Consider the following 49,164-nt stretch of genomic DNA (forward strand, 5'->3'; position numbering starts at 1 on the left):
AATAGCATTGAAACTTCGCGATTATATGATGGGTCTTGGAACAGGTATTGTGATCGGTGTAGTAGCTAGTCAAGCAGCCAGTAAAATAGACTTGAATAGATCAGCAGAACTTGTATTAAAGGAGATAAAAAATTCATTTAAACAAGAAGGTCCGATAGATGGATCATGGATTTACATGCATCCCGAGCCGTTTCAGAAAGAAGCTATTCACTTAAATGTATATAAAGGTGGTATTTCCCGAGTAAAAAATGGTCTACTCGAACAATTTGAATTTGCTGCAGACGCAAAAACGGGAACAGTTGTGGAGTTAGTTAAGATTTAAATAAACCCTAAGGAATCTACTTTTTAGTCGCAATATCAAGCTTACATTCAGACTTTAGACATACTCGGAAAAAACGAGTTTGTCTAAAGTTTTTTCTATAAAAATACAATGAAAAAAAGCGAGTCCGAAAAAAGACACTTGTTTTCCGAGGATGAATCATCGAACCTTCATTGCCAACATATGTTGGTCATGAAGGCGTTGCCGCAGGAGTCTCCTGTCTTTTCCTTCTATTTATTAATCAAGTGTTCTGCGATGATATCAAAAATATCTAGAGAATGAGCAGGAAGAATAATAAAAAGGTTTCGGGAATGTTGGACATTCCCGAAACCTTTTCCTTTTAAAAGAGCATTTTCTCTTTTCTTAACGAGTACGTTTGATTTTATCTACTATTTCTTTTCCATCACTGGACCATTTTACCAAACGATAAAAGGCATCATGATAAAAACTGAACCAGTAATTTTGGCGTAACCCTTCATTTACCCATTTTTCTTTGGCAAAAACAGAAGTCATTGGATAATCGTCATATGCTAACACCCATAATGGATTTTGGTGTGCATGGGTTGGCATCAAATCTGCCATATGAATAATTGTTTCTCCGTTTTGTTTAAACAAAATAATACTATGTCCATCACTATGTCCACCAGTATGAACCATCTCGATTCCATCCATAACTTGAATGGATCCTGAAAACGGGATAACTTGCCCTTCAATTGGTTCCCAATTCTCTTTCCAATAGGTATTTCGAGAACGAATATTTGGATTTTTCATTTCATTCCATTCAACATCCGAGACATAAATCTTAGCATTTGGAAAGCTCGGAACTAGTCTGTCACCTTCCCATTTTGTTAGCCCACATGCATGGTCAAAATGGAGATGTGTCATAAGAATTATATCGATATCTTCTGGTAATTTTCCTAGTTGAGCTAAATCATCCTCCACCTGAGATTGATCGGACACTCCATAGTTTCGGAGTTGTTTCTCCGTAAATTTCCCGAAGCCAAGACCTGCTTCCATCAATATATTATGTCCTTTGTATTGAATGAAAAGCGGATCCGATGGTAATTCAATTTGATTCTTTTCATTGACGGGATATTTCTTTTCCCATAATGGTTTTGGAACAACACCGAACATAGCTCCTCCATCCATGTAAGTTGTCCCGCCCTTTAGCCAAGTGAACGACATGTCATGAAATTGAAATGTATCCATTCTATCAGGTCCCCTTTTACACGTATTTTGCTTCTACTCGATAAATTGGTTGTCCTTTTGCAGAAAACTTCTCCTCGTATTCTGTCATAATATTATCTACCGGCATATTTGCATGTAAGTCGAGTGAAACGTCTTTTATTAACATTCCATAAGCCGACATACTCGTTAAAGAATATTCGAATAAGCCACGATTATCCGTTTTAAAATGAATTTCAGCATTATCTATTAAAATAGATTCATATAATTTCAAAAACCCTTCATGTGTTAGACGTCTTTTTGCATGTCTAATTTTTGGCCAAGGATCGGAGAAGTTTAAATATACTCGGTCCACATCATTTTTTTCAAAGTACTTCGCTAAATCTGCTCCATTAACTTTTAACAAGCGTAAATTTGGTAGTGGTTGTGCCTCGAGTGCATTTTCTAGTGCACTCACTATAACACTATCATATAGTTCAATCCCAATATAATTAATAGCAGGATTTTGTTTTGCCATGCCAGTGATAAACTGCCCTTTTCCTGTACCAACTTCTATATGTAGTGGATTATTATTATTAAATTCTGTATCCCATTTTCCCTTTAGATCTTCTGGATTTGGAATTACAATTTCAGGATGAGCATTTATGAAATCCTCTGCCCACGGTTTGTGTCTTAACCTCATTACATTAACTCCCTTTACTTTTTGGATTGACTAATTTCCAAGCTTTTGATTGTACAGAAAAAAAGTAGCTTTGATCAATATATGTCATACAAGAGAATTCCCCATCTACATGCCCATATACTTGATCATGCATTGTTATTGTAAAATTCTTCGCTTGAAGTTGTTTCACTTCTTTATACTTTGTATGTTTGCCGAAAAAAACAGTTCCGAAAATAAATAATAACTTCCATCTAGCTAACTTATTCACTACTGTCATTTCGATTAATTGATCATTTGGTTGAGAGTTCGGTGATATCTTCATACCCCCACCGAAAAACGGCTGGTTACATACTACAATAAACCAAACATCATCAAACTTTATCGTATCTTGTTCTGTATGTAAAGTGAAGGAAAATCTTTTAAATGTTAATAGTTCTTTTATCACATAAAGTATGTATGTAACTTTCCCTAATCCCAAGCAATTCAACCGCTTTTTCCATTTGGAATTATTGACAGCATAACCAACTTTCGCATCAAAGCCAAATCCTGCATTATTAACAAACCCATAAGAGTCTTTGCTTGTTGTTAGTTTTCCAAAATCAAATTCCTCATAGGTATCCAATTCATTTACATATTCATTTAACTGTTCTGTTCTATGGAAAACAGGAAATGTTCGACCAAAATCATTTCCACTACCCGCTGAAATAACTCCGATTCGAACATGTTCATAATCAGTAACACCAGAAATTATTTCGTGAATTGTTCCATCTCCACCTATAGCAATAATGATTAACTCTTCTTTACTACTTTCCGCACATTTCTTAGCAATTTCTGTTGCGTGTCCGATGTATTCTGTCAGAAAATAAGTGTACGGAATAGTGAGGCTGGATTTCCAGAGCGACCATGTTTTTTTCGCTCGTCCATTACCTGCATATTCGTTCACGATAAAGACGATTTTATTCATTTATTTCCTCACTGTCTACTTCCCACCCGGCTCTAGAATAGGAAGTTGTTTGGACAAGGTCAAGTATCGCTTGAGCGGCTTTGAATTGCATATGTTTCATAGGGGAAGGAGAAGATTTTAATGCCATAAACCAATCTGGAAATTTCCTCGAATCAACAAATTGAGTATTAAAAGAAGTACCAGGGTAATCTATATAACCATTTCTCGATAAAATTACTTTCCTAATCGGCAAATCAATATCTTCTTTCTTTATTATTTGCAATAGGATTGACTCCATCCTATTTAAACTTACCATTGGACTTAGTACTTTTTTCTCTTCCTTACCACTTTTTCGCAACCAAAATCGATCACTACTTCCTATAAAGGCGTCTAAATCATTACCCTCTAGAACAACTATACAAATAATTTCTGTAGGCAAAATAAGCAGAATATCTAGTTCGACTGGAGCCTTTTTTAATTTCAAAATAGGATAATAAAACAAAAAATAATTATCTGGAAGCTGCAAAGTAAGTGTTCGTAATAATTTATCACGCATAAACTTTGGATCAACATATGACTTTTCACGTAATGTAGAGCTAGCCCACTTCAATTGAAAATGAAAAAGCTGATTTAAATACATTCGCTTTAATTCATCTTTTGTTTGTGGGTTGTACACAATATTTGGTTCAAAATGAAGCGAGGCAGTGTCCTCTAGCACAACATCTTCCTCTAGAAGCTCCGTTTCTTCCCATGTTTCCTCTTCTAAATTTCCTTCTTTATTATTTCGATTAAATAGCTTAGAAAAAAAAGACTTTTTTTCCAATACTTCTACCTCATCTTCTTTTTCTAACCATGAAGAGTCAAATGAACCTTGTTCCCATTTTACGATTGTTCGTTCCCACTGTTGCTTCTTTAACCGAACGAATTGAGTTGGATATCTCTTTAAATCGACTTGATAACGAGATATATAATCTTGAAGCTTTACTAGTTGAGCCATTACTTAACCTCCTCCACTCTGCATGATACAAACTTCCTCGTAGCGAGGTGTATTAGTTGGATTTACTCGAAATAAAGAGAAATTAGTAACTTTAAAGGTAGTATTCTCTAATTGAAAACCTTCAATAGATATAAATCCATTGGATGCCCATTTTTTTGCGATAGTAATATGGGCATTAAACTCTTTAGGGTTATCTACTTCAATAAAATTAGAAATTATATCGGTAACCTCTTCCTGCAAAGATGTTAAAGATTCACTTTCTTTCAATGCTGTATAAACTACTCTCGGAGTATGATTACTACCAAAATGGGAGAGCCCATTTGTCGTTAAATCAAAAGATTTCCAGTCGATATTTTGGCACGACTGGATTATTTGATCTAAGGTATTTTGCTCAATCCACCCTAAATAAAAAAGTGTAATATGCAAGTCTTCTAAAACAGGTAATGTTTTATGCGTTTCATGCAAATTAGTTCCTTTTCTTGCTTCAATAATGGAAGCCGCAAGATTATTTGGAATCTTAATACCTAAAAAATAATGTGTATTCATTGTTCAATAGATGTTGATATTTTTTTCTCAAAAGCTTTTTGTATCTTTTCTGTCCACTCTCCACGACTACCTTTTCCAATTATTTGACCATCAATTGAAATAATTGGCATTACTTCCGCATTTGTAGATGACATTATAAACTCATCCATTTCTAATGCTTGTTGTTTTGTAAATGCTTCTTCTACAACAGGTAAACCAACCTCTTTACAACAATCTAAAATAACTTTTCTCGTAATCCCATTTAATATTAAATTGCTTACAGGGTGAGTATAAAGAATACCATTTTTTATTCCGTACATATTTGAGGAAGAACCTTCTGTAATCGTTTCACCACGGTGTAATATTGCCTCATAGCAATCTTTACTAAATGCTTCTTGTTTAGCAAGTACATTACCAAGAAGATTTAACGACTTAATGTCACAACGAAGCCACCGGATATCTTCTACAAAACATGCCCTTACTCCATTCTCCAGTTGTTCTAGCGGACGAGTAGTTTCTTTTGTATATGAGGTAAGCACAGATTCTACTGCAGGGATTGGAAAATTATGTTGTCTCATACTAATACCACGAGTGACTTGTAAATAGATTTGACCATTTTTCACTTCATTCGTTTCAATTAATTCATAAATCATTTTATGCATAACATCTTTCGTATACGGAATGACTAATTGAATTTTATCTGCACTTGCATACAAACGATCAATATGTTCAGTTGCAGTGAATAAGTCGCCATTATATATTTTGATTACTTCATAAATACCATCACCAAATTGATAACCACGATCCTCATATCCAATATTTACTTCCTCTTCACTAACAATTTGATCATTCCATAATATTTTAGCCATTAATTTCACCTGCTTTTGTATTTTTTCCAGCTAGTTCTACTATTGCATCCGCATATATTGCTGTAGCTTTGACTAAATCTTCAATATCCACATATTCATCTACTTGATGCGCTACATCTTTTCTCCCTGGAAAAAGCATTCCAAATGCCACACCTTTTCGAAGAACACGTGCATAAGTGCCCCCTCCAATGGATAGCAATTTTGCTTCTTCTCCCGTTTGTCTCTCATACACTTTTTGCAAAGATTTTATGAGTATATCTTCTTTATCGACATAATGTGGCTTAGAATTAGAAGCAATATCAAGCGTAATTCCTGTATTTTGAAGTATTTCTCTACATGCTGCCAATTTTTCATCAAATGCATAACTAACAGAATAACGCATACTCACTTGGGTGCAAGACCCTTGGTTTGGAGCATAATGAATTACACCAGGATTCAATGTTGTTTCTCCTGAAACTTCATCTGCAAAGTTCAGAGATAAAGCATATCCTCTGCTGTCATCTCCAAATGATGTCACCAAAAACTCTACAAATGCTTTGGAATGAGGAGTTAAGCTTATTGTTTTTAAAAATTTTGCTAATAAGATCCCAGCATTCAAACCATCATCAGGCTCCATTGCATGCGCTGACTTACCGTGTACTAGTACTTTCACCATAGTTCCTTCTTGAACTACTTCTCCAGTAATACCCTTTTCCTGTGCAAATTCATTAAACTTCTCTTTAATAGAATGTAATCCTCCGAAAATAAGTGCAAAGGCTTCATCAGGTACCATATTTGTACGTTTTCCCGCTTGGAAAAATTGAATAGTTTCCGTATCAGATGAGCCTGTTTGTGTAAAAATCAAAGTTGCGATTCCTTTTTCAGCGTTTATTATTGGAAAATCTGCGTCAGGTGCAAACCCAATTTCAGGCATTTGCTCTTTCTCAAAATATCGTTTTACACAGCGAAATCCACTTTCTTCATCAGTCCCAATAATTAATCGTACTTTTTTAGAAAGTTCAATACCTGCTTCTTTTACCAATTTCATCGCCATCCATGCTGCTATGGTTGGTCCTTTATCATCGATTGCCCCTCGACCATAAACTTTATCATTTGCGACAACACCCTCAAATGGTGGATAAGTCCAGCCCTTCCCTTCAGGTACAACGTCTACATGACATAGAATACCAAGAATTTCTTCCCCCTCACCCATTTCTATATGTCCAGCCATATTATCAATATTCTTTGTAATAAGCCCTGCTTTTTCTCCTTCGCTTAACATATGACGAAGTGCTTCAAGTGGTTTTGGACCAAAAGGCATTTCTGCTGTTATAGCTTTTTCGTCAAGTACACTAGGAATCTGTATTAATTTTTGTAGTTCAGCTATAATTTCCGATTTCTTACTTTCCGCCAATTCTAACCATTTCATATTTATTCCTCCTACCATTATGCTTAATGTTATTTTACACTTTTTTTCAAATTACCACACAAAAAGAAGCTATTTTCAACCTTCTTTTTTTGAAATTTAAAAGGTCTATTTTATTTCTCTCCTTTTAGGATATATGAAGTTTTTGTAAATAAATTGTTTTTTAATAGAAATTTTATCGTAAATCTACTATAATTGAATTGTCAGATAACAAAGCACTGACTATCAATATAGTAAAGGGGCTGTAAATTGCAATTATTTAGTTGCTTTTCACCCAAGTCGTCCGCTAGTCCTGCCACGAGATATGATGATAAAGGAGTGGTTACTTATGAAACCTACTACTGATCGGATGCTCAATCGAATTAAAGATATGTATATGTTCATCCGTGATCACGGAACTGTTACTACACAAGATTTAGTCGATGAATTTGGCATCACTCCTCGCACGATTCAACGAGATTTAAATGTGCTTGAGTTTAATGACCTAGTCATTAGCCCAACAAGAGGCAAATGGACAACGACGAACAAACGCGTTAAATTGACATCTTAGAATTTGCTATATGAAAAGAATGACCCCGGCTAGGCGAGGTCATTCTTTTTACTGTATACTTTCTAATTCTTCTTCTGTTAATTCCCTATAAGAGCCTTCCATTAACGATTCATCTAATTTCAATGCACCCATAGACAGTCTTTTTAAATAAACTACTTTTTTCCCAACGGATTCAAACATTCTTTTCACTTGGTGGAACTTGCCTTCCGTTATGGATAATTCAATTTCAGAAATCTCGCCTTTACTTAATATGTTTAAAATTGCTGGCTTTGTTTTGTATCCATCATCCAGCGTTACGCCATCTACAAACGCTTGAATATCAGTTTCATCTACTAATCCTTCTATTTTTGCAAAATACACTTTTGGTACATCCTTATTTGGAGACAAGAGACGATGCGTTAAAGCCCCGTCGTTTGTTAATAAAAGCAAACCTACAGTATCCTTATCTAATCTCCCTACAGGATAGGGTTCAAAATGGCGTACATCCTCATCTAATAAATCAATTACGGTTTGATCTCTTGAATCCTCCGTTGCAGAAATAACACCTGCTGGCTTATTTAGCATTAGATAAATAAATTCTTTATACTCGACTACTTCCCCGTATACCGAAACTTGGTCAGTAGTTTCTTTTATGTGCATCGAGCTGTCTTTAACAATGATATCATTAACTTGAATTGCTTTTGACTTAACTAATATTTTTACTTCTCTTCTCGTACCAAACCCCATATGTGCTAGAAATTTATCTAATCGCATTTCATTCTCCTAAAACCCAAATTTTTTCGTAAAACGTGTAATCTTTTCTCCAAAGAGTTTTTGTGCAAGGCCTAGTCTTAGCGTGACGAATCCATAAAAAGCTGCACCAATAGACGCAGTAATAAAAATTACAAGTAAAGCACCAAATTTACTATCCACTGTGAATAAATGCTCTATTCCCCATTTACAAACGAAGACAAGACTTAGCATAGCTGCATTAATGATTACAATTAGTAAAATTCTCCGAATAACCATACTAGATTTATATTTTAAAGTTTTTGTAATAACAACCATATTTAATGCGATCGCTACAAAGTAACCTAAAGAAGTAGCTAGAATGGCACCATCTGTTTCAAACGCTTTAATTAATGGAGTATTTAACACGAGTTTCGTTAATATACCAACTAATAAGTTTAAAATGATCAGTTTTTGACGATCTATTCCTTGTAAAATGGCAGTCGTTACAGGATAAAGTGCAAATAATATAGCAACTGGAGCGTAATGTGCCAATACCGTTGAACCTGTTTCACTTGGCTCGTAAAACACATGATAAAATTCATTGGATAATACGGCAATTCCTAATGCAGCTGGCATTGTTAAAAATAATAATATTTGAAATGCCTGATCTAATGATTTGCGTACTTGTACAAAATCTTGTTTTGCATAGTAACTTGTGATGAATGGAATTAATGCCATCGAGAACCCTGTTGCTAGCATAACAGGTATCATTACAAGTTTTTGAGTTGTAAGATTTAACATTGTTAAGAGGATGCCTGATTCTTTTCCGCTGATTCCAATCTGCGTCATTGCGTTATTAAACGTAATCATATCCACAAATTGGTATAATGGATTAACGACACCTACCAATGCAAACGGAACGGTATATATTAAAATTTCTTTATATATATTTTTTAAAGATACATCAGAAGTATTATTTCCACTTCCCTCAAGTAGCTCATTAAATTCTGGTTTCAACTTTCTCCAATACCAATATAAAACAAACATACTTGCAATAGCCCCAATAAATGCTGCAAATACGGCAAAAGAAACAGCAGTATTTTCAGTACCTTTAAACACCTTAATAACTAGAAAAGCTCCGGCTAAAACGAAAATTACGCGTACAATCTGCTCGATCAACTGAGAGACAGCAGTCGGAGTCATATGTTGATACCCTTGAAAAAACCCTCTTATTAAACTCATCACAGGAACGACAATCACAGCAAAGCTTACATATTGAATAACAGTTGCTACATTTTGTACTGTGACAAATGCTTCATCATCTTTAATAACTAAGCTTGCGATAGGCTCTGCTAATGTGTACAAAATAATAAATCCTAATACACCTGTTATCGTCATTATTACCATACTTGATTTCACTAGTTTTCTGCCTGTCGCATAGTCACCAAGCGTATTATATTTTGCTACAAACTTAGAAACAGCTACTGGCATACCAGAGACAGCCACTGCGAGCATGATTGAATAAGGAACATACGCATATTGATAAAGACCAATATACTTTTCTCCAATTAGTTGATAAAAAGGAATAATGTAAAGCACACCTAGGATTCTAGATAATAAGAGACCAATCGTTAAAATCATTGTCCCTTTTAATAAATTTGATGACATAAAACCCGCCCAATCATATATTTTGTCTACACTACAGTTTACATCTGTCGAAAGAAAACCACAATCATGTATAATAAAGAAAAAAGTGAAAGTGTGAAGATATTATGTATGACGTAATCATAGTAGGCGGAGGTCCCTCGGGATTGATGGCCGCAGCGGCTGCTGGAGCAGAGAACAGGAAAGTATTGTTAATTGAAAAAGGTTCTAAGCTTGGGAAAAAACTTGCAATCTCTGGGGGAGGTCGTTGCAACGTAACAAACAGACTTCCACAAGAAGAAATCGTAAAAAATATTCCCGGAAACGGACGTTTTTTATATAGCCCGTTTTCCGTTTTTAATAATGAAGATATTATCGCCTTCTTTGAAAATCTAGGTGTGCCTTTAAAAGAAGAAGATCATGGAAGAATGTTCCCAATTTCCAATAAAGCAATGGATGTTGTAAATGCTTTGCTGGATGAATTAAAAAGACTCCATGTGGAAATAAAACTAAACTCCTCTGTTGCTAAATTATTGATGAATGATGAAAAGATTATTGGTGTTCGACTTGCAACTGGTGAAGAAATCGTTGCTGGAGCAGTAGTCGTTGCAGTTGGCGGGAAAGCAGTTCCTCAAACGGGATCAACCGGTGATGGATATCCTTGGGCTGAAAAAGCTGGTCATACGGTTACTGATTTATATCCAACCGAGGTTCCTTTACTATCGAATGAGCCTTTTATTAAATCGAAAGAATTGCAAGGACTAGCCCTTCGCGATGTTGCCGTTTCTGTTTTAAATAAAAAAGGAAAAGCCATCATTACCCATCAAATGGACATGCTTTTCACACATTTTGGCTTAAGTGGTCCAGCAATTTTACGCTGTAGCCAATTCGTCGTGAAAGAACAAAAGAAAAACGGTGGACAGCTTGTACAGGTTCGAATAGATAGTTTACCAGAACTAAATCAAGAAGAAACTTTCCAGACCCTTCTCTCTTCAATTAAGGAAGATCCGAAAAAAGCAGTGAAAAATGTGTGGAAAGGTATAGTTCCAGAAAGATGGCTACTGTTTTTATTACAACAAGCAGGAATCCAAGAAAGTGAAGATGGTCAAAATCTTTCACACGAAAAAATTAGAGCTTTTGCACATTTACTGAAGCAATTTAGCGTCAATGTTTATGGAACACAACCTTTAGATAAAGCATTTGTAACAGGTGGAGGCGTATCCATAAAAGAAATAGAACCGAAAACAATGGCTTCCAAGAAAAAAGCAGGACTATATTTCTGTGGCGAAGTATTGGATATTCACGGCTATACAGGTGGATATAATATCACTTCTGCACTTGTAACTGGTAAAATTGCTGGAATGAGCGCGGCATTGTCCATTTAAAAAAGTAGCATCTTGTTTTCACCATTTTCAGAGATATTTGGACTAAACCTCAGCTAGACTATTATAAGAGGGATTTTGGATCGTGAAGTGATGAAGTAACTTCACGATCCTCTTTGTTAGGTAATCTAGTGCTTGATGTCTGTCTCCCTATTAAATATATGGAAACAAGTTGCAGAAGGTTTGGGTAATTAGAGATAAAAGTAACCGAAGATTAATTTCAGTTGCTCTTCACTTATTTACCAATTATAACCATTTATTTTTCTCAAGTTCCACTGTCTCTAATAATATCCTCTTAGAATCATATAAACTTTGTCCAGTAAGAATAATTATTGAATCGTTATAGGAAGTGAAAAAATTGTATTATATTATGCTCATAGCAGGAGCTTTGTTTGTATTATTCGCTATATTTCTCTTTATTTATATGTATGTTGATAAAGAATTTGCATTTCTAAATGTAGCTAAGACCATTGGAGCATTTTTAATTGGTGTTTTACTATTAGTGATTACTCTACCAAGTCTAAAATACATGATACTAAAGGAATATGATGTTGTCAGCGGGGACTGCAGCATCTAAATAACTTCATCAGGGCGTTCTACTGAATCGACCTTTGAAATGCTAGATACTGGCGATATGTTCCATTTTAATCATATTCCTGCACTGGATGCTTATGGAAAGTCAATCCCTTACTATTGTGAAGTGACAGTTACAAAAGACCATATGTTTGAAATTGGTTATAAAATTTATGATGTCAATTCACGAAAGTTAATATTAACAAGTGAATAGCCTATGTTTACAGTCCTCAATATTGAAATGGCAATTACTCAAAGTAATTAACTGTTGAGTTCCTTGAATGGAAAGAATCACAAAACTTATAAGAATAGCTGAAATAAAAGGGTACAGGATTATGACGGTGTCATGATCCTGTACTCTTTTTTGCATTAATGCGGTCGATCTGCATGAGCTTATCTATTGACGTTTTCTTTTTTTGACAAGGAAGAAAGTGCAGATTCATTGAATCCCTTAACAAGGAGCCATACAGCTAATATCATTTCAAATGCTGCTATTGGGAGCGCCATAATACCCCAAACAGAAAGTTGTTCCACTACACCAAACAGTACTAATAGCGCATTAATGAATACCATCACCGCTCCTGACATACCCAAGATAGATAAAGGTCTGGGTACAAGCTTTGATTTATAAAATATATAACTATACATGATTGTGTTGATGCCTAACATGAACAATGGTCCAAGCATAAACGTCCAGTCATGTATAGCTATTAATAATGTTCCTGAAGCTTGATAAGAGGTAGTGTCTGCGACTCCAGCTGTTACAAAGTTCTGGCTTAAAGTCAGTAGTGACAATACGCTAATTATACCCACAGTAATTATAACCGCTTCAAGAAACCTGAAGCAAACATGCCAAAGAGCTATAGTTTCATTATACTTTCTTAAAATTGGAAACATTGTCGTAGCCGTTCCAATCACTGATACGACAAGAATTAACTCCATAAGTGCTCCTAGTGTCACCTGATTGGCATTTTCAGAACCTTTAATCAAGTAATCGGAACCGTTTAGGATAGGATCATACAACAAAAGGCCAATTACCGCTGAAATTGCCGCTAATAAAAACAGAACTCCTACAATCTTTGCTGATTTCTGATTTGAACTCATTTTATTATCCCCTTTTTTAATATTTATGAACAATAAGGAAAAACAATCATTGTTTTTTCAAGTTTGTTGTTCCCCCATAAAAGAATACCTCTTCCAATGGTAGGTTAAAGGCTATAGCAATGCGAAAGGCCAGCTCTAGCGATGGCGAGTAGTTTCCTTTTTCAAGAGCCACGATAGTTTGTCTGGTAACGCCTGCCTTGTCAGCTAATTGCTGCTGGGTCATTTCATCATGGTTAAACCGTAATTTTCGGATGTGATTGCCGACAAGATTTTTGCTCATACTAGACGCCTCTCCGATAGTAATAAAGCTTAGATAAAGAGCCAACCACATCTGAGATGAATCCCGAAGCAATTAGTATAATAAACATCATCTGTGACCGCTCATCAATAATCAACGATCCCATTGCAATAATAAAACCGATAATAAACAGAAAAAAAGAGTTTCGGTTTGCTTTCAACTCAATTAATTTATCCAATTCATCTGCAAATTTTGGTTCTTTTTCTCTTGTTGTAATTCTAAACAAAATGTTAAAAATAATGCTAACTACGATGTGTGCTACTATAGAAACCACTGTTAAGTTGAGAACGAATAAACCCCAATAGCGAAAGGTTTCTGGCGAGTCTAACCCCCCTCCTGGATACTGTGGATACATATACAAGCAGAAGGACATAAAAATGAAAATAGCGCTGATTAATGATACGATGCTTTTCTTTTCTTGATAGGTCATGAATACATACCCCCTTAAATATTAAAATTAAGTATCTTCTATTTTACATATTGTATTGTATGCTAGACATTGTGTAAGGTTGACTATACATGAGATAAAATTTATTAAATGAATAATGAGCTAGTATAAATGAAGATCCAACTGGTTAGGAAAACTTAAAAACGAACTAAGACATAAATGATTTTCTGAACCTCATTGGCATCAAAAAAAGCAATGCTAAGAGGCAGCAATGCTTTTTTTAAAATAAATATAAAATTTACTGTTTCATAATTCCATTGTTCCAAGTATTTTGATGATACTACTGATTTCCGTTACAGGTGGCCTCGTTCCGTGGGATGAGCGATAAGCCTCCCAAAAGAGTAAAAGTCGAGAACCTCAAAGAGTAGTTTACAAAGAAACAATGGCTTAGAGCTCCACATCGTGTGGCAACGCATTCGTGACCAAACTACTGCTAGCCACCGCTGAAGTTTCACGATCTTCAAGAATACGGAATTTTTATTAGTTGTTGCGCTCTTACTAATTCTAACAAATTCACCTTATTTCTATCTAAATGAAGTCCTCTTATCCCAACTCGTTCAGCTCCTTCTATATTTTCGATTTTATCATCAATAAATATACTTTCTTCATTTGACGCTTTAGCATGATTAAGAGCAATATTGTAAATTGCTTCTCCTGGTTTTTCTTCTTTTACAAAGGCAGAAAGAATAATAGATTCAAAATATCTGCGAATTCCTAATCTATCAAATATCCAGTCCATACTTGGCATTGCATTTGAAATAATAGCTAATCTATACTTTTTACTTAATTCCTCAAGCACACCTTTGACTTCGGGAAACAGCTCACAGTGACCAGCAAAATGAGTAAAGAAAAATAATTCATTTGTTAGTTCACTTTCTCCAAGTTCTTCTGCAATAGTTCCATAATAACGCTTATAGTATTGTTCTTCTTCATTCCAACTTGTAATGAAAGTCAGTTTAGTTTGTTTTGCTTTCATAATAGCAAAATCAATTTTGGATTTTTGATAACCTCTTTCCATTAATATATATCTTATTCTTTCATCACTTTTTAAAAATGTATCAAAAAGGACACCACCTGCATCAAAAAAAATTACTTTCACTTCATTATTTATTTGATTCATTATAAATCTCCTTTATAAGTGACATGAATTTTTTCGATATATTTTGTTAGTTCATTTAAAATCCCTTCATAATATAAACTTCCCCAATTGCAAGTAAGAAAATGTAACCACCTATTAGCTGAACGAGTTAAGACATTTCTCTCATATGAGCAATATTGACAATTCCCTGAATGACAGACTGAATTTCATCTACGTTTTTGATGATAAATAAATGGTCCGCTTCGCCTTCTATTGGCGCTACTATTTCGTCTTTATTGGTCTCATCCTGCTGTCGAGTAAGCACTTCGTCAAAAGTTGAAGCGGTCCTTAGTATCGCTGTACTACGCCGACTTTTCTCAACTCGCTCTTTAAGAACATGTTCTGGAAGTTCAAAATTCACCAGAATGCTTGTAAATCCTTTGTTCTGAAATTGTTCAAGCAGTTTCAAACGACTTTTACGATTGCGATTTGAGTTGCAAAGAATCAGGTGGCAATTAGTCTCATTAACTGCATGATTCACAATGGTTTGTGTTAGAGCGTACTTGATCGTATTATGTCCTTGTTTTGGTAATAATGTTTGATAATAGGTGTGGAGGAATTCCGCATGGTTATCTTGATCAATCACAGCTGAGTATGGCATTTCTTTTTCTAGAGCTTTCGCAAATGTAGTTTTACCGCTATGAGTTTTACCTACTGTCATAATTACTAACCTATTCATAAACGCAACTCCATTCTCAAAAATTCAGATCTAATCTTTTCAGGATTAACATCATCACATAATTTGCTTTTTCCATTTACCTTCTATTAAAATATGAAAATTCTATCTTTTCGTATATATTGTACTTGAAATGCCAAATCAAAACACTTAATGTTTTGATACAAGAATTAGTTATAAAGGGAAAAATATTTTATCTCATATCTTTATTAAACATAAAAAGCTGCTCCATCTCTCATGTCGAGAGACGAAACAGCTTTTGTTTTTCATTAGATAACGATATTCACCATTTTACCTGGAATCGCAATTATTTTCTTTACTTCTTGCCCTTCCAACCATTGTTGCACTTGTTCAGAAGCAAGTGCTAATGCTTCAAGTTCATCTTTAGTTGCTTCTTTTGATACAAGAAGTTTTGCACGTACTTTTCCTTTAATTTGAACAGGAATTTCTACTTCATTATCCACTAATTTAGCTTCGTCAAATGTTGGCCAAGCTTCATAAGTAATCGTATCCTCATGCCCAAGGATGCTCCATAGCTCTTCTGCTATGTGTGGAACAATCGGAGAAATTAATTTAACAAATCCTTCTACATACTCTTTCGAAATGCTTTCTGCTTTATAGCCTTCATTAATGAATACCATCATTTGTGAAATAGCAGTATTGTAATGCATGGATTCATAATCTTCCGTAACCTTTTTGACTGTTTGATGGTACACTTTCTCCATGTTTTCAGAAGATGTCTCACTTACTTTATCGCTAAGTTTTCCGTCTTCATTTACAATCAAACGCCAAATTCGATCTAGGAATCTTCTTGAACCATCTAATCCATTCGTTGACCATGCCTTTGAAGAGTCTAATGGTCCCATAAACATTTCATATAGACGAAGTGAATCGGCACCGTGACTTTTCACGATATCATCTGGATTTACTACGTTTCCTTTAGACTTAGACATTTTCTCATTATTTTCACCAAGAATCATTCCCTGGTTAAATAGTTTTTGGAAAGGCTCTTTTGTTGCAACTACACCAATATCGTAAAGGAATTTATGCCAGAAACGTGCGTACAATAAATGTAATACAGCATGTTCCGCTCCACCTACGTAAATATCAACCGGCAACCAGCGTTTTGCTAGTTCTGGATCCACAAGAGCCTCGTTATTGTTTGGATCAATATAACGTAAGTAATACCAGCAGCTACCTGCCCATTGTGGCATTGTGTTTGTTTCACGACGCCCTTTTTTCCCCGTTACTGGATCTACAACATTTACCCATTCCGTAATATTTGCAAGTGGTGATTCTCCTGTTCCACTTGGCTTAATATCCGTTGTTACTGGCAGCATAAGTGGTAGTTCAGACTCATCTACTGGTGTTGAAGTGCCATCTTCCCAATGAATAATTGGAATTGGTTCACCCCAATAGCGTTGACGACTGAATAACCAATCACGTAAGCGATACGTAATTTTCTTTTCACCTTTGCCGTTTGCTTCAAACCACTCAATCGCTTTAGCAATCGCATCTTGTTTGTTTAAACCATTTAAGAAGTCAGAGTTAACCAGTGTACCATCTTCTGTATATGCTTTTTCTTCAATATTCCCACCTGATACAACTTCTACGATAGGTAAGTCAAATTGTTTTGCGAATTCGTAGTCACGCTCATCATGTGCAGGAACTGCCATAATAGCTCCTGTTCCGTAAGTTGACAATACATAATCTGCAATCCAAATTGGCATTTTCTCTCCACTTACTGGATTAACTGCATAGGCACCCGTGAATACGCCTGTTTTATGTTTTGCTAGATCTGTACGTTCTAGATCACTTTTCAGTTTTACTTGATCTTTATATGCTTGCACTGCTTCCGACTGTTCGGCAGTAGTAATCACATCCACTAGTTTATGTTCTGGTGCTAGTACTGCATAAGTTGCGCCAAAAATAGTATCGGGGCGAGTTGTAAATGCTCTGAACGATTCATTCGTGCCATCAACTTCAAAAGTAAGTTCAGCACCTTCCGAACGACCAATCCAGTTACGTTGCATTTCTTTTAAGCTTTCAGGCCAATCAAGTTCATCCAAATCTTCCAAAAGTCTATCTGCGTAAGCTGTAATACGAAGCACCCATTGACGCATTGGACGACGTTCTACTGGATGTCCCCCACGTTCTGACAATCCATCGATTACTTCTTCATTTGCAAGCACAGTACCTAATGCAGGACACCAGTTTACAGGTACCTCGTCTACATAAGCCAAACCTTTTTTATATAGTTGAATGAAAATCCATTGGGTCCATTTATAATAAGAAGGATCAGTTGTGTTAACTTCTCTATCCCAATCATAAGAAAAACCAAGATCATTCATTTGACGCTTAAATGTTGCAATATTTTTTGCCGTAAATTCAGCTGGGTCATTACCAGTATCAATTGCATATTGCTCAGCAGGAAGTCCAAAAGCATCCCATCCCATTGGATGAAGTACGTTAAATCCTTGTTTACGTTTAAATGCACTTAAAATGTCAGTTGCAATATACCCTAGTGGATGACCAACATGAAGGCCAACTCCAGACGGATACGGGAACATATCTAACGCAAAAAACTTTGGTTTCGAAGAATCGTCGATCATTTTATACGTTTTGTTTTCTTGCCAATACTTTTGCCATTTTTTTTCGATTGCTTCATGATTAAAGCTCATTAAAATTCCTCCTTAAAATAAAAAAATCTCGTCCCTTAAAAAACTAAGGGACGAGAGAATATACTCACGCGGTACCACCCAAATTAGTGAAAACTTCACTCAACTTGATTCCTTAACGCGGAAAACGGTATAAGCTACTATCATTTCACTCATACAGACTCAAAGGCGAGTTCAATAATTCGTCACGCTAACTCCCACCAATCGTTAGCTCTCTTTAGAAACGAGGGTTATTTACTAATCCTTTTCACAGTCCACTTCTATTAGAACTAATAATAATGGATTTCGGAATAAATTACAAGCAGACTTTAAATGGCTACATTTTCTTTTACGTCTTTAATAATAAGCGTAGCTTCTGTTGCATCAATAATATCTTGAACAGTATAGCCTTCGAACACTTCTTTTAGTTCAAGCCCATTTTCTGTTACTTCTATCATTGCCCGTTCAGTAATTATTTTATTCACAACAGCTTTACCTGTTAAAGGTAATTCGCATTCTTTTTTAATTTTGGCAGAGCCATCTTTTGCACAATGATCCATGATGACGATGATTTTCTTCGCACCATGCACTAAATCCATGGCACCGCCCATACCTTTAATCATTTTCCCAGGAATCATCCAGTTTGCTAAATCGCCATTTTCAGACACTTCCATCGCACCTAAAATCGCTACATCTACATGTCCTCCGCGAATCATAGCAAATGATTCCGCACTTGAAAAGAAAGAAGAACCAGGAATGGTTGTAACAGTCTCTTTTCCAGCATTAATAAGATCAGGATCTACTTCTTGTTCTGTTGGATAAGGTCCAATACCAAGCAAACCATTTTCCGATTGTAAAACAACTGTTTTCTCAGGAGAGATGAAGTTCGCAACTAATGTTGGAATTCCTATGCCTAAATTGACGTAGTTTCCATTTTCAATTTCTTTTTCTGCTCTTCTAGCAATTTTTTCACGTGTATTCAACTTAGTCTCCCCCTTATGAACGTGTCGTTAAACGTTCGATTCTTTTTTCTTGCGCAGCTTGGAATAATCCTTGTACATAAATACTTGGTGTATGTATTTGTGCTGGATCTAAGTCACCTGTTTCTACAATTTCCTCTACTTCCGCAATTGTAAACATTCCTGCTGCTGCCATCATTGGATTGAAGTTTTGAGCTGTTTTATTGTAAATTAAATTTCCAAACTTATCAGCTTTTGCTGCCCGGATTAATGCAACGTCCGCACGTAGAGATTCTTCTAATACATACTCTTTACCATCATAAACGCGCACTTCTTTTTCATCTGCAACTACAGTACCAACACCCGCTGGAGTAAAGAAAGCTGGAATTCCAGCACCACCTGCACGGATTTTCTCAGCAAGTGTTCCTTGAGGTGTTAACTCCACTTCTATTTCACCAGAAAGTACTTGACGTTCAAATTCTTTATTTTCCCCAACATAGGAACCTATCATTTTTTTAATTTGTTTATTTTTTAATAAAAGACCAAGACCCCACTCATCGACTCCACAGTTATTCGAAATAACCGTTAAATCTTTTACCCCTTTTTCTACTAAAGCTAAAATAAGCTGCTCAGGAATACCAACAAGTCCAAAACCACCTACCATAAGTGTCATTCCGTCTTGAATGCCTGCTACAGCTTCCCTTGCAGAACTGTAAATTGGTTTCATAATCACATTCCCCTTTCTATCGTAAACACCCTTCTCTTTAATATTCTCAAATATTCAACAATTAAGCAATTCAATTTCCTTTACTACTAACTTATTGCAAGATAGTAGTAAGGAAATATAGGATATGCTCGGTTGACATCTTTATATTCACGAAATCTTCCAGTCCATAGTAACGGATACACATACTTTAGGTGCTTATGCATTTTACAGGTGCTTATAGAATAGCGATAGGCGCTTATAGACAATCTTTAGGTGCTTTTAGCCTCCGTTTACGTGCTTATCAATTTTGTAGGTGCTTATAGATTAGTGGTAGGCGCTTATAAACAATCTTTTGGTGCTTATAGCCTCCGCCTAGGTGCTTATCAACTTTGTAGGCTCTTATAGTCTCGTTTTTTCCTTATGAAACGTGTGGTTCATAAGCGGAATGCAACCGTCTTTTTCCAAACTCGATTTTTCTTCCCTTCTGTATAAAAAAGACTCTATACAAACTCGATTTATATCGAATTTGTATAGAGTCTGACGCCGCTTAAATTAAACGTTGGTTTTATTTTCTGCTTTTTTAAGTGGAAGATCATAAAGTAAACTTGTAATAATCGCGAAAACCATTAGACTTGTGAGGATTAATATCATCATTTGCGTTCCGTATGCTTCTACGAGAATTCCACCGATGAACGGTCCTAGCATTCTTCCGATTGTCGCCATACTGTTCACAATTCCTTGATAAAATCCTTCTCTTCCTTTTGGAGCTAGCTTATCTGCAAGCGTTGGTACTGCTGGCCACACAAACATTTCTCCAATTGTTAAAATAACCATAGCAGTGATAAACATAGCATAAGTTTCTGAAAAAGCTACCACTACAAATGAGCCCATAAAAATAACAATCCCAATAATAATTTGTGCTTTTATTTTATGTTCTAGTCGATTGATTACTGGCTTTATAAGAGGTTGTCCTAGTACTATAAGTGCACCATTTAACGACCATAATAGACTATATTGCTTTAACGATATGCCCAAATCTAAAATATGTGTAGAAATTGTAGTAGTCCATTGTACATAAACAATCCAAGTGAGCATATACCCAATTGTTACAATTATCATTGCATAAAAAGGTGCTTTTTGTTTTATTTTCTTTTGTTCCGTTAAGACTGAAGCATGACCACTAGAAGGAGTTGACATTTTACGGTAAAAGACTAATGCAACAACAAAAAACAAGACATATGTAAGTAAATTTGCTATAAAAATATTATTGATATTATTAGCCGCCACAATTCCACCTAATGCAGGGCCAAGAGCAACACCTACGTTTTGTGCTAAATAAATAGCATTAAAAGCTTTCCTACCACCTTCTGGCCAAACACTTCCGACCATTGCATACATACTTGGAAAAATGATTCCACCACTAAAACCTAAAATCGCTACAAACCAAATATATTCTGGCCACCCATGCCAAAAATTCAAAAGTAATAAAGCAACTAAAGATAAGGCAATACCGATAATGATGGATTTATAGCCACCAATTCGATCGAAAAGATAGCCTCCCAGTAAGTTACCAATAACCCCAGTTCCAGCATTTATCATTAAAACAAATCCAGCCATACTTAACGATTGTCCCAAATAATCATGCATATAAATCGTATGTAAAGGCCATAAAAAAGAATTTCCTGTCGTATTTATAAACATTCCTATTATTAAAAGCCACACTGCTTTTGGCATCACATGCACCTCCAATTCCATATATGCTCAGACAATTGTATTCCTTTTTATATATCACTTCAAGGTGCTTTCACAAAAGATAAATGAATCATGATAAAATATAAGGCTAAGGAGTGAATATAAATGAACGAAAATAACTTTCCTTTTCCGTCAGATGGAAAACGATACTATACATGGAATCGCTATTTACGTAATATGTTTGATCAAAAAATTTTCAAAGTAGCATTGGATGCTGGTTTTGATTGTCCAAATAGAGATGGTACAGTGGCATACGGTGGTTGCACTTTTTGTAGTGTTGCAGGTAGCGGAGACTTTGCAGGAGATAAGGTTGACCCGATACCGGTACAATTTGAAAAAATAAAAGCAAAAATGCATGAAAAGTGGAAAAAAGGAAAATACATTGCTTATTTTCAAGCATATACAAATACACATGCTCCACTACCTGTTTTAAAAGAAAAATTCGAAGCAGCTCTTGCACTGGATGGCGTAATCGGAATATCAATTGCAACAAGACCAGATTGTCTACCAGATGATGTCGTTGAATATTTAGCCGAACTCAATAAAAGAACGTATTTATGGATAGAACTAGGATTGCAAACCGTTCATGAGCGGACTGCGAATCTTGTAAATCGTGCTCATGACTATGCTACTTATGTAGAAGGCGTAAACAAATTACGAAAACACGATATTCGAATATGTACACATATTATTAATGGTCTGCCTTTGGAAGATCGAGAAATGATGATGGAAACAGCAAGAGAAGTTGCAAAGCTCGATGTTCAAGGGATAAAAATCCATTTACTGCATCTGCTGAAAGGAACACCAATGGTGAAGCAGTACGAAAAAGGGAAGTTGGAATTTATGCAAAGAGATGCATATATTCAACTTGTGGCAGATCAATTAGAAATACTACCACCGGATATGGTTGTTCAACGTATTACTGGGGACGGACCTATTGATCTGATGATTGGACCGATGTGGAGTGTAAACAAATGGGATGTATTAAATGGAATCGATTCTGAGTTAGCTAAGAGAGAGAGCTACCAAGGAAAATTATATCAAAAGTTTGGTGTCTTGAAATGAAATTAAAAAGAGTTTTACCATTCGCAAAAGAATTATTAACATCTGTTATTGAACAAGGAGATTTGGTTGTTGATGCTACAGCAGGAAACGGATTTGATACATTATTTTTAGCAGAGCTAGTTGGCGAGACTGGACATGTGTACGCATTTGATGTTCAACCCGAAGCTATAAAATCCACGGAAGAAAAATTAGTAGAAGCAAACTTACTTTCAAGAGCAACTCTTATTCTAGATGGACATGAAAACGTTTCTAAATACGTTCAAAATGAAGTTTCAGCAGCTATTTTTAATCTTGGTTACTTACCTGGTAGTGACCATGAAATAGTAACGAAAGGGAATTCTACAATTCAAGCGATAGAATCTCTTTTAGAACAGTTGAAAATCGGAGGATTGATCGTATTAGTAGTTTATCACGGGCATAGTGGTGGTAAAGAAGAAAAAGATGCTCTTTTAGCATACGTACAACAGTTGCCACAATCATTTGCACATGTACTATCGTATCAATTTTTAAATCAACAAAATACCCCCCCTTTTATTATTGCGATTGAAAAAATGAAAGCAAACATCTAATTCATTTGCATAGATTTTAATTGCTTGGAGATAATAATAAGAAAAGCGCAAGCGCATATGTCTACCCCGACAGGCAAATGGGGAAAAGCGAGGAGGCAGCTCCCCAGCCACCACAGCTTTTTCACATTTGACCCCGAGGAGCAAGGCGCTGAAGTCTGGACACTTACTATGTAAAAGAGTATATACTTTCTTATTCCGTTAAAAAAGGAGAATCTCCATGCCAAAAATTGCTTCCATTAGTACATATAATCCTCCATATGCATTGGAGCAATCAAATATAGAAAAACTTACAAAAGAGCTGTTTAAGGATAAAATTGCCCAATTAGAACGGTTATTAACAGTTTTTGAAAATGGAGATATTGAAACTCGCTATTTTTGTGTGCCTTTAGAATGGCATCAGACCGAGCATTCATTTGAAGAGCGAAATAATATTTATATAGAATTAGCTACAAAATATAGTGTAGAAGTAATTCAAGCATGTCTTCAAAATACTACTTTTTTACAAAAGGCAATTCCTTCCGAAGAAATTGATGCCATTATTTTTGTTAGTAGCACAGGTATATCTACTCCGAGCATTGATGCACGAGTGATGAACTATCTACCTTTTTCTGATCGTATGAAACGAATACCACTATGGGGACTAGGTTGTGCGGGAGGAGCGGCAGGCATCAGTAGGGCATTTGATTATTGTAAGGCACATCCGTCTGCGAAAGTACTCGTCGTTTGTGTAGAGTTATGCAGCCTTACCTTTCAGCCAAATGACTATTCGAAAAGCAATTTAATTGGGGCATCTCTTTTTGCAGATGGAGCAGCTTGTGTATTAGTTTGCGGGGATAACGTTAATCTTCCCAATAATAATCCTGTTCCTCATATAGTAGATACAGCGTCTAAATGGATGCCAAATTCGGAAAATGTGATGGGCTGGAATATTAAAAACAATGGATTACATGTAGTTTTCTCGAAAAGCATTCCTTCCATTATTTCAAGCTGGTTAGGACCATTCATAGATGAGTTTTTGACAGAGCAGAATTTTTCAAAAGATCAACTCATAAATTTTGTAGCTCATCCTGGAGGAAAAAAAGTTCTACAAGCATATGAAGAGACACTTCAACTGGAAGAAAAACAAACTTCAATTTCGAAAGATGTATTAAAAAAACATGGGAATATGTCATCTCCAACAGTGCTTTATGTATTAGAACAATTTATGTTAAAAGAAAACAACAAGGATGATTTAGGATTATTAGTAGCTCTTGGTCCTGGTTTTTGCGGAGAAGCAATTCTACTAAATTGGGGGGATTAAAATGTTATTTTTCATTATTATCTTTCTTGTCATCATTCAAAGAATAACAGAAGTTTTTATAGCTAAGCGAAATGAAAAAAAGATGCTTGCTCAAGGAGCTTATGAGGTAGGTGCATCTCATTATCCGTATATGGTGACACTTCATGTAAGCTTTTTTGTTTGTTTGATTACAGAGGTTTTAATATTTAATCGAGGTATTTCCCCTCTATTTCCGTTGTTCTTTCTAATTTTTTTATTTGTTCAAGCATTACGCATTTGGTGCTTAAGATCGTTAGGCTCTTATTGGAATACAAAAATTATTATTTTACCAGGTGCTCAAGTTGTAACCAAAGGACCGTATCTTTATCTAAAACATCCAAATTACGTTGTAGTATGCATCGAAATTGTACTTTTACCGCTAATGTTCCAAGCGTATATTACAGCCATTTGCTTTACTCTTTTAAATCTTGCGATGCTCTCTGTGCGGATTCCACTTGAAGAAAAAGCTTTGATGGAAGTTACAAATTATAATGAAGAATTTCAAAAGAAGATTTCGGCATCGTAACCGAAATCTTCTTTTTCTTATATATTCATTTCTTTATTTGCTGCTTCTTCTACTGCTCTTGCTACAAGATGATGAACAGTAGGATCTAGTGGGTTTGGTATTAACTCACCTGGTTTTGTATGTCCAACAATTGCTTGTGCAGCAGCTATAAGCATGGAATAGGTAATTTCTTTTGCACCTGCATTTAATGCACCTTTGAAAATACCCGGGAATCCAATTACATTGTTGACAGATCTTCCGTCAGCTGCAAAAGCTGCTCCAGCTGCAATAGCTTCATTTGGAAGAATTTCAGGGTTTGGATTGGATAAAGCTAAAATAATTTGTCCTTTTCTAATCATTTCAGGTTTGATTAACCCAGATACGCCTGTAGTAGCAACAATAATATCACAAGTTTCCATCATTTCTTCTAAAGAAGGAATTGTTTTTCCACCATAGTTTACTAATCTTTGCTGTGCTTCTTCTTGTCTATCTAGACCATACACATCTTCTACACCATAAGCCATTAACATACGACAAATAGCTAATCCAGCAGCTCCAAGTCCGATTTGACCAATTACAGCATTTTTTACATCTACCCCAGTCGCTTTACAAGCAGATAATATCGCGGCAAGCGCAACTACTGCTGTACCATGCTGATCGTCATGCATAACAGGAATAGGAAGTTCTGCTTTTAATCGTTCTTCTATTTCAAAGCAGTGTGGAGATCCTATATCTTCTAATAATATAGCTCCAAATCCTTGATGAATATGTTTAACTGTTTCAACGATTTCATCAGGATCACTTGTATTTAGCAAAATAGGGATTCCGCTTAAACCAACAAACTGATCTAATAGCACCGCTTTCCCTTCCATTACAGGCATTCCTGCAACAGAACCAATATTTCCTAAGCCTAATATTGCTGTACCGTCTGTTACGATTGCTACGGAACTGCCAATCGACGTAAAGTAATTTGCTTTTTCAGGATAATTAACAATCTCCATACAAACGCTAGCAACACCAGGCGTATAAATTCTTTGCAAATCACCGAGTGAACGCACATCCAGTCTGCTCTTCATTGCAATTTTTCCGCCTTCATGCGCTTTTAACACATCGTCAGTTACAGCATGGATCTTAACGCCATTTCCTATGGCTTCAATATTCGCAATGACAGATTGCAATTGTGCTTCAGATTTACATGTGATCGTAATATCACGAACTGTTGTTAATGCTCCACTTTTAAGTGTTGTAATATCACCAATATCCCCTTCAGCCATTCCAATTGCAGTTGCTACTTTAGCAAAGTTTCCTGGTTTCGAAGGTGTTTCTACTATAAAATTACGCATAAAATGCTGGCTTTGCATGTAAATTACACTTCACTTTCTTTATTTCAATTAATAGAATGTTATTTCGATTTAACCGAATAATTATACCACAATTTATATTAAAACTCACATATTCAATAGAATATCATTCCCTAATATAATCTTGGTTTCTTACAACATTCCCTAAACGATATATCCTATTGATCTTAGTACATTATTTATAAAAGAATGAGAATATGCAAAAATCTCTTCTCTTTCTGGTTCCTGATATAAATCATGAAAACAATTTTTCCAGGATTTATACTGATACTCTGTGAGTTCTTGTTTTTTTAGCCAAGCTGCTGCCGTCGAAGTATTTGTAATCTTGTCACGCTCTGCCGTCATTAATAAAACGGGAACATTTGGGATAGAATTCGTTGACTGTCCAATATTCTTCAAAAGATTTTGTAATTCTTTATACCAGTCATTTGTTACAAGTGTATGATACGTTGGATCGTTTACAAATTGTTTGTACATTTCATAGTTTCTTGTTAATTCTTTAAGCTGAATATCATGATTAATCTTCTGTTGAACAGATAATTTAGCTAATGCATTTGTCCATTTAGAAGGTAACTTTTTAAGTTGTAGCCAAGGCGAAGTTAATATAACCCCTGCATATTCAATTTGTAATTTGTGCATTACTTTTATTAATAATGTCGCTCCGAGTCCATGACCAAGAATAAATATTGGTAGATTATATGTAACCGCAACTTGTAATGCTTGTACTATGTAATCTTTGTAGTGATCGAAAGTTTCATCATGTATTTCATTCGCTTTTGTATGTTCACCATGTCCAGGTAAATCGCCCATGACAATATGACAATTTGAACTTCTAAATTTTTCAATTAACCAAGCATATCTTCTATGATGTTCATATGCACTATGAACGATTACGATAACTGCTTTTGGTCTATCCTCTGCTTCCCATTTCCACATGAGCATCACCTCTTCCATTCGTTCCTATTCTGCTCAAATAGTTTTCATTATACGATTCGTTTGATACGATTAATTATATTCTATTTTTAAAGGAGTGTGTATATATTGATATATCCATTTAAAGGTAAAACTCCATCCATTGATGATTCTGTTTTCATTGCTGATTATGTCACAATTACAGGGGATGTGACAATCGGACAAGAGTCTACTATTTGGTTTAATACGGTAATTAGAGGGGACGTTGCACCTACTATTATTGGGCAAAGAGTAAACGTCCAAGACTTATGTTGTTTGCATCAAAGCCCAAACAATCCACTTATTTTAGAAGATGAAGTAACGATTGGGCATCAGGTAACATTACATAGTTGCATTGTTCGAAAGGGAGCATTAGTTGGAATGGGCTCAATTATTTTAGATGGTGCGGAAATTGGAGAAGGAGCATTTATCGGAGCAGGAAGTTTAGTTACTCCGGGAAAGAAAATTCCTCCAAATTCACTTGCAATGGGAAGTCCAGCAAAAGTTGTACGGGAGCTGACTGATGCCGATAAAGAAGATGTACAACGAATTATTAGAGAATACGCTGAAAAAGGTCAGTATTATAAATCACTGCAATAAGAATAAAGCAATCGCCTATTAAGAGCAACTTGTCTTTACTATTTTCCGGAGTGCTTTGAACGAAACATTGGCTACACTATTACCGTTAGATTTAGAGGATCTGGAATTGACTGAGTCACTTCCAGATCCTCTTTTTTCGGTAATCTTGTGGCAGATGTTTGTCCGTCGCCCTCTTGAAATATGTACAGACATGATGCATTAGGTTTGGTTAATAAAAGAATAAATCCTATCCTATCCTATTCTTTAAAAAGCGGACGAAGATACAGTTTCGTCCGCTCAGAGCTTCTTTATTAGTTGTTACTAATTTTAGAAAAGCGAATGCACTCTATAAGTGCATTATGTACCAACACTAATTGTACTTCTCAAGAATCAGCAATTCCTGCTGCAACAATATATTTTGCTAAATAGCAATCAGCGTATGCAGCTTTCTTTCACCATATAACTTCTATATAATATTTTCCGAAAAATCCAAACTTTAGATGTTTGAGAATCGTTTAATATATAACGAAAGGAGTTGATGTCTTTTTGAATATTAATGACTTAAAAGAATTAATGCTTCAATACACAGATTCCTTAATTCGTTTAGCTTATTGCTACGTCAAGGATCTCCAAGCGGCAGAGGATATTGTACAAGAAGTTTTCATAAAGTTTTATCATAATCAGAATAATTATGAAGATCATGGTGAGGTAAAGGCTTATTTAACACAAATGACCGTTAATAAAAGCAAAGATTATTTAAAAAGCTGGACCTATAGAAAAATCCAACTACAAAACAAATTATTTTCACTAGCTGTCAAAAGAAATTTGGACGAATTGGTTAGAAAAGACGAGCAAGCAATAATTGGAGAAGCAATCCTAAATTTGCCCATAAAACATCGAGAAGTTCTCACTTATTTTTATTTTAATGAAATGACTATTGCTGAAGTAGCACATATTTTATCTATTCCAGAAAGTACAGTAAAAACTCGATTAAGGCGTGGTAGAGAACTATTAAGAAATCAATTAACAGGTTTAGAATGGGAGGTTCTTTTAAATGAATAACTATATTCCTTCTGAACTGAAAGATTTAACCGAAAGTAAACAACGTGTTATGCAAAATGTAGTGAATGAGATAGAAAGTAACTCAAGAAAATCTAATCATACATGGCGATATGTGGTGATAACCGCTGTTTTAGCAACTTGTGCAATGCTATTTGTCTTTAACGAAATATTTAATGAAAATGAACAACAATCTGCTACCGAACTACAACTAGATTTAACCCAACCTACATTCTTCGAAAAACAAGGTTTATTTTATCTACTTGGAGTAACGTTGGGTGACTCCCAATCAAAAGTAGTAGAACACTTAGGTAAAAATTATACAATAGATGATTACGAGGATGGTAGTGGGGCGGACTTCATATTGGATTATGATGGTAATGTGAGATTCTATTTTTATCAGGACAAATTAGATAAAATACTATTCATGAAAGCAGATGAAAGTTACTTTGACAAATTATTTAATGATTACGATGGATTTAAATTCACTACTTCTTCCAGTATAGATGATAACGATCGTTATTTTTACTCGAAAGAGACTGGTCAACTTTTAAAAGCAACGATCATTCCAGACGGAAATCTTTACTTATATCTTCTGAGGGGAGGCAAGGATCTCTTGGAGAATCCGGATTTCCCAAAAATAGAACAGATTTTAGATTAGTTTTGGGAATTAGAAAAAGCATCGTTAGGTAAGTGAATTAATATATGGAAGCTGCCCTTCATAGTTGGCATCTTTCTCTTGAGTCATGGTATTTTCTTATCTTTTAAAAATTATAAAAGCGATACATTCCTATATTTCTCTAGGAATGTATCGCTTTTTTGATAAGGGAATCTTTCAATACCAGCCGTTTTTATGGCAGCTTTTTCTAATTATAAACCTGCTTTTTGTCTTAACTCTTCTGCTTTATCTGTTTTTTCCCAAGGTGCGTCGATGTCTGTACGGCCAAAATGTCCGTAAGCAGCAGTTTGTTTGTAGATTGGGCGACGAAGATCTAGCATTTTAATAATACCAGCTGGGCGAAGGTCAAATAATTCACGAATATGTGAAACTAATTGAGCTTCTTCTACTTTTCCAGTTCCAAATGTGTCTACTGCGATAGAAACCGGTTGTGCAACACCGATTGCATATGCAAGCTGAACTTCACAACGATCAGCAATTCCTGCTGCAACAATATTTTTTGCAACATAGCGAGCAGCGTATGCAGCTGAACGGTCAACTTTTGTAGGATCTTTACCAGAGAATGCTCCTCCGCCATGACGTGCATAACCACCGTAAGTATCTACGATAATTTTACGTCCTGTTAAGCCCGCATCTCCTTGTGGTCCACCAATTACAAAGCGACCAGTTGGATTAATAAAATATTTTGTATTTTCATCGATCAAATCAGCAGGAACAATAGGATTGATCACTACTTCTTTTAAATCTTTTTGGATTTGTTCTAATGTAACTTCCGGATGATGCTGAGTTGAGATAACAATCGTATCAATATGGACAGGATTATTATTTTCGTCATACTCCACTGTAACTTGTGTTTTACCATCTGGACGTAAATAATCTAGCGTTTCATCCTTACGAACTTCCGCTAAACGACGAGCCAATTTATGAGCTAAACTAATTGGAAGTGGCATAAGTTCTGGTGTTTCATTACATGCGTAACCAAACATTAAACCTTGGTCCCCTGCTCCAATTGCTTCAATGTCCGAATCAGTCATAGATCCTTCACGAGCTTCTAAAGCTTGGTCAACCCCTTGCGCAATGTCAGCTGACTGTTCATCGATTGCAGTTAATACTGCAGAAGTTTCAGAGTCAAAGCCATATTTTGCACGAGTATATCCTATTTCTTGTACAGTAGAACGAACTACTTTCGGTATGTCTACATATGTAGATGTTGTTATTTCACCTGCAACCAATACAAGACCAGTTGTCACGGTTGTTTCACAAGCAACACGTGCATTTGGATCTTCTGCTAGAATTGCGTCAAGAATTGCATCTGAAATTTGGTCACAAATTTTATCTGGATGCCCTTCAGTAACTGATTCAGATGTAAATAATCTGCGTTGTGTCATAAAAAATTCCTCCTATATCCTGCGAGATTTCTCTCAAGAATTGATACGGTACTCATTCCCATGTCAAGCCATTCAATCAAATAGATTAAACTTGAAGCCGTTTCGGACTTGGCACACAAGGATAAAGGGCGATGTCATAAAAAAAACCTTCCACTCACGTATCTTACACATGAGGAAAGGCTATTAATTTCATAAGCACCTTTCACTCTTATCAATCAAGGAATCTCACCTTGTCTCAGGTTGGGCACCTTTGTAACAAAACAAATATTACAGGTTGCCGGGTTTCATAGGGCCTGACCCCTCCACCAGCTCGGGATAAGAGTATCCGTTCAATTTATCATCATACTTAAGTTGCATTCAGAAGTCAACACATTTTTGTTGACGATTTATTCACAAATAATAAAAATAATCAATTCATTAGTGTAGACTATTAAGTTAAATGTGTTATACTATTTCACATATGAAAGTCATCTCCCTGTTTATATAAGGGAAAATAATTAAAAGGATGGTAAATACAATATGAATTCAATCGATACTGTGAATGAACTGAACGAATTGTTATCTGGTGCTAATGTTAACATTCAATTATCAGTACCGCAACTTGTAGAAAAAGCAACATCAAGAGGCGAAGCTGTTTTAACTTCTACGGGAGCCGTGAAAGCAGAAACAGGTAAATATACAGGTCGTTCTCCACAAGATAAATACATCGTTGATGAGCCTATATCTAGAGACAAAATCGATTGGGGTTCCGTAAACCAACCAATTTCTTCTGAAATTTTCGAATCACTATATAAAAAAGTAACGAAATACCTTGCTGAGCAAGATGAATTATTCGTATTTAAAGGATTTGCTGGTGCTGATAAAGATTCTCGTCTAGGTATTCAAGTAATAAATGAATATGCATGGCATAACTTGTTTGCTCATCAATTATTTATCCGCCCATCAGAGGAAGAGCTTGCAAACCATTCATCTGACTTTACAATCATAAGTGCTCCAAATTTTAAAGCAGATCCAACAGTAGATGGAACAAAAACAGAAACTTTTATTATCGTTTCAATGGAGAAACGCATCGTATTAATCGGTGGTACTGAATATGCTGGAGAAATGAAAAAATCTATTTTCTCTATTATGAACTACTTACTTCCTGAACAAAACATTTTACCTATGCACTGTTCAGCAAACGTTGGAGAAGAAGGCGACGTTGCATTATTCTTCGGTCTTTCTGGAACAGGAAAAACAACTCTTTCTGCAGACGCTGGTCGTAAGTTAATTGGTGATGACGAACATGGTTGGTCTGATAATGGCGTATTTAATATCGAAGGTGGATGTTACGCAAAATGTATCGATTTAACTCGTGAAAACGAACCACAAATCTATGATGCAATCACATTTGGTACTGTATTAGAAAACGTTGTTGTTGATGCGGAAACTCGCGTTGCAAACTATGCTGATAATTCATTAACAGAAAATACACGTGCAGCTTACCCAATTCAAAATATCGAAAATATTGTGGATCCTTCTGTTGCAGGTCATCCAAATACGATCGTATTCTTAACTGCTGATGCTTTTGGCGTATTGCCTCCAATCAGCAAATTGACAAAAGAACAAGCTATGTACCACTTCTTAAGTGGATTTACATCTAAATTAGCGGGTACTGAACGTGGAATTACATCTCCACAACCAGCATTCTCAACTTGCTTTGGTTCACCTTTCCTTCCACTTCATGCAACTGTTTACGCAGAAATGCTTGGAAAGAAAATTGACGAGCATGGTGCACAAGTATTCTTAGTTAACACTGGATGGACTGGTGGAGAATATGGCGTTGGTAGTCGTATGAAGCTTTCTTACACACGTACAATGGTTCGTGCTGCAATTGACGGTAAACTAAACGATGTAGAAACTGAAACAGATGCAGTATTTGGTTTAGCTATTCCAAAACAAGTAGAAGGCGTTCCTTCTGAAGTATTAATTCCACGTAATGCTTGGACAGACAAAGCAGCATACGATAAAAAAGCAACTGAACTAGCAAAAGCTTTCCATGAGAACTTTAAAAAATTCGGTACCGTATCTGAAGATATTACACTTAAAGGCGGACCAGTAGCTTTATAAAGTAAAAGAGGATGTCCCATTAATATGGTGACATCCTCTTTTTTAATCTGCATTTTCATCATAATAATGTGTTGTGATAGATGATGGAAAGATTGAAATAAACTTTTTGGCTTTTTCTTCGTCCGTTTTATATAAAATTATTTCTGACCCATAATGACCCACTTCTAATAGCTCGTCTCCATTTATATTAAAAAACATCGTGAACCATTTTAGCCCACCTTTAGGATCTATAGAATCATTTCTAAAGTAAGTACGATTTTCATCGCTCAAATTAATCGTCAAAATTTTTATTAGTCCTTCATTTAAAGTGGAAGCAGCTTTAGCACTTAATTCGCGGATTGCTTCCGTCTCTTCTTTCCAGCACTGGATAATAACTTCCTGAAATTCATTTGTATAGTTATCCCATAAATCGGTCCAAAAGCTTATATTCGACGGAAATGACGACTTGTCCTCTGAACTCAATGTATCAATCGTAACAACTACATTACCCATCGTTTAAACCCCTTTCTGCCTTTTCATCCAATTACATGCATCTTGCACTACTTGTCGATTCACTTTACTTGGAAAAAAATGCGTATACTCCTGATAATACCAAGCTTCAACTATTTTATTATTCCCAACTAACGCTTTCTCTAAAGCGTTTGCATGCTCAACAGAAACATTTGTGTCTAGCATCCCATGAATGATAAGAGTTGCTGCTTCAATTTCATGAATGTGAGCAAGAACATTTCTATTTTCATACCCTTCTCGATGATTTGTTGGAGTACCGCCGATCACTCGTTTCATCATTCTTCTCATATCTTTACGTTCGTCATATGTTAAGAATATGTCGGAAACACCAGCCCATGTTACGATAGATTTAATATCGTTTCGTAAAATAGCAACCCAAAGAGCCATTATTCCCCCACGTGAAAATGCAAATAAATGAATTCTCTCCAAAGAAAATTGCTTTAACACATCGACTGCAAACACTGCATCCCATCGATCTTCTCCAGCAAATTCATCTTTACCTTCCCCACCACGATTTCCACGGTAATATGGAGCGAAAACTATAAAACCTTCAGAAGCAATTTGCGCAATACGAGCTGGTCTCACCATGCCAATACTTTGCATGCCCCCTCGGCAATATAAAATACCATCATACTCGCCCTTTTCCTTTGGCACAGCAAGTAAGCCTTTCACTCGATATCCGCAAGACCAGTAAGTAATTTCTTTTAAGTTAATATGTGGATTTGGTGATGGATAAACTCTGGTCTTTTCTATCATTCCATTTATTTTCATGTTCTATCACCTTTTCTAATATTGCTTGCATACCAGCATCTTTCATATGAAAGCTTAAATGTTCACAGGTCAAGAACTCTTCTGTTGTTAACCAAATAGGCCCATCAGTTTCAAAGCTCGTACCTTCTTCAATAATATGGGCAACCTTTGCTATAAATACTGCTTTGCAAAATGGAATTACATCATGTACAAGATATTCTGCTATCCACTCGACATTCTCTATCGATACATTTGTTTCTTCCATGGTTTCCCTAATCGCACCTTGTACTGTCGTTTCATTTCCCTCTATTTTCCCCCCAGGAAACTCTATTCCACGTTTTGGGTGCTTTGTTAATAACCATTTGTTTTGATGTTTTGCAATAACTAAAACATGCAACGGCTCTATTGGAAATACTCTTTTTTCAAAAGATAATTCCACTTTTGCTCCGTTTAAATCGCGGTATAATAACATGACTAAAACTCCTTTTTTACTAAAATCTAAGAAGGAACAATTATATACCAGTACACTAACATTATCCCTATATCCGCTAAACAATGACTTATAATTGGTGCAATAATGGAATTCAATTTAAGTCTGAAAATTCCCCACATGATTCCAGCAAGAAATACAGGTATAACTCCCAATACATTAAAAGGAAAACTGAAAATCTCCTTGATGACAATCAAATGATATAAACTATAAAAAATAGTTGTTACCATAATCGTATTCAGATTACCCATTTTTGGCAATATACGAACGTACATAAATTCACGCCAATAAAATTCTTCTAATATCGGATTAATAAGGGCCAGTACTAGTACAAGTAAAATTACCTTTTTCCCACTAAAATCCCATTCCACAAGTAACTGCTGCAATTTGGGAATTTCTAAAACAGAAACTTGAAAAACAGATACAAAGCTATAAATGGTAATTAAACAAATCAATCCACTTACAACCCCTACGAGTATCGACTTTTGGGATAAGGGTAGGAACACATCATTTCTATTTTTTTTATTCCAATATCGGACAACAAGAGGAGTAAACAATAACCATCCGTAAAAAAGAATAAAAGTAATTAAAACATTATGTAATATTGGAAGACCAATAAATATCATAATTGTTGGTCCGAAAAGTAAAATGATTTGCTTTATCATGTTTCCTCCTTATTCTAAATAGCCCATTTATTTTCCATGGTAACATATGTATGAAAAAAAGACTTAGCAAACAAGCCAAGTCTTAACTGCTCATAATTCCTTTTTCTCATGCGCAAAATTTTCTTCAGATAATGCTTTTTGTTCTAATTTGTAATTTTCATTTCCTTCTTCTCTATTTTGTGCTATGTTTTGTTCTGATCTTTGTTGTGGAGACTGGTTTAAAAGCGAACTGACATTACGGTAATTTGTAGCTGTCTCGTTCCCTTTTCTACGAATTATTTTACTCAACGAATACTCTCCTACTTTCATTAAAATATGGAAGCTGTTCTATTAGTAATTTTGATTCTTCATTGCAAAATTCATGAATCAGTGCATATAATTTTTTCATTTTCGTGTCATAATCATCGTTTTCTTTATCCAAATGATATCGTCTTATTGGAATATGTGCTCTCCAAAAATTGCTTGTTTCAGCACTGCTAAGCTGATCAAATAACTTTTCAAAAACGGGAATAATTTCTCTATTTGCGTTTACTTCATATTCCCACGGCGACTCATCTGGATAGATATATACTTTACGATGCACGATAGAAACGTACACTTTGTTTAAAGTCATTTGCACACATCCTTTTTATTAAGTATGTCTCCAAACTAAAAAAACATGCACTACTTTAGCGCATGTTTTTCTTAATTCATTCCTAAGCTTGAATATCTACAACTGATCCTTTATAAGGATGGGGTGCCGAAACTTGAGGCATGTCCTCTAATAACCCAATAGCAGCTACCGTTTCCATGTTCATCGCATTTTTTAAGACACTCATTTGAACAGTTTGTTGTAGATCCGTTAACTGTGAAGACATAATAGAATTAAGATCCATATTCATCCCTCCCTTTTACAAGCTTAATATCGGTTACTTTAGAAAAAGGTGAACTATTTATTTGAATCTCCCAAAAATGCATTTAACATCCATTGGTGTTTTTCTGTTTTTTGATAAATTGCATTTAGTATATCTTCGGTCATATCATCTTGGACCTTTGCCGCTTCATTCATCCCTTTTTTCAAAGACTTCATTATTTTATCGAAATCTTTCACAACGGTTTCTACCATTTGATCGGCTGTTTCTTTATTGCTCGCTTCCTCCACATCTGAAATCTCTAGATGTTCTTTTAAAGTAGCAACGGGATTAGCTCCGAGTGTTAAAATACGTTCCGCTATCTCATCCATGTTTAAAGTAGCCTCGTTATATAACTCCTCAAATTTTGCATGTAACGTAAAAAAAGACGGCCCTTTTACATACCAATGAAAGTTATGTAATTTTGTGTACATAACTGACCAAAGTGCTACTTGTTTGTTTAGTTCATTAATTAATTCGGTTGACATAAAGTTGTCACTCTCCCATGAATATTAGTTGTTATTACTTTTCTTATACCACTTATTTTCATACAATAAACATAATGATATGATGCCGAAAACCAAAGGACGCTGACTAAAGAATGAAGCATATAATAGTATGGATTTTTAGATTCTATCAAAAAATAATATCCCCTTTAACACCGCCTAGTTGCCGTTTCTACCCTACTTGCTCACATTACGGAGTAGAGGCTGTTCAAAAACATGGAGCGATAAAAGGTGGGTATTTAACGATCAAACGAATATCTAAATGTCACCCGTTTCATGAAGGTGGCTTAGATCCTGTTCCTGAAGAATGGCCTTTGAAGAAAAAATAGCTTCAAAGGTTTTTTCTTGCTTTTTTTAAAAATGTCTTGTAAACTTAGAAAGTTATAAAATCACAAAACGTAATCATTACTATTTAGGAGATGGCAAGATGAAAAAAGCACTTTTATTATTTTTAGTAATTGTACTGGCATTATTTACAGCTGCTTGTGGAAATAATGCCACCACAAACGTAGCAAAGCAGGAGAAAGACAATAAGATTCAAATTTATACAACAGTATATCCTTTACAATATTTTGCCGAGCAAATTGGTGGAGATGCAGTACATGTATCATCTATCTATCCACCCGGCTCAAATGAACATACCTTTGAACCGACTCAACAAGATATGATTGCTCTTGCAGATGCAGATTTGTTTTTCTACATAGGACTAGGACTAGAAGGATTCGTAGAAAATGCTAAAAAAACATTAGCAAACGAACATGTGAAGATGGTTGCAACTGTTGATGCTGTTCCTAAAGACCAACTAGAAGCTAATGAACATGAACATGAAGAAGAAGGTGATGATGAGCACGATCATGACCACGGTAAAATAGATCCGCATATTTGGATTTCTCCACTAATAAGTCAAAGTTTAGCTTTATCAATCAAAGATTCTCTTGTAGAAGCTGCTCCTGACCAAAAAGAAAAGTTTGAAAAAAATTATGAAGAATTAATCGCACAGTTAAAACAGCTAGATGCAAGCTTTAAAGAAATGGCTCAAAATGCACCAAATAAAACATTTTTCGTTTCCCATGCAGCTTTTGGTTACTTAGCACATCAATACGGTCTAGAACAAATTGCAGTTGCTGGTCTTAACTCACAAGATGAACCTTCTCAGAAACAACTTACGAAAATTATTGATTTAGCAAAAGAAAAAGACATTAAATACATTTTGTTTGAACAAAACGTTTCGTCTAAGTTAACGGAAGTAATTAAGAAAGAAATTGGCGCTAAAAGCTTAGTATTGCACAATTTAAGCGTTCTATCCAAAAATGATATCGAAAATAATGAAACATATTTCACTTTAATGAACAAAAACTTAGAAACATTAAAAACTGTATTAAAATAAATAAAAAAAAAAACGCCTCTTTTTAATTAAAAGATGGCGTTTTTTAAATGTATTTTGTCTTCACCGTTAGTAGCTATCCGTCCCATATATGGGTGGCATTTGCACATAACGATTCCATATGCCCCTATACAGGTGCTATAAGCCCATAAAGCGTGGCTATCTGCTCCTAAACGGATGACATTATCCTATAGCGATTCCATACGCCCCTATACCGGAGCCATAAGCCCATATAGTGTGGCTATCTTCCCCTAAACGAATGGCCCCTATACTGGCGCTATAAGCACATAAAGCGTGGCTATCTGCTCATAAACGGATCACATAAGCACATACAGATTCCATACGCCCCTACAGAAGGCGTTATAAGCCCATAAAGTGTGGCTATCTGCTCATAAATAGATGGTATAAGCACATACCAATTCCATAAACACCTATACCGGCGCTATAAGCACATAAAGTGTGGCCATCTGCACATAAATTGTTGGCAAAAGCACATACCAATTCCATACGCCCCTATAGCTGCTCTATAAGCCCATAAAGCGTGCGCCCATAAACAGATGGCATAAGCCCTTACCGATTCCTCTTGTTTGCTCTGCCTTAGACATTTACTTCATTTCTTGCACACAATTAAATAACTCTCTACGCATAAGTTTATTCGAAGCATTTCTAGGCAACTGCTCCACAAAGTAATAGGAAACTGGTTGTTTATAAGAAGCCATTTCTGTTTTCATAAATGCTTTTAGTTCTTCTTCGCTAACATCTTCCTTTAATACAACAAATGCCACAGGAACTTGTCCCCATTTGTCGTCATGCTTTCCAACAACACCTGCTTCCTTTACTGCTGGATGTTTCACTAACGATTGCTCTATTTCTGCTGGATATATATTTTCTCCACCAGAAATGATTAAATCGGATCGTCGGTCCACTACAAATAAATACCCTTCCTCATCGATATAACCTATATCACCTGTATGAAGCCAACCATCTACTAGAGGATTTTTCAACTCAGCAGCACCTACATAGCCCATTGTCACATGAGGTCCTTTAATACAAATTTCTCCTATTTTCTCTTCCCCATCAATACGAACATCTGCAAAGAAAAGTGGTTTACCTGCAGAGCCTAACTTTCGTATAGCATCTTCGCTAGATAAGGTCGTTGTTTGAGAAGCAGTTTCTGTCATTCCATATGTTTGTAGCACGGGAATATTTCGTTGAATTGCTCGTTCTAAATAGTTTAACGGCACTGGCCCCCCACCTACCAGCATCGATTGAAATGTATTCGGAAAGAATAAATTTCTTGCTTCTAGAACCGAAATTATTCTTTCTAAAGTTACCGCAACGACAGACATTCTAGTAACTGTACCACTCATAATTTCTTCCACTGCTTTTTCTGCATCAAATTTAGCATGAAGATTAACCGTCATTCCATACACAACAGAACGCATTAAAATGGAAAATCCACTAATATGAAACAAAGGGACTGTGCATAACCAACAATCATTTGGTTGAATCCCTAAATTTACTGCAGAACCCATCGCATTCATCACATGATTTTCGAGTGATTGGCGAACCCCTTTTGGATTACCTGTCGTTCCTGACGTATACATAATAGTAATAGTTCGATTTTTAAACCAATCTTTTTCTATTTTAAATGTAGTCTGTACTGCCAAATTTATCTCCTCAAATGAAAGCTTATGTGAATACGCTAAAGATCTTTTTTCAAGAGAATCAACTAATAAATAGTCGGTATGACTATCTTGTATTTGAAAGTTCAATTCTTCCTCGGTTAAACGCTCATTTAACATAACTAACTCACAACCAAGCTGCATACATCCATGAATCGCAATGACTAATTGTGGATTCGATGAAGCTAAAATGGCAATTCTCATTCCTGACCTTATTCCTTTTGTATGTAGCTTTTCTGCAAATTCATTTGCTTCATTATACAGCTGTTCAAATGTCCAAGCTTGCTCGTTAAACCTTAAAGCAACTCGATTTGGTGTTAAACTTGAACGTTTTTTTAATAAATTCGGATACATAGTACACGTCTCCTTTATATATGGCTATCTTATATGTAATTGTTGATTTTGAAACATTTACTTGATTATAGTGGAACCCTGCAGCAGCGGAACAAAGACTAAGAACGCCACCTCTTGTGGCAAATCTTCCGTGTTAACAGAGCCCTTAGATAAAAAAGCTGCCCTATAAAAGGACAGCTTTCTCAATAATTCATTGATGCAATCATCACGGAAAACGTGGGAATTGACCGAAATCTGGTTTACGTTTTTCTTTGAATGAATCGCGACCTTCTTTTGCTTCATCTGTAGTGTAATAAAGAAGTGTAGCATCTCCTGCTAATTGTTGAAGACCTGCTAAACCATCTGTATCAGCATTCATAGCAGCTTTCAAGAAACGAAGTGCAGTTGGGCTCATTTCTAGCATTTCTTCACACCACTGTACTGTTTCGTCCTCTAATTGTGCATATGGGACTACCGTATTGACTAAGCCCATATCAAGCGCTTGCTGTGCATCGTATTGACGACATAAATACCAAATTTCACGCGCTTTTTTATGTCCAATAATACGAGCTAAATAACCGGAACCATACCCAGCGTCAAATGAACCAACTTTAGGTCCAGTTTGACCAAATTTAGCATTTTCTGCAGCAATAGTTAAATCACAAACCACATGAAGGACATGTCCTCCACCGATTGCATATCCAGCTACCATCGCTACAACAGGTTTCGGTATTACACGAATCAATCGTTGTAAATCAAGTACATTTAGACGTGGAATTTCATCTTCTCCAACATATCCACCATGGCCACGTACTTTTTGGTCTCCTCCTGAACAGAATGCATGCTCCCCTTCACCTGTCAAAATGATAACACCTACATTTTTATCATCGCGTGCGCGAGAAAATGCATCAATCATCTCCATCACTGTTTTTGGGCGAAATGCATTTCGTACTTCCGGACGGTTTATCGTCACTTTTGCAATCCCATTATAAAACTCATACTTAATATCTTCATATGTATGTAAGGTTGTCCATTCACGAGTCATCTTTAGTCCTCCTTCAAAATAATATCCTCTACTATTGTAGCAAACAATTCGGGATTTTCCACATGAATTGCATGGCCTACATTATTAATTTGCATATGTTTAACCTGAGGTAAAACGTTTTTCATATTCATAGCTATATCACAGAACTTTTGATCCAACTCTCCAGTAAGTAGAATAGTCGAAATTTCTATGTCTTTTAACTTTCCCCAATAAGAAGGTTGTATCCCTGTACTAAAACCTTTCAAACTGTTCGATAACCCCAATTCTGATCCTGCAAGTCTTTCTAACCGAATAGCTTGTTGTTTTTCGAATGATAAACTTTTTTGTGAATGAAATAAAGGAATGTTCTCCCAAAAATCGATGAAAGCAGAAATTCCTTCATTTAATATTCTTTCAGCAAGCAATTCATCCGCATGTTTTCTTCTAACACGCTCTTCTTCATTAACTAAACCAGGAGAACTACTTTCTAAAACTAACTTGTCTACACCGTATTTATCGGCATAAGCAAGGGCTAACCGACCTCCCATTGAATAGCCGACAAGAGTAAAATGATTCCATCCTAACAATTGAAATAACGAATGTAAATCTTCTATTTGTTCATCCACATAATACCGAGTAAAATCGATTGGTTTTGAGGTCTGCCCATGCCCAATTAAATCTACTGTTAATATTTCTATAGTTGGAGGAAGATACTTTACTACTTCTTCCCAAGTACTACTAGAACCTGTAAAACCATGTAAAAATACTACCTTTTTTTCAGCACCGATATGATTTCTCTTTAAATGGATGTTAATATCGCGAACATTTACAGTTAAGCTTTCCAAATCGAATCTAGCTCCTCTGAAATTGCAGCCCATAATTTTCGATGTGTATCCGTATTCACTTGGCGATTTGTAAACACCTCAATCATACGAATATCTTTCGACTTCTGTTCATTCAAAACAGCTTTTAATTCTTCTATCGATTGAACTGAATTATATTGCGCATCATACATAGTTGCAATATGCGAAAACTCCAGACCCGTAGGAGTACCGAATAAATGCTCAAAATAATTTGTTTCATTAGATTGAGGTAAGTAAGAGAAGATTCCTCCACCATCATTATTCATAATAACAATCGTTAAATCTGTTGGCTGAAATCTACTTAAAATCAGGCCATTCATATCATGAAGAAAAGCTAAATCACCTATTAGTAAATAACCCGGACGCTTAGTTCCCGCATGAATGCCTAATGCAGTTGAAACAACACCATCTATGCCGTTTGTTCCTCTGTTGGCATAGATTTGGATATCCTTCGTTGTTTTATTGAAAAACGTATCCACATCACGAATTGGCATACTACTACTTGCAAATAGATCTACACCATCTGTTAACGTTTCAAATAAAGTCGCTGCAAGTGCTCCTTCGTCTTCTTCCTCCTCCATATAAGCTTGAACATGTTTCGTAGCGATATCATTCGCTTTCGACCAATCTTCTAAGTACTTAGATGACTGTTTTTCTTCAATTGGAATCCATAAAGAAGAAGCCCCCACTTGAACATGGTGTGTCACGATATGAAGAGAGTCACGGAAAATAGGATCTTCATCTACTGCGATATAAACAGCTGGTTTACATGCTTTTAAAAATTGAGTAAGCGGTTTTGAAACAGGCTGTGCTCCAAAACGTACAACGACGTTCGGAACAACAAAATCTTTAAAGCCATTTCCTTTTAGTATCGCATCATACTGATCAATACATAAATGCATACACTCTTCTGGAATTGAGCTACGTAAATTAGACAAAGGATCTGCTAGAATGGGCCATTGAACCGCTTTCGCAAACTCCCAAAAACCTTTTGTTGTATGAAGTGAGTCTCCAACTATGAATAAACCCTTTTCTTCCGTTTGCAAAATACCTTTGTACCAATTAACAAACTCTTCTCCTGGCACAAGCTGACCTATTTCAGTCTGACTCATTTGCAGCATAGGATGTTGCTGCTCCATGTTAATTAACAGTGGCTCACGGAATGGTACATTTATATGAACCGGCCCCATTGGCAATGCTATTGCAGTGTTAATTGCACGATGAATGTGTCGTTCAATAAAAGGTAAACTTTCTTCGTTATTTTCAGGAATAGGGAAATCAACTGACCACTTCACATGCTTTCCAAACAAGTGGATTTGATCAATCGCTTGTGGTGCTCCTACTTCTCGTAATTCATGCGGACGATCTGCTGTAACAACAAGCAAAGGGATACGGGCATAGTAAGCCTCTACAATCGCAGGAAAAAAATTCGCTGCAGCTGTTCCGGATGTACATAGTAAAACCACTGGCGATCTTTTAGCTTTCGCGATACCTAAAGCAAAAAATCCTGCGGATCGTTCATCTATTTGACGGTAAAAATGAAAACCATCATTTTTTGCAAAAGCATATGCTAGAGGGGTCGATCTAGAGCCTGGACAAATTACAATATCTCTGACACCCGCTTGCTTTACTGTTTCTACAAATTGATTGACATAAGAAGTCAAATAAGAGTTGTTAGTCATTCATATTTCCTCCAAGTGTTCGAAGCATTGGTCGGAACTTCACGCGTGTTTCTTCAAATTCTTCCAAAGATGAGGACTCCGCTACTATTCCACCGCCAGCGTACAGATAAGCATGATCTTTTTCTAATAATGCGGATCGAATACCGACCGCAAACTCTCCATCACCTTCTGTATTTATCCAACCTATAGGTGCAGCATAATATCCACGATTCATTTGTTCGGATTCTCTAATGATGGTAACTGCTTCTTCTCTAGGCACCCCACCCATTGCTGGGGTAGGATGTAGTGCTTCTATCAACTGAAAAAGTGATGCTGAATTTTTTACTTTACCACTTATTGGGGTATGCAAATGCTGGATATCTCTGATTTTTAGTAATTTAGGTCTTGAAGGTACTTTTACTTCATCGCAATATTGCTTAAAGACATCATTAATCATATCCACTACATATTTATGCTCTGCTAAGTTTTTTGGATCAGCTAATAAACTTTCACCAAGTGCTTTATCTTCTACTGATGTTTCTCCACGTTTGATAGAACCTGCAATTCCTGCAGAAAGTGCCTCACCATGCTCTACTTTTACTAAACGTTCAGGTGTAGCACCAAAAAATATTTTATCATCTTTTTCTAATCCAAATAAATAACTCTCTGGTTGTTCTATGGAAGTATTATAAAGCACGCTTGAAGAAGAAAAAACCTCATCAAATGTTAATTTTAATGAACGTCCTATTACGACTTTTTTTACTTCCTTTCCACGAATTCTCTTTGTAACATTTTCTACAGCTTGTAAGTATTCTTCTTTTAAACGATCTTCTCTTTCCACTAATTTGGACTTTGAATGATTTTTAAGCTCTTTTACTTGAGCTGTGTGTATTAAAGCATCTCTTTCAATTCGAAGTTTTTCGAACGTCTCTATACTATGCTCTTCATCTGTTATTAAATGGATACTAACAAATGCTTGTTCATTTTGAATAACTAATTGAAAAGTAGATATTGCGAAAAACGCAGATGGGAATGTATCCCACTCTGAAGAGATTTTATTGAACGGATCAAACGAAAATCCTCCAAAAAGGATGGGGGATACATCTGCTTTTTCCTTTAAGGATAACTGACACAACTCTTTCCATTTTGAAGCAATATCCTGATATCTATTATCTTCAAGATCATTTGAAATGGTATGGGCATGTCCTAATCCTACTAATGTAAAAGTTTTCTCTTTATTTTGCCAAAAAAATCGTTTACCTTTATAACATTCATCTCCTGCCTCAAAAAAAGCATGAGAAGATAATCTCGATACTTCTATTGTTTCTGTATAAAAACGTAATGATGACTTCTTTTGCCCGGTGGTGTTCGGCATATATATTACCTCCGTATAAATAACCTTTTGTATAAAAGTTTCAATAGTGAAGCCCGCTTCGGCTTAATAAATTACGCACAAGACTTTAGACGTCTTTAAACTCTCAGTTGGTGTTTTTCCCCAAAACTGATTAAGTAAAATACTCTACCTTTAATCATACATCTTTCTACAGTTTTCAGCACACATTTAGTAGCGAATATATGCTAAAATTGAGGTTGATTCTTTTAAAGGAGAGAAAAAACCTATGTCACATGAACTAGAAGCCGATACAGGCTGGCGCATTTGGTGGAAATTAACAAGACCACATACATTGACTGCTTCATTTGCTCCCGTATTTTTAGGAACAATGATAGCTCTTTACTATGCAAACATTAACTGGCTATTATTTTTTGCTATGTTATTTGCTTGCCTTTTAATCCAAGCCGCAACAAACATGTTCAATGAATATTACGATTATGCGAGGGGACTCGATAGCGAAGAATCGGTTGGAATTGGTGGAGCAATTGTTAGAAATGGAGTTAAACCCAAAACCGTTTTGCAACTAGCTCTATTACTCTATGGAATTGCTGCATTATTAGGACTTTACATTTGCTATGAAAGCTCTTGGAAGTTATTAATTGTAGGGGCGCTCTCTATGGCTATAGGATATTTATACACTGGCGGGCCCTATCCTATTGCGTATACGCCATTTGGTGAATTATTTAGCGGGTTATTTATGGGAATGTTGATCGTTTTAATTGCTACTTACATTCAAGTCGGTACCGTACCAAACTTCGCGATTTTACTTTCAGTTCCAAGTGCTTTACTTGTAGCAGGGATCATGTTATCTAATAATACTAGAGATATTGTGGAGGATAAAGAGGGCGGCAGAAAAACAATGGCCATACTTGTAGGTAGAAAAAATGCCATCACTATATTAGCTTCTTACTTTATTATCTCTTACTTATGGATTGTTATTTTAGTAATTATGCAAGTTGTTACTCCTTGGACATTGTTAGTCTTACTAAGCATAAAAAAACCAATGCATGCGATCAAATTATTTAGAGAAAAAGAAAATTCAATCGAAGTAGCACCAGCAATGAAAGATACAGCACTTACAAACACGATATTTGTATTTTTACTTGGAATTGGGTTACTTTTAGGCTATTACATTTGAATAGACAGCTAGGAAATTTATTTTCCTAGCTGTTTTTCATTTAATTTGCTTGTTCACTTTCAAATCTATTAAGAAATGAACAAGCATCCTATGACCTTCACATTTAACGAATGCTGTAGACTAAACATAAGTTGGAAGTGAGTTCGTCACTTCCACCCTCTCTATTTTCGGTCCCCTTGTGGTAGGTGTTTGTCCGTCGCTCTCTTGGAATGTGAATGGACTTGGACTTTTGGTCTGGATAATACGAGATAAAACTCCTTCCTACTTTTTTAAAGGCGTCGGAAGATACAATTTCGAACGCGGCTCCGCTTCTTTATCGATCTATACTTCCTATTTTTCTCTACTTCTACTTAGTATTGATAGACAAATTATTTCTCCGAAGAATGTTGTCTTTCTTATTTGCTGGATACCCCAACAAATATTATAGAACCCAAAACTTATAGTATCTTTTTACAACATAAAAAAAAGGTAATCATATAAATGATTACCTTTTTTAAAACTATGACCCCTACGGGATTCGAACCCGTGTTACCGCCGTGAAAGGGCGGTGTCTTAACCGCTTGACCAAGGGGCCAAATATATGGCGGAGAAGGAGGGATTTGAACCCTCGCGCCGGTTGCCCGACCTACACCCTTAGCAGGGGCGCCTCTTCAGCCACTTGAGTACTTCCCCATATATATGGCTCCGAAGGTAGGACTCGAACCTACGACCAATCGGTTAACAGCCGATTGCTCTACCACTGAGCTACTTCGGAATAATGGTGGGCCTAAATGGACTCGAACCATCGACCTCACGCTTATCAGGCGTGCGCTCTAACCAGCTGAGCTATAGGCCCACTATTGGAGCGGGTGAAGAGAATCGAACTCTCATCATCAGCTTGGAAGGCTGAGGTTTTACCACTAAACTACACCCGCATAAATGGTGGCTCAGGACGGAATCGAACCGCCGACACAAGGATTTTCAGTCCTTTGCTCTACCGACTGAGCTACTGAGCCTACTTCGATTTATTTTAAGCACCGCATCTCTTCGTCAGCTGCTTAACCTAAATCTCTAAAAAATATGTACATTTATATATCTATTAAAACTTATAAATAAATGGCGGTCCCGACCGGGATCGAACCGGCGATCTCCTGCGTGACAGGCAGGCATGTTAACCGCTACACCACGGGACCATTTGGTTGCGGGGACAGGATTTGAACCTGTGACCTTCGGGTTATGAGCCCGACGAGCTACCGAACTGCTCCACCCCGCGACAATAATATATAATCTTTTAAATTTATTTATTTAAAGCCTTAATGCTTCCAACAACAATGATTTAAAAATGGAGGAGGAAGAGGGATTCGAACCCCCGCGCGGTATGACCCGCCTGTCGGTTTTCAAGACCGATCCCTTCAGCCAGACTTGGGTATTCCTCCGAAATATTGTTGGTGGACCTTGCAGGACTCGAACCTGCGACCGGACGGTTATGAGCCGTCTGCTCTAACCAACTGAGCTAAAGGTCCTTAAGATGGCGGCAGAGGGAGTCGAACCCACGACCTTTCGGGTATGAACCGAATGCTCTAGCCAGCTGAGCTACGCCGCCATGATCTTTACATTTTAACATTATTATGGTGGAGCCTAGCGGGATCGAACCGCTGACCTCCTGCGTGCAAGGCAGGCGCTCTCCCAGCTGAGCTAAGGCCCCATAATTTAATAACTGGTCGGGAAGACAGGATTCGAACCTGCGACCCCTTGGTCCCAAACCAAGTGCTCTACCAAGCTGAGCTACTTCCCGTCTATATGGCGCGCCCGGCAGGAGTCGAACCCACAACCTTCTGATCCGTAGTCAGACGCTCTATCCAATTGAGCTACGGGCGCATATATTTTTCAAAAAAGTGGTGCCGAGGACCGGAATCGAACCGGTACGGTAGTCACCTACCGCAGGATTTTAAGTCCTGTGCGTCTGCCAGTTCCGCCACCCCGGCACTTAAATGAATTTATGGAGCGGAAGACGAGGTTCGAACTCGCGACCCCCACCTTGGCAAGGTGGTGTTCTACCACTGAACTACTTCCGCTCGGTTATGAAATTAATGGTGCGGGTGAAGGGAGTCGAACCCCCACGCCTTGCGGCGCTAGATCCTAAGTCTAGTGCGTCTGCCAGTTCCGCCACACCCGCATAAATAATTCACTTAGAAAGTGATGAGCCATGTAGGATTCGAACCTACGACCCTCTGATTAAAAGTCAGATGCTCTACCAACTGAGCTAATGGCTCGAAATAAATGGTGCCGGAGAAAGGACTTGAACCCTCAACCTACTGATTACAAGTCAGTTGCTCTACCAGTTGAGCTACTCCGGCAAGAGTAGAAAATATGGTGGAGGATGACGGGCTCGAACCGCCGACCCTCTGCTTGTAAGGCAGATGCTCTCCCAGCTGAGCTAATCCTCCTGGGTAATATTACGATAAGTAGAGCATTTGTGCATCAACTTAATTTAATACTTTTATGTATTTATTGCAAGCCCAGCAATGTCCTACTCTCACAGGGGGAAACCCCCAACTACCATCGGCGCTGAAGAACTTAACTTCCGTGTTCGGTAAGGGAACGGGTGTGACCTCTTCGCCATCATCACTAGACTTGAATAATTATTGAAAGACAAGTTTTATTATAACAACTCTGTAGAATATTTCAAGAGTTTTTTTAAAAAAATTATTCTCTCAAAACTGGATAAAAGACATTGATGAATACAAATTCTATTTGGTTAAGTCCTCGATCGATTAGTATTCGTCAGCTGCACGTGTCGCCACGCTT

General features: G+C 36.3%; 49 protein-coding genes, 20 tRNA genes, 1 rRNA gene, 1 riboswitch and 1 other annotated feature. Of the genes, 15 read left to right on the forward strand and 55 right to left on the reverse strand.

Features of this window, described 5'->3' with window-relative positions:
- Positions 1 to 7: 7 nt before the first annotated feature.
- Entirely contained in the window at positions 8 to 322 is a 315-nt protein-coding gene (locus ACFVR1_RS16685; RefSeq protein ID WP_387585642.1) for a hypothetical protein, read from the forward strand.
- Between the two features lie 360 nt (positions 323 to 682).
- On the opposite strand, the gene ACFVR1_RS16690 is transcribed toward ACFVR1_RS16685, so the two are convergent.
- Genes ACFVR1_RS16690 through pepV form a run of 7 tightly spaced genes read right to left on the reverse strand, consistent with a single transcriptional unit; the run spans position 683 to position 6,907 of the window.
- A complete protein-coding gene (locus tag ACFVR1_RS16690; RefSeq protein WP_387585644.1) occupies positions 683 to 1,528 on the reverse strand; it encodes a YtnP family quorum-quenching lactonase in 846 nt (281 codons plus the stop codon).
- A gap of 16 nt (positions 1,529 to 1,544) precedes the next feature.
- On the reverse strand, positions 1,545 to 2,186 hold the full coding sequence (gene trmB / locus ACFVR1_RS16695; protein WP_387585646.1) for a tRNA (guanosine(46)-N7)-methyltransferase TrmB: 642 nt from the start codon (positions 2,184 to 2,186) through the stop codon (positions 1,545 to 1,547).
- 4 nt (positions 2,187 to 2,190) lie between these two features.
- Positions 2,191 to 3,129 (reverse strand): diacylglycerol/lipid kinase family protein, encoded by a 939-nt coding sequence (locus tag ACFVR1_RS16700; RefSeq protein WP_387585648.1) that lies wholly within the window; start codon positions 3,127 to 3,129, stop codon positions 2,191 to 2,193.
- Complete coding sequence (locus ACFVR1_RS16705; protein ID WP_387585650.1) at positions 3,122 to 4,105, reverse strand: nuclease-related domain-containing protein; 984 nt, start codon at positions 4,103 to 4,105, stop codon at positions 3,122 to 3,124. The genes ACFVR1_RS16700 and ACFVR1_RS16705 overlap by 8 nt, the downstream gene beginning before the upstream one ends.
- Positions 4,106 to 4,108: 3 nt before the next feature.
- Positions 4,109 to 4,651 carry an RNA 2',3'-cyclic phosphodiesterase gene (gene thpR / locus ACFVR1_RS16710; protein ID WP_387585652.1) on the reverse strand — a complete coding sequence of 181 codons (543 nt, stop codon included), beginning with the start codon at positions 4,649 to 4,651 and terminating at the stop codon, positions 4,109 to 4,111.
- Positions 4,648 to 5,499, reverse strand: coding sequence for a D-amino-acid transaminase (gene dat, locus ACFVR1_RS16715; RefSeq protein ID WP_387585654.1), 852 nt, complete (start codon positions 5,497 to 5,499; stop codon positions 4,648 to 4,650). The genes thpR and dat overlap by 4 nt, the downstream gene beginning before the upstream one ends.
- Positions 5,492 to 6,907, reverse strand: coding sequence for a dipeptidase PepV (gene pepV, locus ACFVR1_RS16720; protein ID WP_387585656.1), 1,416 nt, complete (start codon positions 6,905 to 6,907; stop codon positions 5,492 to 5,494). The genes dat and pepV overlap by 8 nt, the downstream gene beginning before the upstream one ends.
- Before the next feature lie 325 nt (positions 6,908 to 7,232).
- Between pepV and ACFVR1_RS16725 the strand changes: the two genes are divergently transcribed.
- Complete coding sequence (locus ACFVR1_RS16725) at positions 7,233 to 7,454, forward strand: DeoR family transcriptional regulator (RefSeq protein WP_387585658.1); 222 nt, start codon at positions 7,233 to 7,235, stop codon at positions 7,452 to 7,454.
- 48 nt (positions 7,455 to 7,502) lie between these two features.
- On the opposite strand, the gene ACFVR1_RS16730 is transcribed toward ACFVR1_RS16725, so the two are convergent.
- Both ACFVR1_RS16730 and ACFVR1_RS16735 read right to left on the reverse strand, forming a co-directional pair.
- Positions 7,503 to 8,207 carry a pseudouridine synthase gene (locus tag ACFVR1_RS16730; protein ID WP_387585660.1) on the reverse strand — a complete coding sequence of 235 codons (705 nt, stop codon included), beginning with the start codon at positions 8,205 to 8,207 and terminating at the stop codon, positions 7,503 to 7,505.
- Positions 8,208 to 8,216: 9 nt separating this feature from the next.
- Positions 8,217 to 9,833, reverse strand: coding sequence for a putative polysaccharide biosynthesis protein (locus tag ACFVR1_RS16735; protein WP_387585662.1), 1,617 nt, complete (start codon positions 9,831 to 9,833; stop codon positions 8,217 to 8,219).
- A gap of 104 nt (positions 9,834 to 9,937) precedes the next feature.
- Here ACFVR1_RS16735 and ACFVR1_RS16740 point away from each other — a divergent pair, with 104 nt between their 5' ends.
- Together ACFVR1_RS16740 and ACFVR1_RS16745 are read left to right on the forward strand one after the other, a co-directional pair.
- Entirely contained in the window at positions 9,938 to 11,194 is a 1,257-nt protein-coding gene (locus tag ACFVR1_RS16740; RefSeq protein WP_387585663.1) for a BaiN/RdsA family NAD(P)/FAD-dependent oxidoreductase, read from the forward strand.
- A gap of 355 nt (positions 11,195 to 11,549) precedes the next feature.
- Positions 11,550 to 11,768: a hypothetical protein gene (locus tag ACFVR1_RS16745; protein WP_387585664.1), complete on the forward strand. Its 219-nt coding sequence runs from the start codon at positions 11,550 to 11,552 to the stop codon at positions 11,766 to 11,768.
- A 389-nt stretch (positions 11,769 to 12,157) separates the two neighbouring features.
- Here the strand turns inward: ACFVR1_RS16745 and ACFVR1_RS16750 are convergent, their stop codons facing one another.
- The 9 genes from ACFVR1_RS16750 to ACFVR1_RS16790 form a co-directional block, all read right to left on the reverse strand.
- A complete protein-coding gene (locus ACFVR1_RS16750; RefSeq protein ID WP_387585666.1) occupies positions 12,158 to 12,868 on the reverse strand; it encodes a DUF4386 domain-containing protein in 711 nt (236 codons plus the stop codon).
- A 46-nt stretch (positions 12,869 to 12,914) separates the two neighbouring features.
- The gene (locus ACFVR1_RS16755) at positions 12,915 to 13,148 is read right to left on the reverse strand and encodes a helix-turn-helix transcriptional regulator (RefSeq protein WP_387585667.1); all 234 of its coding nucleotides are present in this window, start codon (positions 13,146 to 13,148) and stop codon (positions 12,915 to 12,917) included.
- 1 nt (position 13,149) lies between these two features.
- On the reverse strand, positions 13,150 to 13,596 hold the full coding sequence (locus ACFVR1_RS16760) for a hypothetical protein (protein WP_387585669.1): 447 nt from the start codon (positions 13,594 to 13,596) through the stop codon (positions 13,150 to 13,152).
- A gap of 478 nt (positions 13,597 to 14,074) precedes the next feature.
- Positions 14,075 to 14,734: an HAD family hydrolase gene (locus ACFVR1_RS16765; RefSeq protein WP_387585670.1), complete on the reverse strand. Its 660-nt coding sequence runs from the start codon at positions 14,732 to 14,734 to the stop codon at positions 14,075 to 14,077.
- A gap of 127 nt (positions 14,735 to 14,861) precedes the next feature.
- Positions 14,862 to 15,431: an AAA family ATPase gene (locus ACFVR1_RS16770; protein WP_387585672.1), complete on the reverse strand. Its 570-nt coding sequence runs from the start codon at positions 15,429 to 15,431 to the stop codon at positions 14,862 to 14,864.
- A gap of 266 nt (positions 15,432 to 15,697) precedes the next feature.
- Positions 15,698 to 18,109 (reverse strand): leucine--tRNA ligase, encoded by a 2,412-nt coding sequence (gene leuS / locus ACFVR1_RS16775; RefSeq protein WP_387585674.1) that lies wholly within the window; start codon positions 18,107 to 18,109, stop codon positions 15,698 to 15,700.
- A 43-nt stretch (positions 18,110 to 18,152) separates the two neighbouring features.
- Positions 18,153 to 18,366: a binding site (T-box leader), on the reverse strand.
- Between the two features lie 48 nt (positions 18,367 to 18,414).
- A complete protein-coding gene (locus tag ACFVR1_RS16780) occupies positions 18,415 to 19,068 on the reverse strand; it encodes a 3-oxoacid CoA-transferase subunit B (protein ID WP_387585675.1) in 654 nt (217 codons plus the stop codon).
- A 13-nt stretch (positions 19,069 to 19,081) separates the two neighbouring features.
- Positions 19,082 to 19,771, reverse strand: a complete 690-nt coding sequence (locus tag ACFVR1_RS16785) for a CoA transferase subunit A (RefSeq protein WP_387585677.1) — start codon at positions 19,769 to 19,771, stop codon at positions 19,082 to 19,084.
- A 531-nt stretch (positions 19,772 to 20,302) separates the two neighbouring features.
- Entirely contained in the window at positions 20,303 to 21,484 is a 1,182-nt protein-coding gene (locus tag ACFVR1_RS16790) for an MDR family MFS transporter (protein WP_387585678.1), read from the reverse strand.
- A gap of 123 nt (positions 21,485 to 21,607) precedes the next feature.
- On the opposite strand from ACFVR1_RS16790, the gene mnmL reads away from it, so the two are divergent.
- From mnmL to ACFVR1_RS16810, 4 genes are all read left to right on the forward strand, one after another.
- Positions 21,608 to 22,567: a tRNA modification radical SAM protein MnmL/YtqA gene (gene mnmL, locus ACFVR1_RS16795; protein ID WP_387585679.1), complete on the forward strand. Its 960-nt coding sequence runs from the start codon at positions 21,608 to 21,610 to the stop codon at positions 22,565 to 22,567.
- Positions 22,564 to 23,136 (forward strand): tRNA 5-(aminomethyl)-2-thiouridylate-methyltransferase MnmM, encoded by a 573-nt coding sequence (gene mnmM / locus ACFVR1_RS16800; protein WP_387585681.1) that lies wholly within the window; start codon positions 22,564 to 22,566, stop codon positions 23,134 to 23,136. Before mnmL ends, mnmM begins: the two co-directional genes overlap by 4 nt.
- 217 nt (positions 23,137 to 23,353) lie before the next feature.
- On the forward strand, positions 23,354 to 24,436 hold the full coding sequence (locus ACFVR1_RS16805; protein WP_387585683.1) for a type III polyketide synthase: 1,083 nt from the start codon (positions 23,354 to 23,356) through the stop codon (positions 24,434 to 24,436).
- Between the two features lies 1 nt (position 24,437).
- Complete coding sequence (locus tag ACFVR1_RS16810) at positions 24,438 to 24,980, forward strand: isoprenylcysteine carboxyl methyltransferase family protein (RefSeq protein WP_387585685.1); 543 nt, start codon at positions 24,438 to 24,440, stop codon at positions 24,978 to 24,980.
- Positions 24,981 to 24,997: 17 nt separating this feature from the next.
- Here ACFVR1_RS16810 and ACFVR1_RS16815 read toward each other — a convergent pair whose 3' ends face one another.
- Positions 24,998 to 26,320, reverse strand: coding sequence for an NAD-dependent malic enzyme (locus ACFVR1_RS16815; RefSeq protein ID WP_387585686.1), 1,323 nt, complete (start codon positions 26,318 to 26,320; stop codon positions 24,998 to 25,000).
- A gap of 144 nt (positions 26,321 to 26,464) precedes the next feature.
- Entirely contained in the window at positions 26,465 to 27,256 is a 792-nt protein-coding gene (locus ACFVR1_RS16820; protein WP_387585688.1) for an alpha/beta hydrolase, read from the reverse strand.
- Between the two features lie 105 nt (positions 27,257 to 27,361).
- Between ACFVR1_RS16820 and ACFVR1_RS16825 the strand changes: the two genes are divergently transcribed.
- From ACFVR1_RS16825 to ACFVR1_RS16835, 3 genes are all read left to right on the forward strand, one after another.
- On the forward strand, positions 27,362 to 27,871 hold the full coding sequence (locus tag ACFVR1_RS16825) for a gamma carbonic anhydrase (RefSeq protein ID WP_387585690.1): 510 nt from the start codon (positions 27,362 to 27,364) through the stop codon (positions 27,869 to 27,871).
- Positions 27,872 to 28,396: 525 nt separating this feature from the next.
- Positions 28,397 to 28,912, forward strand: coding sequence for a sigma-70 family RNA polymerase sigma factor (locus ACFVR1_RS16830; RefSeq protein WP_387585691.1), 516 nt, complete (start codon positions 28,397 to 28,399; stop codon positions 28,910 to 28,912).
- Positions 28,905 to 29,570, forward strand: coding sequence for a hypothetical protein (locus ACFVR1_RS16835; protein WP_387585692.1), 666 nt, complete (start codon positions 28,905 to 28,907; stop codon positions 29,568 to 29,570). Before ACFVR1_RS16830 ends, ACFVR1_RS16835 begins: the two co-directional genes overlap by 8 nt.
- 209 nt (positions 29,571 to 29,779) lie before the next feature.
- On the opposite strand, the gene metK is transcribed toward ACFVR1_RS16835, so the two are convergent.
- On the reverse strand, positions 29,780 to 30,976 hold the full coding sequence (metK, locus tag ACFVR1_RS16840) for a methionine adenosyltransferase (RefSeq protein WP_387585694.1): 1,197 nt from the start codon (positions 30,974 to 30,976) through the stop codon (positions 29,780 to 29,782).
- Positions 30,977 to 31,181: 205 nt separating this feature from the next.
- A riboswitch (SAM riboswitch) is annotated at positions 31,182 to 31,298 on the reverse strand.
- A 197-nt stretch (positions 31,299 to 31,495) separates the two neighbouring features.
- Here metK and pckA point away from each other — a divergent pair.
- Positions 31,496 to 33,085: a phosphoenolpyruvate carboxykinase (ATP) gene (gene pckA, locus ACFVR1_RS16845; protein ID WP_387585695.1), complete on the forward strand. Its 1,590-nt coding sequence runs from the start codon at positions 31,496 to 31,498 to the stop codon at positions 33,083 to 33,085.
- A 42-nt stretch (positions 33,086 to 33,127) separates the two neighbouring features.
- On the opposite strand, the gene ACFVR1_RS16850 is transcribed toward pckA, so the two are convergent.
- From ACFVR1_RS16850 to ACFVR1_RS16885, 8 genes are all read right to left on the reverse strand, one after another.
- Positions 33,128 to 33,577 (reverse strand): hypothetical protein, encoded by a 450-nt coding sequence (locus tag ACFVR1_RS16850; RefSeq protein ID WP_387585697.1) that lies wholly within the window; start codon positions 33,575 to 33,577, stop codon positions 33,128 to 33,130.
- Between the two features lie 3 nt (positions 33,578 to 33,580).
- On the reverse strand, positions 33,581 to 34,366 hold the full coding sequence (locus tag ACFVR1_RS16855; protein ID WP_387585698.1) for an alpha/beta hydrolase family protein: 786 nt from the start codon (positions 34,364 to 34,366) through the stop codon (positions 33,581 to 33,583).
- Positions 34,305 to 34,817 carry an NUDIX domain-containing protein gene (locus ACFVR1_RS16860; protein ID WP_387585700.1) on the reverse strand — a complete coding sequence of 171 codons (513 nt, stop codon included), beginning with the start codon at positions 34,815 to 34,817 and terminating at the stop codon, positions 34,305 to 34,307. The genes ACFVR1_RS16855 and ACFVR1_RS16860 overlap by 62 nt, the downstream gene beginning before the upstream one ends.
- 26 nt (positions 34,818 to 34,843) lie before the next feature.
- The gene (locus tag ACFVR1_RS16865; protein WP_387585702.1) at positions 34,844 to 35,500 is read right to left on the reverse strand and encodes a CPBP family intramembrane glutamic endopeptidase; all 657 of its coding nucleotides are present in this window, start codon (positions 35,498 to 35,500) and stop codon (positions 34,844 to 34,846) included.
- Positions 35,501 to 35,590: 90 nt separating this feature from the next.
- Positions 35,591 to 35,788, reverse strand: coding sequence for a hypothetical protein (locus tag ACFVR1_RS16870; protein WP_387585703.1), 198 nt, complete (start codon positions 35,786 to 35,788; stop codon positions 35,591 to 35,593).
- Entirely contained in the window at positions 35,781 to 36,113 is a 333-nt protein-coding gene (locus ACFVR1_RS16875) for a transposase (protein WP_387585705.1), read from the reverse strand. Before ACFVR1_RS16875 ends, ACFVR1_RS16870 begins: the two co-directional genes overlap by 8 nt.
- Before the next feature lie 82 nt (positions 36,114 to 36,195).
- Positions 36,196 to 36,375, reverse strand: a complete 180-nt coding sequence (locus tag ACFVR1_RS16880; RefSeq protein ID WP_387585707.1) for a YjfB family protein — start codon at positions 36,373 to 36,375, stop codon at positions 36,196 to 36,198.
- 53 nt (positions 36,376 to 36,428) lie between these two features.
- Positions 36,429 to 36,878: a Dps family protein gene (locus ACFVR1_RS16885; protein ID WP_387585708.1), complete on the reverse strand. Its 450-nt coding sequence runs from the start codon at positions 36,876 to 36,878 to the stop codon at positions 36,429 to 36,431.
- 113 nt (positions 36,879 to 36,991) lie between these two features.
- Here ACFVR1_RS16885 and yidD point away from each other — a divergent pair, with 113 nt between their 5' ends.
- Both yidD and ACFVR1_RS16895 read left to right on the forward strand, forming a co-directional pair.
- Positions 36,992 to 37,225: a membrane protein insertion efficiency factor YidD gene (gene yidD / locus ACFVR1_RS16890; protein ID WP_387585710.1), complete on the forward strand. Its 234-nt coding sequence runs from the start codon at positions 36,992 to 36,994 to the stop codon at positions 37,223 to 37,225.
- 98 nt (positions 37,226 to 37,323) lie between these two features.
- A complete protein-coding gene (locus ACFVR1_RS16895; protein ID WP_387585711.1) occupies positions 37,324 to 38,283 on the forward strand; it encodes a metal ABC transporter solute-binding protein, Zn/Mn family in 960 nt (319 codons plus the stop codon).
- 602 nt (positions 38,284 to 38,885) lie between these two features.
- On the opposite strand, the gene ACFVR1_RS16900 is transcribed toward ACFVR1_RS16895, so the two are convergent.
- The 5 genes from ACFVR1_RS16900 to ACFVR1_RS16920 all read right to left on the reverse strand — a co-directional run bounded on the left by ACFVR1_RS16900 (position 38,886) and on the right by ACFVR1_RS16920 (position 45,221).
- Positions 38,886 to 40,319, reverse strand: coding sequence for an o-succinylbenzoate--CoA ligase (locus ACFVR1_RS16900; protein ID WP_387585713.1), 1,434 nt, complete (start codon positions 40,317 to 40,319; stop codon positions 38,886 to 38,888).
- A gap of 205 nt (positions 40,320 to 40,524) precedes the next feature.
- Entirely contained in the window at positions 40,525 to 41,343 is an 819-nt protein-coding gene (menB, locus tag ACFVR1_RS16905) for a 1,4-dihydroxy-2-naphthoyl-CoA synthase (protein ID WP_387585714.1), read from the reverse strand.
- A 2-nt stretch (positions 41,344 to 41,345) separates the two neighbouring features.
- Positions 41,346 to 42,167 carry a 2-succinyl-6-hydroxy-2,4-cyclohexadiene-1-carboxylate synthase gene (gene menH / locus ACFVR1_RS16910; RefSeq protein WP_387585716.1) on the reverse strand — a complete coding sequence of 274 codons (822 nt, stop codon included), beginning with the start codon at positions 42,165 to 42,167 and terminating at the stop codon, positions 41,346 to 41,348.
- Positions 42,155 to 43,867: a 2-succinyl-5-enolpyruvyl-6-hydroxy-3-cyclohexene-1-carboxylic-acid synthase gene (menD, locus tag ACFVR1_RS16915; protein ID WP_387585717.1), complete on the reverse strand. Its 1,713-nt coding sequence runs from the start codon at positions 43,865 to 43,867 to the stop codon at positions 42,155 to 42,157. The genes menH and menD overlap by 13 nt, the downstream gene beginning before the upstream one ends.
- Positions 43,860 to 45,221 carry an isochorismate synthase gene (locus tag ACFVR1_RS16920; RefSeq protein ID WP_387585719.1) on the reverse strand — a complete coding sequence of 454 codons (1,362 nt, stop codon included), beginning with the start codon at positions 45,219 to 45,221 and terminating at the stop codon, positions 43,860 to 43,862. The genes menD and ACFVR1_RS16920 overlap by 8 nt, the downstream gene beginning before the upstream one ends.
- A 244-nt stretch (positions 45,222 to 45,465) precedes the next feature.
- Here ACFVR1_RS16920 and ACFVR1_RS16925 point away from each other — a divergent pair, with 244 nt between their 5' ends.
- Positions 45,466 to 46,377 (forward strand): 1,4-dihydroxy-2-naphthoate polyprenyltransferase, encoded by a 912-nt coding sequence (locus tag ACFVR1_RS16925; RefSeq protein WP_387585721.1) that lies wholly within the window; start codon positions 45,466 to 45,468, stop codon positions 46,375 to 46,377.
- Positions 46,378 to 46,879: 502 nt separating this feature from the next.
- On the opposite strand, the gene ACFVR1_RS16930 is transcribed toward ACFVR1_RS16925, so the two are convergent.
- From ACFVR1_RS16930 to rrf, 21 genes are all read right to left on the reverse strand, one after another.
- Positions 46,880 to 46,951 (reverse strand) — tRNA-Glu (locus tag ACFVR1_RS16930).
- A gap of 7 nt (positions 46,952 to 46,958) precedes the next feature.
- Positions 46,959 to 47,049: transfer RNA gene (locus ACFVR1_RS16935), tRNA-Ser, on the reverse strand.
- A 7-nt stretch (positions 47,050 to 47,056) separates the two neighbouring features.
- Positions 47,057 to 47,131: transfer RNA gene (locus ACFVR1_RS16940), tRNA-Asn, on the reverse strand.
- 4 nt (positions 47,132 to 47,135) lie between these two features.
- Positions 47,136 to 47,212 (reverse strand) — tRNA-Ile (locus tag ACFVR1_RS16945).
- Between the two features lie 5 nt (positions 47,213 to 47,217).
- Positions 47,218 to 47,291 (reverse strand) — tRNA-Gly (locus ACFVR1_RS16950).
- A gap of 5 nt (positions 47,292 to 47,296) precedes the next feature.
- A tRNA-Phe gene (locus ACFVR1_RS16955) sits at positions 47,297 to 47,372 on the reverse strand.
- 101 nt (positions 47,373 to 47,473) lie between these two features.
- Positions 47,474 to 47,549, reverse strand: a tRNA-Asp gene (locus ACFVR1_RS16960).
- Between the two features lie 3 nt (positions 47,550 to 47,552).
- A tRNA-Met gene (locus tag ACFVR1_RS16965) sits at positions 47,553 to 47,629 on the reverse strand.
- A gap of 70 nt (positions 47,630 to 47,699) precedes the next feature.
- Positions 47,700 to 47,792 (reverse strand) — tRNA-Ser (locus tag ACFVR1_RS16970).
- Positions 47,793 to 47,802: 10 nt separating this feature from the next.
- Positions 47,803 to 47,879 (reverse strand) — tRNA-Ile (locus ACFVR1_RS16975).
- 6 nt (positions 47,880 to 47,885) lie between these two features.
- Positions 47,886 to 47,959, reverse strand: a tRNA-Met gene (locus ACFVR1_RS16980).
- Positions 47,960 to 47,985: 26 nt separating this feature from the next.
- Positions 47,986 to 48,061: transfer RNA gene (locus tag ACFVR1_RS16985), tRNA-Ala, on the reverse strand.
- A gap of 13 nt (positions 48,062 to 48,074) precedes the next feature.
- A tRNA-Pro gene (locus ACFVR1_RS16990) sits at positions 48,075 to 48,151 on the reverse strand.
- 6 nt (positions 48,152 to 48,157) lie between these two features.
- Positions 48,158 to 48,234 (reverse strand) — tRNA-Arg (locus ACFVR1_RS16995).
- Between the two features lie 18 nt (positions 48,235 to 48,252).
- Positions 48,253 to 48,341: transfer RNA gene (locus ACFVR1_RS17000), tRNA-Leu, on the reverse strand.
- A 15-nt stretch (positions 48,342 to 48,356) separates the two neighbouring features.
- Positions 48,357 to 48,431, reverse strand: a tRNA-Gly gene (locus ACFVR1_RS17005).
- Positions 48,432 to 48,447: 16 nt separating this feature from the next.
- Positions 48,448 to 48,532 (reverse strand) — tRNA-Leu (locus ACFVR1_RS17010).
- A 24-nt stretch (positions 48,533 to 48,556) separates the two neighbouring features.
- Positions 48,557 to 48,629, reverse strand: a tRNA-Lys gene (locus ACFVR1_RS17015).
- Positions 48,630 to 48,637: 8 nt separating this feature from the next.
- Positions 48,638 to 48,713 (reverse strand) — tRNA-Thr (locus tag ACFVR1_RS17020).
- A 14-nt stretch (positions 48,714 to 48,727) separates the two neighbouring features.
- Positions 48,728 to 48,803: transfer RNA gene (locus ACFVR1_RS17025), tRNA-Val, on the reverse strand.
- Between the two features lie 70 nt (positions 48,804 to 48,873).
- Positions 48,874 to 48,989: ribosomal RNA gene (rrf, locus tag ACFVR1_RS17030) — 5S ribosomal RNA — on the reverse strand.
- Positions 48,990 to 49,164: the final 175 nt, after the last annotated feature.

It is taken from the genome of Psychrobacillus sp. NPDC058041, from assembly GCF_042885655.1.
In the GTDB taxonomy this organism is placed as follows: Bacteria; Bacillota; Bacilli; order Bacillales_A; family Planococcaceae; genus Psychrobacillus.

What these genes read in the sequence shown, in the direction of transcription:
- ACFVR1_RS16920 (WP_387585719.1), bottom strand. Translation starts at nt 45,221, where the DNA reads ATGCCGAACACCACCGGGCAAAAGAAGTCATCATTACGTTTTTATACA.
- ACFVR1_RS16705 (WP_387585650.1), bottom strand. Translation starts at nt 4,105, where the DNA reads ATGGCTCAACTAGTAAAGCTTCAAGATTATATATCTCGTTATCAAGTC.
- ACFVR1_RS16755 (WP_387585667.1), bottom strand. Translation starts at nt 13,148, where the DNA reads ATGAGCAAAAATCTTGTCGGCAATCACATCCGAAAATTACGGTTTAAC.
- ACFVR1_RS16880 (WP_387585707.1), bottom strand. Translation starts at nt 36,375, where the DNA reads ATGGATCTTAATTCTATTATGTCTTCACAGTTAACGGATCTACAACAA.
- ACFVR1_RS16785 (WP_387585677.1), bottom strand. Translation starts at nt 19,771, where the DNA reads ATGAAACCAATTTACAGTTCTGCAAGGGAAGCTGTAGCAGGCATTCAA.
- yidD (WP_387585710.1), top strand. Translation starts at nt 36,992, where the DNA reads ATGAAGCATATAATAGTATGGATTTTTAGATTCTATCAAAAAATAATA.
- ACFVR1_RS16700 (WP_387585648.1), bottom strand. Translation starts at nt 3,129, where the DNA reads ATGAATAAAATCGTCTTTATCGTGAACGAATATGCAGGTAATGGACGA.
- menB (WP_387585714.1), bottom strand. Translation starts at nt 41,343, where the DNA reads ATGACTCGTGAATGGACAACCTTACATACATATGAAGATATTAAGTAT.
- ACFVR1_RS16765 (WP_387585670.1), bottom strand. Translation starts at nt 14,734, where the DNA reads ATGAATCAAATAAATAATGAAGTGAAAGTAATTTTTTTTGATGCAGGT.
- thpR (WP_387585652.1), bottom strand. Translation starts at nt 4,651, where the DNA reads ATGAATACACATTATTTTTTAGGTATTAAGATTCCAAATAATCTTGCG.
- ACFVR1_RS16730 (WP_387585660.1), bottom strand. Translation starts at nt 8,207, where the DNA reads ATGCGATTAGATAAATTTCTAGCACATATGGGGTTTGGTACGAGAAGA.
- ACFVR1_RS16805 (WP_387585683.1), top strand. Translation starts at nt 23,354, where the DNA reads ATGCCAAAAATTGCTTCCATTAGTACATATAATCCTCCATATGCATTG.
- pepV (WP_387585656.1), bottom strand. Translation starts at nt 6,907, where the DNA reads ATGAAATGGTTAGAATTGGCGGAAAGTAAGAAATCGGAAATTATAGCT.
- ACFVR1_RS16855 (WP_387585698.1), bottom strand. Translation starts at nt 34,366, where the DNA reads ATGAAAATAAATGGAATGATAGAAAAGACCAGAGTTTATCCATCACCA.
- mnmL (WP_387585679.1), top strand. Translation starts at nt 21,608, where the DNA reads ATGAACGAAAATAACTTTCCTTTTCCGTCAGATGGAAAACGATACTAT.
- ACFVR1_RS16725 (WP_387585658.1), top strand. Translation starts at nt 7,233, where the DNA reads ATGAAACCTACTACTGATCGGATGCTCAATCGAATTAAAGATATGTAT.
- ACFVR1_RS16690 (WP_387585644.1), bottom strand. Translation starts at nt 1,528, where the DNA reads ATGGATACATTTCAATTTCATGACATGTCGTTCACTTGGCTAAAGGGC.
- ACFVR1_RS16740 (WP_387585663.1), top strand. Translation starts at nt 9,938, where the DNA reads ATGTATGACGTAATCATAGTAGGCGGAGGTCCCTCGGGATTGATGGCC.
- ACFVR1_RS16875 (WP_387585705.1), bottom strand. Translation starts at nt 36,113, where the DNA reads ATGACTTTAAACAAAGTGTACGTTTCTATCGTGCATCGTAAAGTATAT.
- menD (WP_387585717.1), bottom strand. Translation starts at nt 43,867, where the DNA reads ATGACTAACAACTCTTATTTGACTTCTTATGTCAATCAATTTGTAGAA.
- ACFVR1_RS16770 (WP_387585672.1), bottom strand. Translation starts at nt 15,431, where the DNA reads ATGAATAGGTTAGTAATTATGACAGTAGGTAAAACTCATAGCGGTAAA.
- ACFVR1_RS16895 (WP_387585711.1), top strand. Translation starts at nt 37,324, where the DNA reads ATGAAAAAAGCACTTTTATTATTTTTAGTAATTGTACTGGCATTATTT.
- ACFVR1_RS16750 (WP_387585666.1), bottom strand. Translation starts at nt 12,868, where the DNA reads ATGAGTTCAAATCAGAAATCAGCAAAGATTGTAGGAGTTCTGTTTTTA.
- ACFVR1_RS16835 (WP_387585692.1), top strand. Translation starts at nt 28,905, where the DNA reads ATGAATAACTATATTCCTTCTGAACTGAAAGATTTAACCGAAAGTAAA.
- ACFVR1_RS16760 (WP_387585669.1), bottom strand. Translation starts at nt 13,596, where the DNA reads ATGACCTATCAAGAAAAGAAAAGCATCGTATCATTAATCAGCGCTATT.
- leuS (WP_387585674.1), bottom strand. Translation starts at nt 18,109, where the DNA reads ATGAGCTTTAATCATGAAGCAATCGAAAAAAAATGGCAAAAGTATTGG.
- ACFVR1_RS16790 (WP_387585678.1), bottom strand. Translation starts at nt 21,484, where the DNA reads ATGCCAAAAGCAGTGTGGCTTTTAATAATAGGAATGTTTATAAATACG.
- ACFVR1_RS16850 (WP_387585697.1), bottom strand. Translation starts at nt 33,577, where the DNA reads ATGGGTAATGTAGTTGTTACGATTGATACATTGAGTTCAGAGGACAAG.
- dat (WP_387585654.1), bottom strand. Translation starts at nt 5,499, where the DNA reads ATGGCTAAAATATTATGGAATGATCAAATTGTTAGTGAAGAGGAAGTA.
- ACFVR1_RS16925 (WP_387585721.1), top strand. Translation starts at nt 45,466, where the DNA reads ATGTCACATGAACTAGAAGCCGATACAGGCTGGCGCATTTGGTGGAAA.
- trmB (WP_387585646.1), bottom strand. Translation starts at nt 2,186, where the DNA reads ATGAGGTTAAGACACAAACCGTGGGCAGAGGATTTCATAAATGCTCAT.
- ACFVR1_RS16865 (WP_387585702.1), bottom strand. Translation starts at nt 35,500, where the DNA reads ATGATAAAGCAAATCATTTTACTTTTCGGACCAACAATTATGATATTT.
- mnmM (WP_387585681.1), top strand. Translation starts at nt 22,564, where the DNA reads ATGAAATTAAAAAGAGTTTTACCATTCGCAAAAGAATTATTAACATCT.
- ACFVR1_RS16820 (WP_387585688.1), bottom strand. Translation starts at nt 27,256, where the DNA reads ATGTGGAAATGGGAAGCAGAGGATAGACCAAAAGCAGTTATCGTAATC.
- pckA (WP_387585695.1), top strand. Translation starts at nt 31,496, where the DNA reads ATGAATTCAATCGATACTGTGAATGAACTGAACGAATTGTTATCTGGT.
- ACFVR1_RS16810 (WP_387585685.1), top strand. Translation starts at nt 24,438, where the DNA reads ATGTTATTTTTCATTATTATCTTTCTTGTCATCATTCAAAGAATAACA.
- ACFVR1_RS16860 (WP_387585700.1), bottom strand. Translation starts at nt 34,817, where the DNA reads ATGTTATTATACCGCGATTTAAACGGAGCAAAAGTGGAATTATCTTTT.
- metK (WP_387585694.1), bottom strand. Translation starts at nt 30,976, where the DNA reads ATGACACAACGCAGATTATTTACATCTGAATCAGTTACTGAAGGGCAT.
- ACFVR1_RS16900 (WP_387585713.1), bottom strand. Translation starts at nt 40,319, where the DNA reads ATGTATCCGAATTTATTAAAAAAACGTTCAAGTTTAACACCAAATCGA.
- ACFVR1_RS16735 (WP_387585662.1), bottom strand. Translation starts at nt 9,833, where the DNA reads ATGTCATCAAATTTATTAAAAGGGACAATGATTTTAACGATTGGTCTC.
- ACFVR1_RS16815 (WP_387585686.1), bottom strand. Translation starts at nt 26,320, where the DNA reads ATGCAAAGCCAGCATTTTATGCGTAATTTTATAGTAGAAACACCTTCG.
- ACFVR1_RS16885 (WP_387585708.1), bottom strand. Translation starts at nt 36,878, where the DNA reads ATGTCAACCGAATTAATTAATGAACTAAACAAACAAGTAGCACTTTGG.